Genomic DNA, 57,671 nt, shown 5'->3' on the forward strand with positions numbered 1-57,671 from the left:
TGGGGCGATAGCAGGAGCAGTACTAGCAGGATTTTTTCTGCCATTAGTTATGGTTGGTTTACACCACGGCTTAACACCGATTCATCTTGAATTAATTAATGTCTATAATGAGACTGCATTGTTAACCATTTTAGCGATGGGTGGAGCTGGACAAGTTGGCGCAGCGATTGCGATTTTTGTAAAAACAAAGAATACGCGTCTGCGAAATATTATCAAAGGGAGTGCTCCAGTAGGATTCCTGGGAATTGGCGAACCGTTAATGTATGGAGTAACATTACCATTAGGAAGACCGTTTTTAACAGCTTGTCTGGGAGCTTCCGTTGGTGGAGCATTCCAAGCAGTTATGAGTACAGCATCATCGGGAATTGGCGTTTCTGGTTTGTCCCTAATCCCACTCATAACAAATGGACAATATATAAGCTATTTCCTCGGACTCGTCATTTCGTATGCGTTTGGATTCCTGTTTACGTATGCATTTGGCTTTAAGGAAAGCATGGCAGATGGTATTTAATAGGCTTTAAGATTAGGAGGTTGCTTTAACCTCCTATCTTTGCTTACATCATAATTAAATGGAGGGAATCAGTGTGTTAGGAATTTCTGTTTATCTAGGGAATGAGCCAATTGAACAGCAGACTCCCTATATTCGTAAGATGAAGGAAAGCGGATTTCAGTCGATTTTTACATCGCTCCATATTCCTGAGGACGATCACTCGACCTATAAGGATCAGCTTCAGGCACTTGGAAAAGTAGCAATTGAATTAGATATGGAATTGATGGCAGATATTTCACCGAATTCATTACAGGCACTAGGGTTTAATTGGGAAAATGCGGATAAATTACTAAATTGGGGACTATCAGGTCTTCGGATCGATTATGGTGTGGACGAGCAAACGATTATTGATTTGTCTCACAAAATGCGCATCGCACTAAACGCAAGTACGATTACAGCGGATTCGTTACACGATATGAAAGCAAAGGGGCTAAACACTGAAGCAGTGGAAGCTTGGCATAATTATTACCCGCGACCAGAAACTGGACTTGGACTAAGTGATTTTATCCAAAAAAACAGGCTGTTCAAATCAGCAGGGATTACTGTAATGGCATTCATTCCTGGGGACAAGCAATTAAGGGGTCCGCTATATGAAAAACTGCCAACCTTGGAACAGCATCGCAAGCACTCACCTTTTACTGCCTTTTTGGAATTAGAGAAACTGGCAGGGGTGGATAAAATTGTGGTTGGTGACGTTGAATTAAGTGAAGCGTCATTAGAACAATTTCGCGACTATAAGCAAGATGAAATTGTCGTTCGAGCTATTCCAGATAAACTGACAGACTCTGAAATCCTTAGCAAATCAGTGAGTCCATTCACCAACCGGGCAGATAACGCGAGAGACTGTATCCGTGCAGTTGAATCGAGAGGTTATGCGCAATTTGGAGAAGCAGTTGTTCAGCCCCGCAACTGTGTGGAACGATCAGCTGGCTCCGTTACGATCGATAATGAGAAATATATGCGTTATCAAGGAGAAATTCAAATTGCATTAGCCGATTTACCAGCAGATGAAAGAGTAAATGTACTTGGAAAAGTCATTGACGATGATTTACCATTGCTTCCATGGATTAAGGGCAACCAGAAGTTTCGGATTAAATGGGTGTAATCAAGGTATCTTTAGCAGAATGTCAGGAACAAAGGGGGGAATAAGGATGATCATTAGATCAATCGCGGAAAGTGATGCAGAAAATTTTGTTGAGCTAAGTAAGGAAATCGATGCATCTGGCTTTATGTTACATGATCCAGGAGAACGCGATACGACGATCGAGCAACAACAAAAATCAATCGAACGGATTCTAACTGAAAAAAATACAGTCTTTTTAGTAGCTGAAGCTGATAACAAATTGGTTGGCTTTATTGCAGCATTCGGTGGGAAACTGATTAGAAACAAGCATTCAGCATACCTTGTTTTAGGCATTCTCGAAGCATATCAAGGACAAGGAATAGCTACAAAATTATTTCAGCGAATTTTTGAGTGGGCAAAAGAAGTTGGGATTTCAAGATTAGAATTAACAGTTATAAAAGAAAATATAAAAGCATTTAATTTATACCGAAAAATGGGATTCGTTGTAGAGGGAGAGAAAGTCAATTCCTTGATGATAGACGGTAAACCGGTTAATGAGTATTATTTATATAAATTGATAGGGACATAAATCTCATTCAAAACGGTATTTTACTTGTAATCTGCATGAGGAGGAAGCTAACAGTCTAAATAGATTAGATTATTAGCTTCCTTTTTATGGATTGCTGTAGATTCACCTACATTTAGGTATGAGGGACTGAAGGGGAATTAATTATTTTGCAGTATATGGTTCTTCATTACTCTTATGTTGTGTTTGAACGAGATATAGCTTCTATATTGTGTGGATCTCCCTAAATTAGTCAACGTAAAAAAACATGTTATACTAAAATAAAATTTCAATTATTTATTTCAGAAGGAGGTTCAGCAATGACAGCAAATAAAGAAAAAGTATCCATGGTGTCCTCAGTAGATAAAGCAATTGATATATTATTAGTTTTGGGTGAAACAGATAATAAAACAATACGAGAGCTAGGGCAGCAATTAGATATTACGAAAAGTACATTGCACCGAATTTTACAAACATTAGAAGTGCGTGGTCTCGTAAAGAAAAATAATCTCACTGAGAAATATGCGCTAGGTTATAAAATCTTAGAATTAGGTTCTCATTTAAAATTGCAAAATGAAATTAGGGAACTGGCAATTACGCATATGGAGAAGCTGCGTGATAGGATTGGAGACACGGTTCAATTAGCAATTCTAGAGGAAGATGAAATTATGATAATTGAAACGGTGGAAGGAACAAATGCATTGAGGGTTTTTGCGCAACCTGGTCAAAAATACCCCATAACATATGGTAATTTTGGGAAAGTTTTTCTAGCCTATCAAACTCCATCAAATGTTTTACATCACATCAAGAACAACCCATTAAAGAAATATGCTTCAGCTTCGATAGTGGAAGAGGAAAAATTTATAATCAAAGTTAACGAAGTGAGAGAAACGAAAATCTCAATCAGTGTTGATGATCCAATTGAAGGTGCATTTAGTATGGCAGTGCCAATCGTAAAGAGAAATGGAGACATTGTTGCCTCTTTAGCAATAGCCGGGGTAAAGACACAGGAAAATTTAGACAACATAGATCAGCTGCAAGATATTATAAAAGAGTATGCGGAACGGATTTCGAATGAACTGAAGTGACTTTATTATTTTTGTACTAATTTTTTACATAAAATCTCTATTACATCATTAACCATGACTTCACCTTTATAAATAGGGAGGTCTTTTTTATTTACAAAAAACGACTATCAAATAATAAACACCAATAAATTCCTCCTTGATAAAAGAAAGAATATTTAGTACAATAATAAAAACAGGACACTGTCCCGAAAAAAACGGAGGTAATAAAATGAGTAAAGTAATGCTTGTCGGTTTAGGTGAAGTCGGAACACATATTTTAGAGTTTCTAGTTCGAGATCCAAAATGTCCGGAGTTGGTGGTGTGTGATTTCAACCAGGAAGTTTCTGAGAAAAGAGTGAACAATGCATTAATCGGCGCTGCGGTTAATCGGTTGTATCCTAAGGTTACCTTTGAAAGAGTCGATCTTTCTGAAGAAGATGCTACAGCTGATATTGTCTCTAAACATAATCCAGATCTCGTGATTAACTGTGCAGTCATGCAAACATGGCATGTTATTCGAAAACTACCAAAAGAGCAGTACGAAAGGTTAAGTTCGGCTACTTTAGGTGCATGGCTTCCGTGTCAATTAGGACTTTCTTACAAACTAATGAAAGCGATTAAAAAATCTGGAGTTGAACCAAAAGTAATCAATACGTCATTGTCATGTCTAACAAACCCTGTATTAGCTAAAGTAGGATTAGCTCCAACAATTGGGATCGGTAATGTTGAATTGATTGAACCGGCATTACGCGTAAATATAGCTAGAAAGTTAAATGTTCCAATGGATATAATTAAAACGTACTTGGTTGCACATCACTTATGGTGGGTATACCCTCGGGAAGCAGGTTATAAAAAAGGACCTTATTTCTTAAAAATTATGGTTAACGATAGAGATGTCACAGACCAGTTTGATACGGATGAATTAATGTGGGAATCGATTAAGTTATATGCACCGGGGACAGAATTCACAACTGTTTCAGCTAGTTCAACTATTAAAAATATGTACGCACTGTTAAGTTCAACACCGATATTTACCCATTCACCATCACCAAATGGATTGCCAGGCGGATATCCAATTCTTCTAAGTAATCAAGGGGCTGAGCTTGCCTTACCAGAGGGGATTACAGAAGAAGAAGCTATTAAAATAAATGAAGAATCATCAAAAATGGATGGAATCGAGAGAATTGAGGATGATGGTACAGTCGTCTTTGCCGATTATGCTCATGAAATATTGCGTGACATGATTGGATTTGACCGAAAATCATTTAAAGCGGAAGAAAGCTATGAGGTTGCAATTGAAATGATGACTAAATATAAAACCTTCGCAGCAGGTGCTGTAGTTTCTTCTTAAGGGTACAATTTTTTGCGAAGTTGCCTGCTGATGCAGCCATATTTTTTATATGAACCCTTTACAGAATCTATAGACTTGAAGAAAGCAAGGAGACTAGTCCTTGCTTTCTTTTTTATAGAACACCGCTTTAGATTGTTCCTCAATATTGATAACCTAGAGAAATCTAACTAATAATCAATTTTTCCTTCGCATATAATCTAATAGATAATCAACTATAAACACTGGTGGAGGCTAGTTATTATGTACGTTTTAGGAATTGATGGTGGTGGTACAAAAACAAAGGGCATCATAGCAAAGTCGAATGGAGAAATAATTGCCGAAGCAACAGTAGGTCCGACCAACCCAAATAGTGTAGATAAGTGGAGTTTGAAAAAAGAGTTGCAGAATCTATTTACTTTATTAAAACAACAGTGTGATTCTTGCTTTTTCCAATTAAAACATGTATTTGCAGGGATGTCAGGTGTTGGCCATCCAACAACGAAAGAGATGGTGCAAAAGATTCTTGTCGACTTACTACCAGATCATGTGCATGTAACAGTAAATATAGATGCTATTAATGCTCTCTATTCAGGTACTTTAGGTAAACCGGGAATTGTACAAATTGCTGGCACAGGCTCCATTACATTTAGTATAAATCATGACGGTTTATCTGACCGTGTGGGGGGATGGGGATATTTAAGTGGGGAGATGGGAAGCGGTTTTGCACTTGGACGTGATGCTTTAGAGGCAGCTTTCTTAGCCTATGATGGATTAGGGACTCCAACAGCAATTAGTAATTTCCTACTTGAATATTTCCAAGCGGCTAAGTTACCCGATATTATCCATGCTGTTTATCAAGAAAAAAACCAGAAAGAACGTGTTGCTTCATTGAGCAAAATAGTAATGAGAGCAGCTGATAATGGTGACCAAGTTGCACAAGGGATCATTCAAAAAAACGCTGTACATATGGGCAAGTCAATTGCTTGTTTACAAACAAAGCGATTTTCAAAAAAGGATAGAGTCCCGGTTGTGCTAACAGGTGGGATTTATAATCGACTTGACCTTTTCCAAGCAATAATCGAAAAAGAAATTCGTCAACATCAATTGGAATCAATACTCACAGTTCCTAAAATGGAACCTATTGGCGGAGCTATTGTTGCTGCGTGGAGGGAAGAAGGAGTTACCGTTAATTCGAGTTTTGTTAAGGTTTTTACAAGATAACCAGTAGTTTACATGAATCAAGTCTTTTTACCTGCCGAGAGTTTGTGCTAGGTATAATGATTTATTTGTTTAATTCTAATAATTACAACTTGTTTAATATTTTGGTTTAATGTAGAATGAAACTGCAATCATGTGAAACATTTAAAATATCGTTCCTATCACGAGAAATGGATAGTTATTTAATATGAGGGAGGAATTTTAGTTGAGTAAAATGAATCTTGAATTAGCAAAAAAACTTATTGAGGGTGCTGAACAAGAAGCAGCAAATATTGGAGTTTCAATGGTTATATCCGTTGTTGATGAGGGTGGAAATCTAATCGCAGTACATCGTATGGATGACGCATGGCTGGCTAGTGTTGACATAGCGCAGAATAAAGCTTGGACTTCTGTTGCGTTAAAGATGCCAACATCAGATTTAGCTGAAGCTACTATTCCTCAAGCTGAATTGTATGGTTTAAACACAACGAATAACGGGCGGATCGTTCTCTTCGGGGGAGGCATTCCATTAGTTGAAAATGATCAGGTTATTGGTGCTGTTGGCGTGAGTGGCAGCTCTGTAGAACACGATGTTCAAGTGGCTCAGGCAGCAGTGGATGCTTTTGAAGATATGAGATAGGTGTAGTATATAATTGTAGAATAGAAAACAGTGAATCAGTGGAATGATTCACTGTTTTTCTGTGTTTTATTAATAAGTTAAATTAAGGCAGACTTTGCAATACTTAATAATAGCGTTAAAATAGGTATAAAGAATTATATAATAAATGGGAAGATGTAATAGAAGAAAGGACGTTAGCTAAATGGATAAACTGCTATTTAATATTCCACCTACAACTTACGCCTCCTTAAGTGAATCTGAACGTTACCTGCTTGAATACATCCATAAAAATATTGATGATATCGCAACAATGTCAATTGTTACATTAAGTGAACATGCGACTGTTTCAACTGCAACAATCGTTCGCCTAATGAAAAAGTTAGGTTATAACGGATATACCTCATTCAAATATCGACTAAAGCAAGATAAGAAAATGATAGACGTAGATGATCAATTAGGGGATATTGATGAAAATATTAAGCGAGCTATAAGGAAAAATGAAGAAGAAGTTTTAAAGACAATTCAACTTCAAAGTATTGGCCAAATTGAGGATACCGTTCAAAAAATACATGATGCCGATAAGATCTATATATTTGCAAGAGGGTTCTCTGAAATGATTGCAAAAGAAATGACGGTCAAACTTCAGGTGATGGGAAAAACATGTGAAAATCATGACGATCCAAACATAATCCGTATTAAGTCAAGTAAAATCAAGAAAAGCGAGCTTGCGATTTTTATTTCTTTATCTGGAGAAACGTTGGAGCTTGTTGAAGCTTGTAAAAATCTAAACATAAAACAAGTTACTACAATTACCTTAACGACAAATGTCAACTCAAGCTTAAGCAGACTGTCGGATATGACGCTTTTAGGTTATAAAAGCGACTACTCTCTCTTTCCTGAATATGAAGTTCGATCGAGGCTTTCATTAAACGTTATCGCACGGGTTCTTCTAGATGCATATGTAATTCGAACAAATAATTATTGATACTAGGAATGTGATGTTCCTAGTATTTTTTTGTGAAATTAAATCTCCTGAAAACCTTTACAGATTTTGAAAACATTTACATGAATAGATGTGCAATAATTAATTTAACAAGATTTATATAACATTTAAGAAGGTGAAGCAATGATTTATACCTGCACCATGAATCCTGCAATAGACCTGTACGTTGCTCTTGATGAATTAAGAGCTGATACTGTAAATCGTACCATTGATGAAGATTATCAAGCTAACGGTAAAGGTGTCAATGTATCTATCATGTTAAAAAAATTAGGTATTGATAGTGTGGCTTTAGGCTTTATTGCTGGTTTTACCGGGAAGTACATCGAAGATTTTTTAAAGGAACTTGATATTAAGACAGATTTTGTTTTGGTAGATGGAATTACACGTATAAATGTATTTGTAAATTCCGCCTCCGAATATAAGATCGTTAACCAAGGACCTTTTATTTCTAGTAAATATCAGGAATTATTACTAGGCAAAATTAGAAATATTCCACACAATAGTATCTTAGTTGTTTCAGGTAGTTTACCAAAAGGTGTCCCCGAAACGATTATTATTGATATAGCTGAAATTTGTAAAGAGCGAGGCATTAAATTAGTTTTGGATACTAGCGTTCAGGCAGTTATAGATACACTTGACTATAACCCTTATTTATTAAAACCGAATGAAGACGAATTGGCTAATCTGTTTGGGAAGGATTACTCCCTTTCAGAAAATGAACTAATTGAATATGGTAAAGTTCTTTTATATAGGGGGGCTGAAAACGTTCTAATATCTAGAGGGAAGGATGGAGCGATTTTCCTTTCAAAGGATAGCCTAATGAAAACAACTTCACCTCATGGGAAAGTTGTTAATACCGCCTGTGCTGGAGATTCTATGCTTGCTTCATTCATCGGTAAACAAATGATAAACAAATCCTTAGAAGAATCTCTTATATATGCTACAGCAATAGGTTCCTCTACAGCTTTTTCAAAAGGACTTAGTGATTTGAAAGATATACCAAAGCTAGTTAAAGAAGTTTCAATAAAGAACATTAGGGGGGAGTAATTATGGTACGCAGAAAAATTGTGGCAGCGACAGGTTGTCCAACAGGTATCGCACATACATTTATGGCTGCAGAATCATTAAAAAAAGCAGCAGAAGAAATGGATATTGATATAAAGGTTGAAACTCATGGTCAAGTCGGTATTGAAAATGGTTTGACTGAAGAGGAAATTCGTGAAGCAGATGGAGTTATCGTGGCCGCAGATAAAGATGTGAATACGGAGCGTTTTCATGGGAAACGTCTAGTAGAAGTTCCAGTTGCGCGTGGTATTCGTGATCCAAAAACATTGATTAAACAAATTGTCAACGAAGAAGCGTCGATTCATCATGTAAAAGGACATACAGTAAAGACAGAAACAGATGACTCTAAAAAAGATAAAATAGAATCAGTATCTAAAGGTAAGAAAAATATTATTCATTCTATTTATAAAAACTTAATGAACGGTGTTTCACATATGCTTCCATTTGTTGTCGGTGGCGGGGTGTTAATTGCGATATCGTTTTTATTCGGCATTCATTCTGCAGATCCTAACCATGAAACATATAATGAATTCGCAGCCTTCTTGAATAAAACTGGGGGTTTAGCATTTAGCTTAATGGTACCAATACTTGCAGCATTTATTGCTGAATCTATTGCCAAACGGCCTGGTATGGTTGTAGGTTTTATTGGTGGATTACTCGCAAATGATGGCGGAGCTGGTTTTCTTGGAGGAATTATTGCAGGTTTTGCTGCTGGTTATATCATAATTCTACTTCAGCTATTACTTAAGAAACTTCCTCAGTCCTTGAATGGTTTAAAATCAATATTCTTATACCCTTTACTAGGAATTTTCTTAATTGGAGTAGTTATGACACCATTGATGGTTCCAGTGCAGGAATTGAATACAAGTATGATGGAATTTCTATCTAATATTCAATCAACAAACCCATTATTACTTGGAATAGTAGTAGGAGCTATGTCCGGATTTGATATGGGCGGCCCTTTTAATAAAGCAGCTTATCTGACAGGAACTGCACTGCTTGCGGAAGGAAATCTCTATTTTATGGCAGGAGTATCGGCAGCTTGTATTGCTCCGCCATTAATTATTGCATTTGCAACTGTATTCTTCCGCCGTTATTTTACGAAAGAAGAACAAAATGCAGGATTAGTAAACTTTGTTCTTGGATCAACACATATTACAGAGGGTGCAATTCCTTTCGCTGCTAAAAACCCTATAGTTGTAATCCCGATTATTATGTTGGGATCATCCATAGCGGCAGTACTAACTTATATGTTTGGCGTTCAAGTACCTGCACCACACGGAGGGTTTTTAGTTCTCCCAGTAGTTACAGGAGCAATAAAATGGGTTTTCTCCATTTTAGTCGGTTCACTTGTAGGTGCAGTAATATATGGACTATACCGTAAAAAAATTGCAAACAATTTACCAGTAGAGGAGTAACTATAGATGAAAAAAATGATACAACCTGAATTTATTCAATTATATGCGACAGCATCCTCACAAAGAGGAGTATTTCAAGTCATTGCAGATATCGCTATTGAAAATAATATTGCATCTTCTGCAGATGAAGTGGTAAAAGGGCTTCAGGAAAGAGAATCTCAAAGTACAACAGGGTTCCAAGATGGTTTTGCAATACCGCATACTCAGTCTGAGGCAATAACTAAGCCAGCAATTGTTATTGTCCGAACTGAAACAGGTATTGATTGGGAATCATTTGACGACAAACCAGCCTTCTTTTTCCTGTCATTACTAATTCCAAAGGAAGAGGCAGGAACAACACATTTACAAGCGTTATCATCTTTATCTCGCGTTTTGATGGATAATCATGCTCGTCAAAAGTTTCTTGATGCGCAAACAAATGAAGAGCTTGCCGAACTTGTAGAGCAAGCAATTACATCTAGAGAGGATAATTAATTATGGCACTTATTTCAACAACACCAATGCTTGAAAAGGCGAGAGCAGACAAACATGGAATTGTTGCGTTTAACGTTCATTCGTTTGACAGTATCTTCTGGGTATTGGAAGCAGCGTCGGATCTGAAATCACCGGTTATTTTACAGACTACAGTCGGAACAGTAAAGTCACTTGGTGCTAAAAATATTGCAGAAGTTGCAAAAACTGCATCAGACCATTATGGTATTCCAACTGGTCTCCATTTAGATCACTGTACAGATTTTGAAGTAATTAAGGAAGCTATTCGTGCAGGTTATACCTCGGTAATGATTGATGCATCTATGCACCCGTTTGAGGAGAATGTTTCACGCACCAATGAAGTTATAAAACTTGCAAAATCTCTTGGAGTTAATGTTGAAGCAGAATTAGGAAAAGTCGGTGGAGTAGAGGACGATATTGTTGTTAGCGAAGAAGATGCAGAAAAGGCAATTCCATTAGAGTGTAAACAGTTCGTAGAAGTTACTGGAGTTTCAACACTTGCTCCAGCAATTGGAACAGCACATGGAATATATAAAGGTAAACCAAATATAGACTTTGAACGAATTTCTGAAATAGCTAATTTAGTAAATGTCCCACTTGTACTACATGGCGGCTCAGCTGTACCAGATGAAGATGTTCGAAGGTGTGTATCACTAGGAATGGCGAAAGTTAATGTATCAACCGAGCTTAAAAATGCATATTCAATAGCGATACGTGAGCACTTTGAAAAAAATCCCGAAAGTTTAGACCCACGAGCTTATTTACAAAAAGCAAAAGATGCAGCGATTGAAATGGCTAAATCAAAAATACGTATGGTAGGTAGCGAAAACAAAGTAGTACCATCTTTTGTATAGGAATTCCTTTTAACAGATCTTCCTCATGTCTTTTGGGGAAGACTGTTATTTAATTAATTATTTTATTGAGAGATTGGAGGTAATAATTTGAGGTTAATCGCTATTGATTTGGATGGTACTTTGTTGTCAGCTGATGGAACCATTAGCTCAGCAAATAAAGAAGCTATACTTGATGTACAAAGGAAAGGTAATATTGTAATTATTTCTTCAGGACGTTCATTTCATGATACAAAACAAATTCTTCAAAATGCAGATTTAAAATGTCCAATAATTATAGGAAACGGTGCTCTATCTTTTCATTCTAATTCTCTTATTCAGCGTCTTACCCTATCTATAAATATTTTGCAAGATTTGCTGGTTATGCTGGAGAAAAGTAATTTATATTACGAGATTTATACAAATAAGGGGATTTTGCTTAAACAGAATGGAAAAGAAATTTTGAATAAGGAAATACAAAATTTGCAATTTGACACTGACTGGGCAAGAGATTTAGTTGATATACAATACAAGCAGCATGGTTTAATTTTTGTGAAAAATTACTTAGATACAGACTTTTCCAATTTAGATCCTTATAAAATTTTTGTGTTTTCCTTTGATGGAGGAAAATTAAGTAGATTAGAAAAAATTTTGTCCCATAGAAAGGATATTTCTATTACTACTTCTGGTTCCCAGAAACTTGAAATAGGAAATGTAAATGCCAATAAAGGAAATGGATTAAAAATTATGGCAAACTATTTCGGTATACCATTAGAAAATACTGTTGCAATAGGTGACAATTTGAATGACCTTTCAATGTTCGAGACTGCTGGCATAAGTATCGCTATGGGAAATGCAGAAGATGTGGTGAAAGAAAAGGCTACATATATTACGAAGAGGTATGATGATGATGGGGTAGCATATGCTTTAAGGTGTTATGTGTATTAGCTAGAGAAAAATTATATTTAAGTATCTTGATGCCAAGTTAGATTTACTATCCAAGAACCACTATAAGCATACTTAGATTCTTGGATAAGTATGCTTATAGTGGTTCTTGACAAGTTACGGTAAGTAATATGCTTGTGACTACTTAAGGTATCGTGATTAGAATAAATGACAAGACTTAGAAGAACAATTACTACTGAATTAGAGAAAATATGAGAAAATAGAAAGTTAATAAATGCCCAAGTTTACCCTAGAGACGAGAAGTCATATAGCATCCCTTTCTCTAGCTTTAACCTATCCCCGAAGTTTTCAATTGTTACAGTTTTAAAATCCTTTCAATGTCTTCGGCTAAAACTTCAGGATACCAGTTTAAGCAATTAGCGGTTGAATACGTAATAGCTAGTTTAAATGCTTCCTTAAGAGAAATATTTTGCTTAATACTGTTAATTAAAACACCAAAGAAAACTAATAACGGGCGAATTGTTCTCTTCGGTGGAGGCATTCCATTAGTAGAAAATGATCAGGTTATAGGTGCTGTGGGCGTGAGTTGCAGCTCTGTAGAACACGATGTTCAAGTATCTGAGGCAGTAGTAAATGCTTTTGAAAGTTTAAAAGTATAATTTAATAGAATAAGTGCATAAGTAGACATAAAAAAGCAGTGAATGATAAAAAATCATTCACTGCTTTTCCTTATTGCAAGTACATTAGATTATTTAGTTATACTAAAAACACCGTCCGCTCTTCCGACAATAACTTTATCAGCCATCCCTGCAAACAACCCTGTTTCAACAACACCTACAAGCATTTTTAAATCCTTTTGCAATGCTTCGGGTTCTAGAATTTCATCAAAGGAGCAGTCCAGAATGTAGTTGTCATTATCGGTAATAAACACTTCTTCATCTTTATGGCGCAATGCTGGTCTGCCGCCTAATTTTTCAATGGTTGTTGAAGTTCGTTCCCAACCGAAAGGCGTTACCTCTACAGCTAGCGGAAATGCTCCCAGATGAGTTACAAGTTTTGATTCGTCAACAATAACAATAAACTCTTTTGCAGCAGCTGCGACAACTTTTTCGCGCAGTAATGCACCGCCTCCGCCTTTGATAAGCTGCAGGTTTTCATCGACTTCATCAGCACCATCAATTGCTATATCCAATTGCTGTACCTTTGAGAAATCAGTAAGTGGTACACCGAATTCTTCTGCCCATTTGGCTGTCGTGTTAGAAGTAGGGATAGCAGTAATATCTAGTCCTTCTTGTACACGTTCACCTAATCTTTTCACCATCCAGTACACAGTAGATCCAGATCCTAGGCCGACTTTCATGCCGTCTTTAACTAAATTCGCTGCCTCTTCTCCAACTAACTTTTTTAACTCGTCTGCATTTTGCATCTTGTAACATCTCCTATTTGTGAAAAAAATTATAAAATAACTTCCACGTTCAATACTGATTCAACATGCTTAACAACATTTTCAACTGTAAAACCATACGCTTCAATCACTTTATTACCTGGTGCAGATGCTCCGAAAGTGTCAATTCCAAGAATTCTTCCTTGTTCACCTGTATAGCGTTCCCAGCCGAAAGTGGTTCCCATTTCGATTGCAACACGTGCTTTCACTTGAGGAGGAATTACTTCATTTTTATATGCTGCATCTTGTTGGTTGAAGCGATCCCATGAAGGCATGCTAACAACGCGTACATCAATTCCTTTTTCTTTCAGTGCTTTCTGGGAATTAATCGCCAGTTGAACCTCAGATCCAGTTGCTAATAATAGTGCATCAGGTGTCTCTTTTTCTGAGTTGCTTACGATATAGGCACCTTTTTTAACACCTTCATAGGCATTTTCTTTTGTTGATTCCAGTGTTGGTAAATCTTGTCTTGTTAAAACAAGTGCTGTAGGCTGATCTTTTGATTCCAGTGCTAGGCGCCATGCAGCAGCGGTTTCGTTAGCATCAGCAGGACGAATCGTGGATAGTCCAGGAATGACACGTAGTGCTGCTAAATGTTCAATTGGTTCATGTGTTGGACCATCTTCACCAACGGCAATAGAATCATGGGTAAATACATAAGTTACAGGTGTTTTCATAATGGATGCCAGGCGAATAGCTGGGCGTAAATAGTCATTAAAGACAAAGAATGTACCACCATATACTTTTAATCCGCCATGCAGAGCCATTCCGTTTAAAGCAGCTCCCATTGCATGCTCACGTACACCAAACCAAATATTTCTTTCTTTGTAACTATCCCGTGAGAAATCGCCTTCACCATTTATCATTGTCTTGTTGGATCCTGCTAGGTCAGCACTTCCGCCAAAGAAGTTAGGTACTGTTTTTGCAATAGCATTTAAAACTTTACCAGAAGATGCTCTTGTAGCAAGCGTATCCTGACCAGCCTCAAAAACTGGTAATGCTTTCTCCCAATCTACTGGAAGCGCATCATGTATTGCCAGCTGAAGCTCTTTTGCTAGTTCTGGATATTTTTCAGTATACATCTCAATCAATTGATTCCATGCAGCTTCTTTTTCTTTACCGTTTTTACCAATTTTTTCATTGAAATCGGCATATACCTCTTCCGGGACATAGAAGGCTTCGTGTTCCCAACGATAAAATTCTTTTGTTAGCTTTGTTTCCTCTGAACCAAGCGGAGAACCATGTGATGCTGCAGATGCAGATTTATTTGGTGAACCATAACCAATTACAGTTTTGATTTCAATTAAAGTTGGTTGTGTTGTATTTGCTTGTGCTTCCTTAATTGCTTTTCTGATTTCATTGATATCGTTTCCATTTTCAACACGGAGAACCTGCCATCCATAGGCTGTGAAACGTTGCTCGGTATTTTCAGAGAAAGATTTATTTAACTCACCATCTAAAGAAATATCGTTAGAGTCATAGAGTGCAATTAATTTGCCTAACCCTAAATGCCCGGCTAATGAAGCAGTCTCATGGGATATTCCTTCCATTAAATCTCCGTCGCTTACAAGCGCATACGTATAATGATCCACGACAGATAGGTCTTCTTTATTAAACTTAGCAGCTAAATGTGCCTCAGCCATTGCCATACCAACAGACATTGCGATACCTTGACCAAGTGGACCAGTTGTTGCCTCCACTCCATCTGTATGATGTACCTCTGGGTGCCCTGGGGTTTTTGAATCCCATTGGCGAAACGCTTTCAAATCATCTATTGAAACGTTGTAACCAGCTAAATGAAGTAGGCTGTATAAAAGCATTGATCCATGACCTGCTGAAAGGACGAAACGGTCACGGTTAAACCATTTAGCGTTTTTTGGATTATGGTTCATGAAATCTGTCCATAGCGTGTAAGCCATTGGAGCAGCTCCCATTGGTAAACCAGGATGTCCAGAGTTAGCCTTTTCGATTGCGTCGATTGATAGGGTGCGAACGGTATTAATGGATAAGTTCTCGATGTTTGTTGACATTAGTAAACGCTCCTTTAATTTATAAATGTTATATGTTTCACATAACTATCGTATAATGAACCGTTTTCAAAAACAAGCATTTTATTGTACGTAATTGTGAATAATATATGTACAAATTTGTATTTTCTGTGTAAAACACAACGTTGTACATTAAATGTTCTGTTTTTTGGGATGAAAACGAATTCAATTTATGTATAATAGATGGTAATATAAAGCTAAAGGAGGATTACGAGTGGTACTGAGCGATCGCGACAAAAGGGTCTTAAATGATTTGATGAGTAATCCAAGTATTACAAGTATGACATTAGAAGAGAAACATTTATTAACAAGAAGACAGCTTGGCTATAGCTTCACGAAGATTAACGAATGGTTAAAAATAAATAGTCTTCCAGCAATAGAAAGAACCAGGAAAGGTCAATTTGTGATTGATCAGGCTGTTTTTTCAAAGCTTAATAGTAGTTATGAAGGTGCTGTGGCTTCAGCGATATTTACGGAAGAGCAACGTGTTCAATTAATTATTTTAATGTTGCTAAGCTCCGAAGAAGAGCTGTCATTAAATCATTTTACAATCGAGCTGGAAGTTAGCAAGAATACGATTTTAAATGACATGAAACAAGCTCAAGTATTCTTAGATGAATACGATTTGACAATTCGGTATTCAAGGAAACATGGATATTTGATTGAGGGTAATGAGTTTCAAGTCCGTAAACTACTCATCCATATTACACATCAAGTACTGCAAATGAGTAATGGGAAAAATAGATTAGAGGATTTATCTGGCATTCAGAATGATTTGTTAGATGAATTTAAAAGGCGTATTGAGAAAGTAGAGAATAAGTTAAACTTAAAATTTACCGACGAAAAATTGGTAACGATGCCATACATTTTGATTCTAATATTAAGAAGAATACAAAAAGGCTGTGAGATAAAATCGTTTTCCATTCGCTATGAGGAGTTATCGGATACGAAAGAGTATCAGGCTACTGAGGAAATTTTATATGATTTTAATGAAATCCCAGTAACAGAGCGCTTATTCATCACATTGCATCTTTTGACGACAAATGTTTATTGGTCTGAATACATTAATGAGGAAGCAATTCCAAATCTAGTTCCAGCTATTAACGATATGCTCAGACAATTTGAGAAGAGTGCTTGTATTTATTTGCAGGAGCGTAATCAGTTATTAGACAAGCTTTTACAGCATCTTCAGCCTGCATATTACCGAATAAAATATCATCTTACAGATACAATTAATTTTCAAGGGTCTTTGAGCAAGGAGTTTAAGGAATTGCATCATCTTGTAAAGCGTTCCATTGGACCGCTTGCAGAGCTGATCGGTGATGACATTCCTGAAAGCGAAACCACCTATGTTACGATGCTTATTGGTGGGTGGATGAACAGACAAGGTGAAAGTATTGAAGAAAAAATAAAAGCAGTTGTGGTTTGTCCGCAAGGTGTATCGGTTTCAAAATTAATGTTTAATGAGCTGAAAGAATTATTTCCAGAATTTGTTTTTTTGGATTCCTTGTCCGTACGAGAATTTCTCGATTATAAGTTAGATTACGATATTGTATTTTCACCAACCCAATTAGAAACAGAGAAAAAGTTATTTATCTCAAAAGTATTTCTTGGGCAAGATGAACGTTATCGTTTAAGAAAGCAAGTGATGCTTGCGATTCATGGGTATATTCCAAATGATATTAATGTTTATCATATTGTAGATATTATTAAGAAGCATACTGCAATTAATAATGAAAAGGCTTTAATAGAAGATTTAGAGCAATATTTTAATCGTGACGATGATTCAGCAGTGGTAAGGCAGAATGCTGCACAACGGGAAATCGATTTGGATGAATTAATTGTGCCAGAGAATATCACGTTAAGAGATTCAGTTGATTCATGGGAAGAGGCGATACGTATAAGTGCCGATCCATTAATTAAAAAAGGCAAAATACTTCCAGAGTATGTGCACGCGATGATTCACCACTCGAATGATGATCCGTACATCGTAATAGGTACAAATATAGCAATCCCACACGCTGCTCCAGAAGACGGTGTTAATGAGGTTGGTATGACTTTATTACGTTTAAAGGATGGTGTTCAGTACAGCCAGGATTATAAGATTAATCTAATTTTCGTTATTGCCGCAGTGGATAAAAAGCAACATATACATGCTTTAATGCAATTAATGAATTTGGCAGGATCTGAAGAAGATACAAACAAAATAATCAATGCGAGTTCTATTGAAGAGGTTCATGAAATTATAAAATTTTATAGTTCTGACAGAAGTTTGTAAGACAGAAGCAAAAGAATAGGAGTGCAAAGAATGAGTGAGTTATTTTTCAATGAATCTGTCATTCTACTAGATGTGGAAGGCGATAATAAAGAAGAGGTATTAGCAACAATTGGCAATAATCTAGTGGAAAGAGGTTTAGTGAAAGAAAGCTTTGTTCCTGCGATTATTAAACGAGAAGGTGAGTTTGCAACAGGGCTTCCAACAGCAGGAGTATCTGTAGCAATACCACATACAGATGTGGAACATGTAAATAAAAAGACGATTAGTGTCGCCGTTCTAAAGAACCCAGTTGATTTTGTGATTATGGGCGACGATAGTGAGACTACACCTGTACAACTAGTTTTTATGTTAGCAATGGATGAAGCGCATTCACAGCTTTCTTTACTCCAAAAGTTAATGCAAGTTTTTCAAGAAGAGGATACATTGAAGTACCTAGTAAACCAAAAAGACAAAACAAAGGTTAAAAGTCTTTTGGAGGAAAAGCTAGATTTTGTAGCACTTGAAGGAGGTGAGAGATAATGGCGAAAACAGTATTAGTAGCATGTGGAGCAGGTATTGCAACATCAACAGTTGTAAACAGTGCAATTGAAGAATTAGCGAAAGAAAACAACATTAAAGTTGACTTAAAACAAATCAAAATTGCTGAAGTTGGTGCTTACGTAGATACAGCTGATCTATTAGTTACAACTGCAATGACGAAAACAGAATACCCATTCCCAGTAATTAATGCACGTACATTTTTAACTGGTATTGGTGTTGAAGATACAAAAAAACAAATTTTAGAAGAACTTCAAAAATAAGTAGCAAAACATAAATCTCGATAAGCTCTTAATGTGATATCGAGATTTATGTTGAATTTGTTAGGGGGTATCATAATGCAAGCATTCGTAGATTTTATTCAAGGTTTTTTAGGTTTAGGCGCGACTGTTATTCTTCCAGTAGCAATCATGATTTTAGGTCTTGTGTTTGGTCAGAAGCTCGGCAAAGCGATTCGTTCAGGTTTAACAATCGGGGTTGCTTTTGTTGGTATTTTCTTAGTTATTGATTTGTTAACGCTAAACTTAGGCCCAGCAGCACAAGGGATGGTTGAGCGTTTAGGAGTAGATTTAAATGTTATTGATGTAGGATGGCCGGCGACATCATCAATTGCATGGGCATCTGTTGTAGCGGCATTTATTATTCCACTGGGATTAGTTGTAAACGTTATTATGCTCTTAACGAAGACAACGAAAACAATGAATGTTGATATTTGGAACTACTGGCATTATACATTTATGGCAGCAGTTGTGTATACAGTATCAGGTAGTATTGTACAAGGTTTAATTGCAGCAGTTATATTCCAAATTGTTTGTCTTAAAGTTGCAGACTGGACACAACCAATGGTTAGTGATTTTTATGAATTGCCAGGTGTTTCCGTTGCAACAGGAAGTACAATTTCCTATGCACCTTTTATTTATTTAGTAAAATTAGTACAAAAAATCCCTGGATTGAAAAATTTACATGCTGATCCAGATTCCATTCAAAAACGTTTTGGTATCTTTGGAGATTCCATGGTAATTGGTCTGATTTTAGGTGCAGCAATTGGAGCATTAGCAGGGTACAGTGTTGGTGATGTTATTAACATTGGTATATCAATGGCTGCTGTAATGGTCCTTATGCCACGTATGGTTAAGATTTTGATGGAAGGGTTAATGCCTGTTTCAGAATCAGCACGTGAATGGTTAAATAAACGTTTTGGTGATCGAGAAATTAATATCGGGCTGGATGCAGCAGTACTGTTAGGACATCCATCTGTAATCGCAACCGCTCTTATTTTAACACCAATTACAGTTTTAATTGCAGTTGTATTACCTGGTAATGCTGTACTGCCATTTGGTGACTTAGCTACAATTCCATTTGTTGTTGCATTCGTAGTAGGTGCAGCTAGAGGGAACATTATCCACTCGGTTATTGTTGGTTCGGTTATGATTGCACTTTCACTTTATATGGCGACAGATATTGCGCCGCTTTTCTCTGACATGGCTTCAACTGCAAGCATTAATTTACCTGAAGGCTCAGCAATGGTTTCAAGTATCGACCAAGGTGGTAACTTAGTAAACTGGATTATCTGGAGAGTCTTTGAGATTTTTAACTAGAAAGATTCATTTTTTCTAAAGTTATGAAGTGTTTGATTGTGAAACCTTTCACCAAAAGGCTATATACAACTAATTAATTGATCGAGTTAAACAAAAGCAACAGGAGGAATTCATAGTGAAAGCATTAGTAAAAACAGAACTCGGATTTGGTAACCTAGAAATTCAAGATAAACAAGAACCACAAGCTGGTAAAGATCAAGTGAAAATTGAAGTGAAATATGCGGGTATCTGTGGATCTGATATTCATACGTATGAAGGACATTATAAGGTTGCAACACCTGTAACACTCGGCCATGAATTTTCTGGTGAGGTAGTTGAGATTGGAGAAGGAGTAACGGAATTTAAAGTAGGTGATCGAGTTACTTCAGAAACCACTTTCTATATTTGTGGTGAATGTGAATACTGTAACTCAGGTGACTATAACCTTTGTAGCCACAGAAAAGGTCTAGGCTCACAACAAGATGGTGGTTTTGCCAAATATTTAGTTGCCCGTAAAGAAAGTGTCCATCAGTTGCCGGAAAATGTAGACTACCAGTCAGCAGCAATGACAGAACCATTAGCATGTACACACCATGCAATTGAGAAAACAGAAATTAATACAGGAGATCTTGTTGTTGTCATTGGACCTGGTCCAATTGGACTTTTAGCGGCTCAGGTAGCTAAAAGTCGTGGTGCTACGGTAATCATTACAGGACTAACAAATGATAAAGTTCGTCTGGATAAAGCAATTGAGGTAGGTATTGATTATACCGTTAATACGCAAGAAGAAGATCTAAAAGAGTCTGTCCATAAGTTAACAAATGGTTATGGTGCTGATGTAGTCTTGGAATGCTCTGGTGCTGTACCAGCTGCGAGACAAGGTCTGGATATTCTTCGCAAAAAAGGTCATTATGCGCAAGTAGGTATTTTTGCACAATCTGAAATTCAATTTGATCTTGAAAAAATTATTCAAAAAGAAATCCGGGTTGTGGGCAGCAGAAGCCAAAAATCAGCTGATTGGGAACCATCACTTGCATTAATGAATGATAGAAAAGTAAATGCAAAGGCTTTAGTAACACATGAGTTTAACATTACCGAGTGGGATGAAGCATATCAAGCGATTAAAAGTGGAGAAGCAATTAAAGTTTTGTTAACGCCTGTGGATTGATTAAAAATCTAGTAATCTTCCAGCAAAGGTCTGAATTACATTATACCTTGTAACAAAGGTGAGGGGGAGAATGAAATTGGATAAGCAACAACTAATTGACATGATTGATTATACATTATTAACTCCAACTGCAAGTAAAGAGGATATTAAAGCATTCTGTGAAGAAACAATCGAATATGGCTTTAAAACTGTTTTTGTGAACCCATTTTATGTATCGTACGCGCATAGTCTGTTATCTCCACACAATATTAAAGTTGGAGTACCAATAGGATTCTCACTTGGTGGTGCAACAACGCATGTAAAAGTGGAAGAAACAAAAGAGGCAATTAAAAATGGTGCTGAAGAAATCGATATGTTAGTTAACTTGGGAGCTCTTAAGTCAGGCGAATATGATGTGGTAAAAAATGATATTGCAGAAGTTGTTAAGGCATCTCAAGGATTAACAACCAAAGTTATTATTGAAACAGCATTATTAACGGATGAAGAGAAAGTGAAAGTAACGGAAATAATCATCGAAGCGGGTGCTGACTTTGTAAAAACAGCTACTGGCTTTAACGGTGGTGGAGCAACAGTTGAAGATGTTAAATTACTTCGTTCCGTAGCGGGTGACAAAATAGGGGTAAAAGCTGCTGGGGGAGTTAAAACGTATGAAGATGCAGTTAACATTGTCGCTGCTGGTGCAAATCGTATTGGTGCAAGTGGTGCTGTAGCAATTATCAGTGGCGGTGTTTCAGAGGCTTCATATTAAAAATATCGTGCTAAACGGTTAAGTATAATACTTAATCGTTTTATCACGCATTAACGGACTGTAATATTTTTTCTCAAAGCTTGAGAAAACTAAAACGTGAAGAAGGTTGTGGGAGAAACATCCCATAAATTCCCGATTCTGTTCAAGGGCCTTTAGGTCATACCCTTGAGGTACTAACATTCAGTGGGGAGGAAGGGAATCCCACTGAATGAAGTTTCACTTTATCACTTTTCATAGAAATGAGGGTTAGTATGGTAGATACACTTTTAGACTTCATGTTAGGCCCACTAAGAGGGATAAGTGAATTCTATTTTGAATACCAATTAATTTTTAACACGATTATCGTTGGATTCGCAGCATACAAACTGTTTTTCAGCAAAAAAAAAGAAGTAAAAAATGAGTCTGCAAATTATTAGATATATTGAGGTGAATGGGATGAGAGCGTTAAATCTTTATGGTGTACAAGATATTCGTTTTGAAGAGAATACACCAATTCCAGTAATCGAAAATGATACCGACGTTATTATTAAAATAAAATCAGTTGGAATATGTGGATCCGATACATCTAGATATAAAAAACTCGGCCCATATGTAGAGGGAATGACGTTTGGCCATGAGTTTGCTGGTGAAGTAACAGAGGTTGGGCCAGGAGTAAAAGGAATTAAAGTTGGTGATCGTGTCGCAGGATGCCCTGCATTTGTTTGTGGAGAATGTGAATATTGCCTCAGTAGTGAACCAGCACGCTGTGAAAACCTTAGTGTAATTGGTGCACGTCACCCTGGTGCTTATGCTGAATATACAAAATTACCTGCAACCCACATCGTTCCCCTTCCAGATAATGTTGATTATGATACGGCTGCATTGGTTGAACCTTCTGCGGTAGTAGCACACGGATTTTACCGTACTAAAATTCAGCCAGGTGCAGAGGTTGCTATAATGGGTGTTGGGAGTATCGGACTTCTAGCTGTACAATGGGCAAAAATTTTCGGTGCGAAAAAAGTATATGCAATTGACATTGATGACAAAAAACTACAAATTGCGAAAGAGCTTGGTGCTGATGTAGCAATCAATTCATTGGAAAAACCCGCCCATGAGCAAATTATGGAGTATACAAATGGTAGGGGTGTGGATTTAGCCGTTGAATCTGCAGGTTCACCAATTACATCTGCCCAAGTATTTGCCTTACCTAAAAAAGGTGGAGAAGTAGTATTTATGGGAATTCCATATGCAGATATTAACATTGAGCGTTTCTACTTTGAAAAAATTGTTCGTAATGAATTGACCATTTATGGATCATGGAATGCAATCTCAGCACCATTCCCTGGGAAAGAGTGGTCATCAACTGTTCACTATATGAGTACTGGCCAAATTAATGTGAAACCAATGATTTCTCATAAGTTATCTTTAGAAGAGGGCCCAGAAGCATTCCAGAAAGTTATAAATAGAGAGATAGACTCGGTTAAAGTGATTTTTAACCCGGAAAAAACGGAAGTATCTAGTGAATTAAATGTTGAAGAATTTACGATAGGAAAATAAAATATTTTATAATATGTAACCTATAAAAGGTTAATGTATTTTTTTCAAGGTTAACAACACAATCAAGGTTTCTTCTTAAGAATCTTTGGTTGAAATAAATCAAGGATTACTACTATACAGGGTACCTATAGGAATCTTGTATAGTATTTTCTGTTATAGCGAGAGTAATTAACATATAGAATATCATAGGGGATAGATTAATTTATATAGACAACAAACAAAATATCTGATTATATATAAATAACAGAAATCAATTAAATTACTTGGATGTGTTTACAAATGATGAAAATAGGGATATTAACAAGTGGTGAAGATGCACCTGGAATGAATACTGCAATTAGTGCAGTCGTTAAAGCGGCCAATTATCATAATATTGATGTAATGGGAGTTAATTATGGTTACAATGGGTTGATAGAAGGATCTATTTATCCGTTAACTGCATCTGATTTGGAAAATATTACTGATTCAGGCGGTACAATCTTAAAGACATCAAGAAGTACGGAATTAAGTGAAACAGAGAAAATGAAAATACAAGATACATTGGAAAAATCCGGAATAAATGCTCTAGTTATAATCGGAGATGATAAATCCTTTGAAGCGGCTAGGAAAATTCAACAACAAGGTATAAAAGTAATAGGTATTCCTGCAACAGTTGAAAATGATATAGTCTATACAGATTATTCTATCGGTTTTGATACAACTGTAAATACCATTCTAGAATGCATTCATAAGATTAAAGACACAAGCTTTTCTCATGATAAGACAACTATTGTAGAGGTGATGGGCAGACACTGTGGAGACTTAGCTTTGTTCTCAGCTTTAGCCGGTGGGGGAGAGATCATTTCTACACCGGAACGGAAATTGGATTTAGATTCAATCTGTTCTACATTAGCTATGAGAATAAATGATGGAAAAAGAAACAATATGATTATCGTAACAGAAGAATTACATGATATACAGGAATTACAAAAAGGTATCGAAGAAAGGCTGAATATTTCTGTAAGAACATCTACATTGGGATTTTTACAAAGAGGTGGAAACCCATCGGCTTTTGATCGGGTACTTGCAAGCAGGTTGGGTATTGCAGCAATAGAATTATTAATGGACGAGCAAACTGGCAAAGCTGTAGGTATTAAAGGAAATAAAATAATAGATGTAGATTTTGATAAATTAAACATTGAAAATGGAAATAAACTAGAGAGTTACCGTTTATTGGAAACACTTTTAGATTAAATAGATTGATATTCTAGAACCATGGTTGTTAGAAATGTTGTTTTTATGAGTGTCCCATTCTATACGCTCTAGATATAATAGCTATCGTTTATCTAAGATAAATGATGGCTTTTTGTGTCAGGAAAACTATCTGAAATCGCAATAATTTAACCACTAACAACAGGCACCTATTATTTTAAACCTACATTTATAAAGCTATCCTGCGATGAAAATATAAATTCCTGCAAAATCCGACAATTTTTGTAGTTGACAATCTAATTTTTCCAATCTATAATGAAAGCGTATTCTAACATATGACACACATTGTAACAAATGTTACAAGATTAAACTTTATTTACGTAATGTAACAATTGTTAATTATGAAAGAACTTATTATCAAAGCTAGGTTTATTAAGTATGCGTTTTTATTTCAGAAGATTCTGAGGGGGATTTGTAATGTCAATTTATCATGAACTTCAATTAAGAGAACAAGAAAATAACCCAATCAAAGTAGGAGTTATTGGTGCGGGACAAATGGGATTTGGACTTATTACCCAAATATCTCGCATTCCCGGAATGATCGTCGGTGGAGTTTCGGATGTAAACGTTGAAAGAGCTCAAAAGGCAGTTGATTATTATCAGTCTCAAGAAAATAAGAAAGTAAATACATTGGTATCTTCAGATTATCGAGAAGTCATCCAGTCATCCAATGTGGAGGTAATTGTAGATGCTACTGGAGTACCTGAAGTTGGAGCAAATATTTCCCTGGAAGCTTTAAATTCTAGGAAACATCTAGTCTTATTAAATGTAGAAGTTGATATAACAATAGGTTCGTATATGAATTCATTGTTTCAATCTGCTGGACTAGTTTATTCAGGATCTGCTGGAGATGAGCCAGCTGCAATCGTTGAATTATATGAATTTGCCAAAACGATGGGAATGGAAGTCGTTGTTGCTGGAAAAGGGAAAAATAACGCATTAAAAACGACAGCTAACCCAGATACTGCCGCAGCAGAAGCAAAAGCTAAAAACATGAGTCCGCATATGCTAGCAGCATTCCAGGATGGAACCAAAACGATGGCTGAAATGAATTTATTAAGTAACGCAATCGGCTTAGTGCCAGATAAAGTAGGAATGCATGGCGTCGATGCTAATCTAGATGACGTTGCACAAAAACTAGATTTGAAAGAAAATGGCGGCGTTTTAAACAGCTTAGGAGTAGTAGAATATGTTAACGGTTTAGCACCAGGGGTTTTCGTTATTGTTAAAAGTGACCTAGAACCTGTTGATGAGGAACTGCGCTATTTATTAAAAGTAGACAAAAGTCATGGAAACCATTATACATTATATCGCCCATATCATTTAGCTAGTTTAGAAACACCCGTTACAATTGCGAAGGCTGTCTTACATCATGATACTTCTATTCATCCGCTTGGAGCTCCAATCTCAGAAACTGTAACGGTTGCAAAACGAGATATTAAAGCAGGCGAAACACTAGATGGCATTGGTGGTTATTCTGTTAGAGGTGTATTAGAAACACATCAAGATATGGAAGTGAATGGTCACATTCCTATTGGTCTAATTAGTGGTAATGTTGTTGCTAAAAGGGATATTAAAGAAGGTCAATTTTTAACACACGATGATGTAGAACTTGATCCTTCAACAACCGTATGGAAATTAAGAGCTTTGCAGGATCATATGTTTCGTGTTAAATAGTTTTTTACTGCCTAAGTGAAATTAATATTGGGTTCCTGGTGTAGGAAGATGATTAAGTTACAAGTCAACAAACACATAAAGGGAGGATAAAATCATGATGAAAACGAAAGTTCTGGAAATTGGAGCACTAGTACCAGATTTTAAAGAGGAGAGCTTATTAGTACTTTTTAATGAAACTGCTCCCCTTGAATTAAAAGATATCTCAGTAATTCACCGTTTTGAAGAACAACCTAAAAATGCTCTGCAGGAAGGAACAACACTTGTGATTGGTGATAAAGAATATACAATACAAAAAGTCGGGGATGAAGCAAATCCAAATTTTGAAAGCCTTGGTCACGTTTCGATTTATTTTAAAGACGATGAAACGGAAGAAATCTTACCAGGGGCAGTTTTAGTAACACCTAGTGAATTTCCAGAGTTAAATATTGGTGATTCAATTGAAGTTAAATAAGGTGGATACGCCCTTATAGTGCGTGGTTAACCACCTCTAAACGAGCATTTCCTTCTATATTACGTTATAAGAGAGGATGGAATTAAGATGGATTTTATGATCGCTATTGCTGATGGCTTTATTGGAATGTTTCAGGCGGGTGCAGAAGTATTCATGGGTTATATGACGGGGATTATACCTTTATTAGTAACGTTAATCACAGCTGTTAATGCGGTAACAAAAATGATTGGTGAGGAGAAGATAAATCGATTCCTGCAAAAAATTACGAAATATGCCTTATTACGCTATACCCTTGTACCACTTATCGCTGTATTCTTTTTTACGAACCCAATGTGTTATACAGTTGGACGTTTCATGCCAGAAAAATATAAACCAGCATTCTATGATTCTGCGGTTTCATTCGTGCATCCAATTACCGGTCTTTTCCCACATGCAAACTCGGCTGAATTATTTATTTGGCTAGGAGTCGCAACAGGGTATGCAACCGCTGGCGGCAGTCAAGCACAATTAGGTCTTATGTTCTTATTAACTGGTTTACTTGTGATTTTAATGAGAGGTCTTGTAACGGAACGAATCAGTGCCTATATGTTTAAAAAACAAGGTTATGAACGAATCCTTAACGAGAAATAAAGTAGAAACGCAGAGGGGGAAATCTTATGGCTAACCATAAGACGGTAATAGTGTCCAAAGGAAAAAATGGCTGGGGTGGACCATTAGAATTAACACCAACCGATGAAAAAAAATATGTCATCAGTGTTACTGGAGGGGGAATCCATCCAGTAGCAAGAGAGATTGCAAGACTTGCAGGTGCTGAGGTAGTTGACTCATTTAAAAATCCAGTAGCAAAAGAGCAAACATTGGTTGCGGTTATTGATTGTGGTGGGACAGCACGGTGCGGAACTTATCCAAGACTAAGAATACCTACTGTTAACGTTAAAGTAATGAGTCCATCTGGACCGCTTGCGAAATTTATGACAGAAGATATTTTTGTCTCTGGTGTAACTGTAGGTGATGTCGAGCTCGCTGATAGTGAAACAACCGTTGCTGCAGTACCAAAAACAGAAGTGGATGAGGCGGAAGTAAAGAATGCTGAAAAAAACAAAGAAACTGTAGCGGCTGCAGCTGAACCAGTAGAAGATAACAGTACAAACAATGAAATTGAGGGTAATAAAGGTGTTATGGGAATCATTGACAAGATAGCCAAGGGTGCGGGTAGCTTTATGAATATCATGTACCAAGCAGGTCGTGATACCATCGACACAATCATTAAAAATATAATCCCCTTTATGGCGTTCGTTGCAACGTTAATCGGGATTATCAACTATACAGGTATTGGAGAAATATTAGCAAATGTATTTGTACCACTTTCAAATAATATTGGTGGGCTAATTATTTTAGGTGTTATAACCGCGCTTCCATTCCTGTCACCACTACTTGCACCAGGAGCTGTTATCGGTGCAATTATCGGTACATTAGTTGGAAATGAAATTGCAAACGGTAACATTGATATGAGCATTGCACTTCCCGCATTATTTGCAATTAATGCACAGGTTGGAACTGACTTTATTCCGGTTGGCTTAACACTGGGGGAAGCGAAGCCGGAAACAATTAGTGTTGGAGCACCAGCAATTCTTTTCTCCAGAGTAATCACTGGACCACTAGCAGTTGTTATTGCTTACTTTATGTCGTTTACACTGTAGAAAAGATGATGAAAGGAGGATTAAAATGCTGCCAGATTCATTTCGATTTGGAGTTCTTCTAGAAGCCGGAAAAGCTGAAGTAAGAGAAGGAAGGCTGCCTGATTTAAAAGATGATGAACTGCTGATTAAGCAGGAAGCATGTAATATTTGTACAACCGATTATCAACAATGGCAGGGGAAACGTGAACATCAAGGATACCCCATGGCTGGTGGACATGAATGCTCAGGGATAATTGTCGCTAAGGGAGAAAAAGTAAGTAGCTCTTTAGAGGTTGGAGAGCGGGTCAGTGTGCTATATGACTACTGCGGGGATTGTGAGAAGTGTAAGAAAGGTGACATCACTTCTTGCAAAAGCATAAAACAATTTGGGAAAAATTATTCTGATCAATATTTTGGGATTTTTGGTTTTGCGAATTATTTTATCCGGAAATCCAAAAGTGTTGTGAAAGTTAGTGATGACTTATCTGCTTCTGAGGCAGGATTTGTTGAACCGTTATCATCCGTATTAAAAGGAATTCGAAAACTGCGGATTAACTCAGGACTGGACACTGTCGTTGTTATTGGTGGCGGTACAATGGGATTGCTTAATGCAGCAGTCGCTCAAGCAATGGGGGCAAGAGTCATTGTCTCGGAACGTAATCCCAAAAAAGTAGAGAAGATTAAACAAATGGACTTAGAATTAATTGATGCTGGTGAAACTGATCCAGTGGAGGAAGTTAGAAAACGAACAAATGGCAGCGGTGCAGATATCGTGATTGTTGCAGTCGGTACTTCTTCTGCAAATGAGCAAGCTTTGAATATGATCAAAGATGATGAAGGGAAGGTTCTTTTGTTTGCAGCGGGTTATCCAGCACCGGATTTAAATGTAGATTCCAATGAAATTCATTATAAGCAATGTGAACTTATTGGTACGTACGGCTCAAGCCTCGAGGATTTCAATAATGCAGCAAAAATGCTAAGTGAGCGCCGAATTGATGTAAGTCCTTTAATAGAAGAAGAGATTCCATTATCCAGAATTCAAGAAGCCTATGAAAAAGCAAGTACACGCGGTAATTATCGTATTTCTTTTTTGCTGCATGCATAAGCGTAGAGAAAAATAATCGGAGGGTGAAAAAATGAAATGTTTAGCAATAGCCGATTTATTTATAGATAAACAAATGATGGAAGAAGGTCTTATTAGTTTAAAAGAGCTAGGTATTGATATTACCGTCAAAGAATGGAAGCATAAAGATTTGGAAGCGTTACAGAAGGATAATATTAAACTAGAGTATGAAGGCAGTGAAGCAATTGCGCTTCCTTCTGAACTAACAGATGGCCTGGAAAACTATGATATTATCATTACCCAGTTTGCACCGATTGGAAAAGCAGTCATTGACCAATGCAAAAACTTAAAATTATTAGGTGTCCTTCGGGCGGGTATTGAAAATGTGAATAGGGAATATGCTGAATCAAAAGGTATTACGGTTTTGAATACACCTGGGCGCAGCACTACAAGTGTATCCGAATTTGCTGTTGGTATGATTCTAAGTGAAATCCGTAATATTGCCAGAGCTAACTATAAATTAAGAAACGGTGTGTGGGAAAAACATTATCCAAACGGTGTGCTTGCTCCCGAACTAAAGGGCTCAACAGTAGGTTTGATTGGATACGGTGCTATAGGCAGGCGGGTTGCAGAATTACTTCGCCCTTTTGGCAGTGAAATTCTATTCTTCGATGATTATTACCAAGGTGATACACCAGACACAAAAGTTGAAACCCTAGAAGAATTAGTGAAAGAAGCGGACATTATTTCAATGCACTACCGTCTAACGGAACAAACAAAGAACATGATTAATAAAGAACATTTTAGCATGATGAAAAATAATGCAGTGCTCATTAATACGGCTCGTTCTGGATTAGTTAACGAACAGGACTTGGCAGAAGCATTAAGCGAGAAAAAAATTGCTGGTGCTGCCGTGGATGTATATAATGTTGAACCATTGCCAAGCGATCATCCTTACAACGGACTGGATAATATTACGATTACACCACATATTGCAGGCTCAACAATCGGTAACTTTGCTAATTCGCCAATTATATTAAGTGAACGAATTATCGAAGCTTTAGAGCTGACAGTTCATTAATCAGAACAATGGGTGAACGGTTAAATTCTTCATCCATTGTTCATCAACCTCAGTTTCAATCTATCGAATAAATAACATCAATCAGAGCAGGAGGCGAAAAGATGGATCCCTTAGCATTCCTAATGTTATTAGTAGTTGTTCTTGTTATTCAAGCGTTTACGGGAATTTTACATGTGAAATATTATCAGAAAAAAGTAAAGAAGATTACCCAACAATATAGTGAAGGGTACCTTGGTGTGGGGATGACGAAAAAAATGTTTCGCGTTGGAAAGGTAGCTATTGTCGTTACAGATAAAAAAGGAACCATTCAGGAATGTAATATTTTATCAGGACTTACAGTTCTTTCAAGATTTGCAAAGTATAAAGAGTATGTTGGTGAAAATATAAAGGTTATTGATTGGGAGAAGAAGAAGCATAGGCTAGTCGTTCAAGATGCTGTTAAACGAGTAGAAGAGCAAATGAAACGAGAAGCAAAGGTAAGCTAAAGGAAGCAATTATAAAGGTAGAATGTTTCATAGCAAGTGTTAAAATGTAAGTGTTAAAATTAGAAATTTTTGTAAAAAACATGTAAACTTGGTACTGGAAAAGAAGTAATATTGAGGAATTTTGATATCGTTCTAAACTGTATGGATCTGGAGCAGTATTTAATCTATCAAATTCCCTCTCAGCTAAGACAGTAATCTAAATAATTTTCAATAAGAACAGGGTGTAGGAAATGTCCTATCTAGACGATCGGAGATTAATGGTTAAGATTGCAAATCTATATTATGAAGCAGGTGAAACCCAATCAACTATTGCAAAAAAAATTGGAGTAAGTCGGTCATTAATATCGAAGTATTTATCAAAATCAAAGGAATTAGGTATTGTTGAAATTATTATTCATGATGAGGATTATAGTACCGTATCAAGTTTAGAGACAAAGCTAGAAAATCAATACGGATTACGTGAGGCAATTTGTGTGCCTGATACGGAACAAAGTAATTCTAAAATTCAGTTGGGAACGGCGGCAAGTAAATATTTGCATAGAATGATCAGGGATGATCAGGTTGTTGGAGTGTCTTCCGGAACAACTTTATATGAGGTTGCAACCGCAATGTCATCTAATCAGCATTTCCCAAATGTATGCTTTGTTCCTATAGTTGGGGGAATGGGAGACGAGCGTGTAGATATACATGCAAACCATATTGTTGCTAAGCTTGCGGAGGCATTGAAAGCAACCTATCACCTTTTACATGCTCCAGTTGTTGTTGATTCTAAAGAGACGAGGGAAATAATTCTGAAACAACCGTCTATAAAGAATACATTGGAATTGGGAAGCAAGGCAGACATTGCGATTGTAGGAATAGGCGGAACACCAGAGCATTCAACCATGGTTCGATCCTATATTAATTCTGGTATAACAGATGATCTGGATTTTGATGAAATTGCTGGTGATATTTGCTATAACTTTATTAATGAAAATGGAGAAGTAGTAAACAATTCCTGGAATGAAAAAACAATTACACTTGAACTAAATAAGTTAAAGCAAATCCCCCTAGTTGTTGGAGTAGCTGCTGGAGTCGAAAAAGTGAATGCTATTAAAGCGGCATTAAGAGAAGATTTAATTGATGTATTAATAACCGATGAAAAAACTGCTAGATTATTACTGGAAGGTTAGTATTATAAGGATGCTAACCTTTTTTAGTGCGCTAGTATTAGAATTGTACTGCGAAAGAAAGTAATAGTAGTCTTTGACCAGAAGAAATTTCTGCATAATTCATATAGTAGGAGCTGCTGTCTGAGTATGCAAAAACAAATTCTAGTACATCTCTATTTTAAACAGCTGAAGATAATTGACAGCGTTTCATCTGTTCTATATGATAATGTACAAACGTAATATGATAGAACAAATATAATTTTTTCAAAGAAAAGAGCGGTTGTATGTTAGATTGGGAAGAACGACGTTTAATGGTGAAGATAGCTAAGTTATATTATTTTGAAGGTTGGACTCAAGCCCAAATCGCAAAAAAACATAATGTTTCCAGACCTGTCATTTCAAAACTGTTAAATGCTGCAAAAAAAGAAGGAATCGTGGAAATCTATATCAAAGACGAGACAATTCATACGATTGATTTAGAACAGCAGCTTGAGAAGAAGTTTGGATTAAAAGAAGTTATTGTTGTCTCTACTGCAGGTTTTACGCAGGAAATGGCTAAGAGGCAGCTTGGAAAAGCAGGAGCATCCTATATTAGTAAAAACCTAAAGAATATTAAAAACATAGGTATTTCTTGGGGAAGTACACTTTTATCTTTGGTTGAAGAATATCCATATGAACGAAATGCTCATATTCGTATTGTACCAATTATTGGTGGAATGGGTAACAATTATGTTCATTTACACTCCAATCAGCTTGCGTTTAATTTAGCGCAAAAAATGAATACATCCTGCATGTATCTTTATGCACCAGCAATGGTTGAAAGTGACGATTTAAAAGAGATGCTCGTTCATACAAAAGATATCGCTATGGTATTAGAAGAAGGTCGAAAAGTTGATATGGCTGTCGTAGGGATAGGAAATCCATTTAAAGATTCAACTTTAGAAGTGATGGGATATTTAAAGGAAAGTGATTTAACTTCATTAAAAAAGGCAGGAGCAGTAGGTAATATCGGATCTTGCTTTTTTAATGAAGTTGGAATGGAGATAGATCACCCCTTAAATGATCGTTTTATCGGTTTAAATATAGAAGAGATAAAGAAAATACCTGAAGTAATTGGCATTGTTGAAGGTTCACATAAACTGGAAAGTATAGAAGCAGCTCTTGTTGGTGGATGTTTAAATGTTCTTATAACAGACGATCGTACTGCACAAGCTTTATTAGATAATTAAAATAGATGCATCCCTTTTTCTTATAGAAAAGGGATGCATTTATTTGTTGCTACAAAAAATTAGATTCAATTTATGTATAAAATAATCAATTGTTCTGATTGGTTACGAATGTTAATCATGATATTATACAAAGATATGACATTAAGTTGTGATGAAAGCGAATACAAAATCGATATTATTGGTGATAAGATAGAATTATTAAGTAACTGTTAATAGTGGATTTACTTTCATACCGGTTAGTAATGCAGTTAATGTAAGCGATATCAAATAATAGGATCGTTTTGGGAGGGAGTTCTAACTTACATAATAAATCGATGAGAACAAATGAAATTCGCTTAACTAAGGAGGTATTGATGAAAAAGCATATGAAGATTGGTAAGCAAATTTAAATTAAATAGAATTATATTTTTCACTCAAGGGGGAAACAACATGCAAGGATTCGTAGATTTTATACAAGGTTTCTTAGATTTAGGTGCTACCGTAATTCTACCAGTAGCAATCTTTTTGCTTGGCTTATTTTTTGGACAAAAGCCTGGAAAAGCATTTCGTTCGGGTTTAACTATTGGAGTTGCTTTTGTAGGTATATTCTTAGTGATAGATTTGCTTGTTTTAAACCTTGGTCCTGCGGCACAAGGGATGGTAGAACGATTAGGGGTTAACTTAAATGTTATTGATATTGGTTGGCCAGCAGCTTCATCTATTGCTTGGGCATCCCCGCTTTCAGCATTTATCATTCCTTTAGGGTTAGCTGTAAATGTTGTTATGCTGGTTACAAAAACAACCAAAACGATGAATGTTGATATTTGGAATTTTTGGCACTATGCATTTATGGCAGCAATGGTTTATGCACTAACTGGAAACGTTTGGATAAGCCTTGCCGCAGCGATTATCTTCCAAGTTATCACACTAGTGATGGCTGATCGCTTAGCTCCAATGGTTGCTGATTATTATGAAATGCCAGGTGTGTCGTTAACTACTGCAACTACACTTTCTTACGTCCCGATTGGTATTCCAATCGTAAAGCTGCTTCAAAAAATCCCTGGGTTAAAGGATTGGGATGCAGATCCAGATTCAATTCAGAAAAGATTTGGTATTTTAGGAGAATCGATTTTCATTGGACTCGTACTTGGAGCAGGGATTGGTGCATTAGCTGGATATAGTGTGGGTGATATTATTGAAATCGGTATGTCGATGGCAGCGGTAATGGTTTTGATGCCGCGAATGGTAAAAATTTTAATGGAAGGATTAATGCCAGTATCGGAATCAGCACGGGAATGGTTAAATAAGCGATTTGGAGATAGAGAGATTTATATTGGACTTGATGCAGCTGTGGCTCTAGGTAATCCCGCAGTAATTTCAACAGCATTGATTCTTGTTCCAATAACAGTCGTATTAGCAGTGATTTTACCTGGTAACGCATTACTTCCGTTTGGAGACTTGGCAACGATTCCGTTTATTGTTGCATTTATCGTAGGTGCTGCGCGCGGAAATATTGTTCACTCCGTTATTGCAGGAACCATTGTAATTGCTATGTCACTCTACATGGCGACAGACTTAGCTGTGATATATACTGATATGGCGGTGAAAGCAGAGTTTAATATGCCTGAGGGAGCTACCATGGTTTCAAGTATTGACCAAGCAGGTAACTTAATTCATTACGTCATTTATAAAGTAGTTGAACTTTTCCATTAAATAATAGCTAAAGGAATTCATTGAACACGGTTCATTTAGGACATAAATAATACCACCTCTCTTCCATTTGCAGAGAGGTGTATTTTTGATTACGATAAGAACATATGTCACTTTAATGTTGACAAAATGCTATTCATAAGTTATATTTTATACAAATGTAACTACTAAGAACAAATGTAAAGGAGGTTGGAGATGATTCAATTTGATTTACAGAACAAGGTAGTATTTGTTTTTGATGGCGATCATCAAGTAGGCAAAGAAATTATTCGGTTATATACAGAAGCAGGGGCAAAGATATTGTTTTTAAGCAGAACGGCCCCAGAGGATGAAAGCATATTTATTTTAAAATATAAAGATGGATCTTCTAGTAATGATATAGGTCCAGTGAATCTTGAAAATAGTTCATTTCTTCAAGGATTACCAGATTTACATCAAATTGATATTATTATTAATAATTTGGAAACGGATACAGGAAAGGAAATTATAGATATAACCCCTGAGGAATGGGAGAACGTAATGTTTATTAATTTGGATGTACCTTTTCAATTAATAAAAATGATAACTCCATTGATGGAAAAGCAAAATGATGGAGTAATCATTAACGTCTCCTCAACGAGTGCGATAGATGGGGGGAATGGTGATACTGCCTATGCTGCTAGTAAGAGTGCATTAGAATCCATGAATAAGGCCCTATCCAGAGAGTTAGCGTCAAGTAACATTAGAGTCAATGCTGTAAGTGTTGGGAAATATGACACAAGTGATTCTATTCCATTGGGGCGCAAAGTAACAGCAAGCGAAATTGCCAATATCATATTAATGCTAACAACACCGATGGCGAGCTATATGAATGGGCAAACGATTCTATTAGATGGTGGAAAAACACTAGCTTAAGAATGGCTATTAAAATAGGGTGAATATATGGAGCGGAAAAAAGCAATCTTGGTTATTGGCGGAGCGGCGGGAATTGGAAAGGATTATGTGAAAAATAGAGCGGCTAGGGGAGATTCTGTAATATTTACAGATCTAAATAAAGAGGCTGGGGAAGCATTAGTTAATGAATTAGCTTTAAAAGGTAAAGAAGCAACCTTTTTTCAGCATGATGTAACCGATTGGGAGAATACGAAGGGAATAATAAATAAGGTGATCAAACAGTTTGGAAGAATAGATACGCTTGTACATTCTGCAGGCATTACGGTATCTAAATCTTTTGAAGAGCTGACCTTCCCGACGTGGAAAAAAACAATTTCCGTAAATTTAACAGGATTATTCTACGCTGTAAAAGCTGTAATCCCGGAAATGCTGCATCATAAAGGCGGTAATATCATTATCATCGGATCAGGATCAGCTATTACTGGAACTGGCGGTGGTGTTCATTATGCAGCATCAAAAGGTGGAGCGTTTGGATTAATGAGGGCTATTGCCAGTAAGTACAGTCACTTAGGAATAAAAATTAATCTTGTTGCACCAAGGGTAATTCAAACCGAAATGCTTGATCGGCTATACCCGACAGAAGAGAGCTTGGAGAAATTAGTACAGAAAATACCCGTAAGAAAAATTGGAACGTTGTCTGATACAACGAATGCAATAAATTTCCTGGCTTCTAAAGAGTCCGATTTTATACAAGGACAGGTGCTGCTAATTGACGGCGGAAGAACATTTTTATCATAAAAACAAAGGGAGAGTGAACAGAATGGAACAAACCAAAACATTAAAACTCGTTCCAGAACTATCAAATGAAAAATTGAAAGGGCTTTACAAACAAATGTGGTTAATTCGCTACTTTGATGAACAAGTAGATCAATTCTTCGCAAAAGGAATGATTCATGGAACAACTCACTTGGCTGTTGGGCAGGAAGCAACTGCTGCAGGTGCATGTGCATTGCTTTCCGATGAGGATAAAATTACAAGTACACATAGAGGACATGGTCATAGTATTGCAAAAGGCGGCCGTGTCGATAAGATGATGGCAGAATTATTCGGAAGAACGACTGGATATTGTAAAGGAAAAGGCGGTTCCATGCACATTGCGGACTTGGATAAAGGTAACCTTGGAGCAATGGGGATTGTCGGTGGTGGAATACCTTTAGCTGTTGGTTCGGCGCTTACAGCACATATGAAGAAGCTGGACTATGTAACGGTTTGTTTCTTTGGTGATGGTGCGTCGAATGAAGGAAGTTTTCATGAAGCGATCAATATGGCTTCGATTTGGGATTTACCGGTCGTGTTTTTCTGTGAAAATAATCAGTATGGCATGTCTGGTAACGTAAGTGAAATGACAAATGTGGAGAATATTGCAGATCGTGCTGCTGCATATGGTATTCCCGGCGTTGTTATTGATGGAAACGATATTATCGAAGTCATCAATGCTACCTATGAGGCGACAGAACGTGCGCGTCTTGGAGAAGGACCAACATTAATAGAAGCAAAAACTTATCGCTGGAAGGGCCATTCGAAAAGTGATGCGAAAAAATATCGTACACGTGATGAAGAAAAGGATTGGAGAGATAATCGGGATCCAATCAAACGATTCAAGGAAGACTTGGTGGAAGCTGGAATTGCAACGGAAGATGAGTTAGAAACGCTGAAGAAAGCAGCTAAGCAAGAGATGGATGATGCAGTTGAATTTGCTCAGAATAGTCCAATGCCGTCACTGGATGAATTATTAACGGATGTATATGCATAGGAGGGGATTTTAATGAGAGAGATAACTTATTTAGAAGCTGTCAGAGAAGCAATGAGTATTGAAATGCGTAAAAACGACGATGTATTTTTAATGGGTGAGGATATTGGTGTTTATGGTGGAGCATTTGGTGTATCACGTGGAATGATTGAGGAATTTGGTCCGGAACGTATCCGTAACACACCGATTAGTGAAGCAGGAATAGCAGGTGCAGCAGTAGGTTCTGCATTAACGGGAATGCGCCCGATTATGGAATTACAGTTCTCGGATTTTATCACAATTGCACTGGATCAGATTGTAAACCAAGCTGCGAAATTACGTTATATGTACGGTGGAAAAGGAAAAGTTCCAATGGTTGTTCGAACACCAAGTGGCTCTGGAACAGGAGCAGCAGCACAGCATTCACAAAGTTTAGAAGCTTGGGTTACCCATATTCCAGGGTTAAAGGTAGTACAGCCATCAACTGCATATGATGCGAAAGGGTTACTGAAAGCAGCCCTGGATGATGATAACCCAGTTATTTTTTATGAACATAAACTATTATATAAAACAAGCTCGGAAGTGCCGGAAGAGGAATACAGCATTCCATTAGGAAAAGCAGAAGTGAAGCGTGAAGGAACAGATATTACAATTGTTGCTACTGCTATTATGGTTCATAAAGCACTAGAAGCAGCAGCGGAGCTAGAAAAAGAAGGAATCAGTGTCGAAGTTGTTGATCCGCGTACCCTTGTTCCATTAGATACAGAAACGATTATCAAATCAGTTGCAAAAACAGGGCATCTCGTTGTCGTGCATGAAGCGGTAAAACGTGGTGGATTTGGAGGAGAAATTGCCAGTATGATTGCTGAAAGTGAAGCATTTGACTATTTAGATGCACCAATCAAGCGATTAGGCGGTGTAGAAACACCGATTCCATATAATCCAGAATTAGAAAAAGCCGCCATTCCGCAGGTACCGGATATTGTAAATGCTGTAAAAGAAACGTTAACGAAAAAAGCTGTGGCCAAGTAAGGGGGAGCGGACATGTTAAAAGAAGTGTTTATGCCGAAATTAAGTAGTACGATGGAAGTTGGTACCTTACTTGAATGGTTTAAAGAAGAAGGAGAGTCCGTTGAAGTAGGAGAACCTTTATTTGAAATCATGACGGACAAAATCAATATAGAAGTAGAGTCCTATGAAGAAGGAATTTTGCTGAAAAAATATTATGATGTGGAAGATGAGGTTCCGGTAAATGAGATTGTCGCATTCATCGGGGAGGCAAATGATAAGGCACCAGATAATCCGCCAGCAGCAAGTAATGAGGAACAGCTGGAAGAAGAGGCTGCAGCAGAAAAAGCAGTTTCACAGGAGGAAGCTGCAACGAGTGGAGCATCAATCAGTAAAGTACGGGCTACTCCTGCAGCAAGAAGGGTAGCTCGAGAAAATAACCTGTCCATAGAAATCATTCAAGGAACAGGTTCAAATGGTCGTATCCATGAACAAGATGTCATAGCAGCACTAAACACGGATTCTAGTAAACTTGTAACCCCTCTAGCAGCGAAAATTGCAGCAGACCAAGGCATTGACCCTGATTCTATTCAGGGAACAGGTGCGAGAGGGAAGGTCGTTAAACAAGATGTGTTAGGTCAGCAAAATACTTCAGCTCAAGAAACAGGAGAGCTGGAACGAATCAAATTAAAAGGTCTTCGTAAAGCTGTTGCGGATAAGATGTTACAAAGTGCACGCTCTATTCCACATGTAACGTTAACAACAGATGTCGATATGTCAAAAGCCATCGAGGTACGTAAGGCATTATTGCCAACAATCGAAGCGCAAACTGGCTATCGGGTATCCTATACAGAAATTATTATGAAAGCTACTGCAAGTGTACTGAAAAATCATCCAAGAGTGAATGCATCCCTTATTGATAATGAAATTGTTATGAATCAAGCAATTAATCTAGGATTGGCAGTTGCTGTTGAAGATGGATTGATTGTTCCTTCTGTACCAAACGTTGACAAAGCAGGTCTGGCAGAATTAACAACGCTAAGTAAAGGGCTTGGGACGAAAGCGAGAAATAACAAACTGACACCAGATGAAATGCGAGGAAGTACGTTTACGATAAGTAACTTAGGAATGTATGCAATAGATGGCTTTACTCCAATTATTAATGCACCAGAAACAGCAATTCTAGGTGTTGGCAGAATCGTAGAGAAAGCCGTAGTGATTGATCACGTTGTTGAAGTGCGACCAATGATGGTATTAAGTCTTTCTTTTGATCACCGAGCAATTGATGGTGCACCTGCTGCAGCCTTCTTAACAGAGCTAAAAGAACGTTTAGAAAATCCATGGACATTATTGGTATAGGGGGCTGGGAGCAATGCAAAAGTTTGATGTAGCAATCGTTGGTGGTGGACCTGGCGGTTATGTAGCAGCCATTCGTGCAGCAAAGCAAGGACTAAATGTCGCTTTAGTTGAGGGAAGAGATTTAGGTGGGACATGTTTGAATAGAGGATGTATCCCATCGAAGACACTATTAAAACATGCGGAAGTACTAGATCAAATTAAGAATGCACAAGCGTTTGGCATCACCGTAAATGATGTTTCCTATTCGATTGAAGCAATGGTAAAAAGAAAAAATACGGTTGTAAACACGTTGAAAAATGGAATCAAAGGATTGCTGAAACAAAACAAAATTAAGGTTTTCGAAGGCTATGGCGTCGTATCAGAAAATAAAACAATAATTATTTCTTTAGCTAATGAAAATACGACCATTCTAGCAGAAAATATTATACTTGCAACTGGATCCAAACCATTTGTACCTCCGTTACCTGGTTTAGATGAAGTTTCTTACCATACAAGTGACACGATTTTTGATATTGAAGAGGTCCCATCTAAGCTGGTTATTGTAGGTGGAGGTGTAATTGGATTAGAAATTGGGTGTATTTTTAATCGCTTGGGTACAGAGGTAGAAGTTGTCGAGATGGCTGAAAGTATCATCCCGAATGAAGACGAAGATGCAACGAAATTTCTAACAAAGCAATTGAAAAAAAGCGGCATCTCCATTCATACAGGAACGAAGATTACCGGGTTTAAACCGAATAACGGAAAAACAATTGTGGAGATGGAAAAAAATTCGAAGAAACAAATGATTGAAACAGATAACGTTTTAGTTGCAGTTGGAAGGGAACCAAACGTAACAGGAATCGAAGACCTTCCTATTGCGTTTGAAGGGAAATTTGTAGATATAAATCAATCCATGGAAACGTCAATCTCTGGAATTTATGCGATTGGTGATTTAGTTGGAGGCTACCAGTTAGCGCATGCTGCAAGTGAAGAAGGAATCAGGGCTGTTAAACATATCGTAGGACAGGAAGTTCATGGAGAAGCAATTATCCCGCGTTGTGTCTATTCATTCCCGGAAATTGCAAGTGTAGGTTTAACAGAAACGGAAGCAAAAAAAGCAGGATATCAGGTTAAAGTTAAAAAAGTCGATCTTGCTGCCAATGGAAAAGCAATTACTGCCAATGAAAACAATGGCTTCATGAAAATAATTGCAGATGAAAAATACGGTGAAATTCTTGGTGTTGTGATGGTTGGTGCTCATGTAACAGAGATGATTAGTGCAGGTACTGCGTTTATGCATTTAGAAGGTACGGTAGAGGAAATTGAAAGTATGGTTTTCCCGCATCCGACCGTTTCAGAAGCATTGTTTGAAACCGCAGCAGCGTGGATGGGAAATGGTATCCATTATAATTAAGAGATAAACGAAATAAAACGGATAAACCAAAGACTAGCAATTCATTTCTGCTAGTCTTTTTGGTATAGTAGTTGCAATAGCTTATATCTACATAAAATGACTTCAAGAGGGGATGGATATGTTGAAGGAGAAATTCTTAGACTTATTGGCACAGAAATATGATAGTGAAGAAAAAGTAGTTACAGAGATTATTAATCTGGAGGCCATCCTCGATTTACCAAAAGGAACAGAGCACTTTGTAAGTGACTTACATGGGGAGTACCAAGCCTTTCAGCATGTATTACGAAATGGTTCCGGTAAAGTGAAGGAAAAAATCAGGGATATTTTTAAACATGAATTATCGGAAGAAGAAATTAATGAATTCGCGACATTAGTCTATTATCCGGAAGAAAAACTGCAATTAATACGGGATCAATTTGACAATAATCAAGAATTAAATGCATGGTATTCCAAAACGATTGATCAGATCATTCGGCTCATTCCCTATGCGTCTTCTAAATACACTCGATCCAAGTTACGTAAAGCATTACCGAAGCAATTTGTATATATCATAGAAGAGTTGCTTTACAAAACTGATGAATATACAAATAAAAAGCATTACTATTCCAAGATTGTCCAAAAAGTAATTTCACTTGGTCAGGCGGATAAACTCATTATAGGTCTTGCCTATACGACGCAACAGTTAGTTGTCGACCATCTTCATGTAGTGGGGGACATTTATGACCGTGGTCCTGAACCAGATAAAATCATGGAAGCGCTTATCAATTATCATTCCCTGGATATACAGTGGGGAAATCACGATGTACTATGGATTGGTGCTTTTTCAGGGTCGAAGGTTTGTCTAGCTAATATACTCCGGATCTGTGCGCGGTATGACAATTTGGATATTATTGAAGATGTGTATGGCATCAATCTTAGACCACTTTTGAATCTTGCAGAGAAGTACTATGAGGACAATCCTGCATTCAGACCAAAAAGACATTCCAATAAACAGCAATCCGCAGAAGAACAATTACAAATCACCAAAATACATCAAGCAATCGCAATGATTCAGTTTAAACTCGAGATGCCAATCATAAAACGACGTACTTACTTTAATATGTCGAAAAGGCTTTTACTAGAAAAAATCGATTATGAAAACAATGAAATTACGATTCAAGGAAACACCTATTCCTTGGAAAATACTTGTTTTGCAACCATTAATCCAGACCAGCCTGATGAATTATTGGAGGAAGAAAAACAAGTAATGGATAAGCTATTATTTTCTGTCCAGCATTCAGAAAAACTAGCAAGGCATATGGAATTTTTAATGAAAAAAGGCACACTTTATTTAAGATATAATGGGAATTTATTAATACATGGCTGCATGCCGATAGATGAAAACGGGAATATGGAAAAAATGGTTATCGAAAATAAAGCATATGCAGGTCGTGAGCTACTTGATATTTTCGAGCAATATTTGCGATATGCTTTTGCAAACCGCGAGGTAACCGATGACCTTGCAACGGATATGGTTTGGTATTTATGGACTGGAGAATATTCCTCCCTTTTTGGGAAAAGGGAAATGACTACCTTTGAAAGGTACTTTATTAAGGATAAGGCTACACACAAAGAGAGAAAGAACCCATATTATTATTTGCGAGAAAAGGAGGAGATTTGCAGAAGGATTTTAGAAGAATTTGATCTTGATCCAGATCAAGGTCATATTATCAATGGCCATACACCAGTGAAGGAGATTGACGGAGAAAATCCGATCAAAGCAAATGGTAAAATGATTGTCATTGACGGCGGCTTTTCAAAGGCTTATCAGCCAACAACAGGAATTGCGGGTTATACATTACTATATAATTCGTTCGGTATGCAATTGGTTGCCCATCAGCATTTTAGCTCGAAGGAAGATGTTTTGCGAAATGGTAATGATGTGCTGTCTGTAAGACGATTAGTAGATAAAGAGCTAGAGAGGAAAAAGGTGTCCGAAACGAATGTTGGCGAAAAGCTGATACAGGAAATTAATATGTTGAATAGTTTGTTGAAGTACAGGTATATGAAGTGAAGGTAATAATGCACTTATAAATACACTATTGACAGGGAATATAAAATGAAAATACACTCATTACTACTGATATCAGTGGTTGTGGGTGTTTCTTGTTTTGTCCGTGAGCGTGTATGGTAACTTTTATTGTTCAGTCATTGCAGGAATATAATGACTACAGTACAATTAAAAGTGTAAAATTTACTTTAGTAAGGAGGAAAAGGATAAAGTGTCTGCGGAAGAGAAGATTATTGAGGAAATTGAAAAATTGCCTAAAGAAACGAAAAAGCATGTATTAAAAAAGCTTCATGAAAAGTATTTTACTAAGCATGAAGTGTTTGTAGCAGATGAAAACTATGATTTCTGGCTAAATGAAAAGGATGAGGAATATGAATCCGATATATAGTCAGGGTGATGTATGGCTAGCAAAGGTATACTTTAAAATGCAGGAGCAATTTAAGCATCGACCAATTGTTATAGTAGGTCGGGATATCACGATTGATATTGACATAATTATTTCTCCTATAACAAGTAGTGAACCAAGAAATGAGTTCGATGTAATCATTCATTATTGGAAAGAAGCCGGATTACGACACCTTTCAGTTGCTCGCACGACAAAGATTCATGCGGTACCTCGATCATCATTGATCAAAAGAATTGGATCTCTACATGAATATGACCTTCAAAGAATTCTTCAGAAGTGCAGAACACTTTTTTAAACTTCAAACGTTTATCGGCCACTCTTTTAAAGGGTAGACTAAAAACATGACTTCTAGTAGCTTTATTGGGTACACATGAAAAAAAGAGATCGGAAGTCAATCACTTCCGATCTCAAATTTTATGATTTAATCCGTTTAAACAGTACATTATTTTCTAAGTGAACGTGCTGGAATGTATCTGTTTCTAACTCAGCTAATCGTGCATACGTTATTTGATAGGAATTGCAAGCTCCAGCCGGAGGGATGAAATCATTTGTAATTTCTCGCATTCTTTTTAAAATGTTCCCCTGTGATTCGTGCTCATCCTCTAAACCACCATTCTCTATATGAATCTGCTCTGCAAGCTCTTGACTTGGATTTTTTTCATATTCCTTAACCAACGGAAATACTTCATTTTCTTCTTTGACCATATGTGCTTCCATATCCACTTTAAAATCATTATATAATCTGTGCAGTTCTTGAAGATGGGGATGAGCATCTCCATGTACACGAAAAATTTTGGTTACAAACTGTCCTAATGGAGAAAGTTCTTCATTTAAATAAGCATGGTGTTTGTGGACAATATGATCTACTAATTCGGAAAGTGGCACCCGGTCCCAATCGATAACTTCATGATCTTCTTTACTCCAGATTTCAAATGCTGTATTCAATTCTGATAGAACGGCTACTTCATCCATGTTTTTTTCAGTAAATACTGTACCTAATGGGCGATCCCCACCACAGCAAAAGTCGATACGTCGTTTCTTGAATAAATCACTCGCTTTTGGAAAAACCTTCACGATTTCTGCTGGTGTATGCTCAACTGTAAATGAATTCATAATATGACCTCCTATTTATCAATCTATCTTTATGATAAATGAGGTTGTTCGTTTTTTCTGTGATGGAAATCACATGGATTAAGATTATCCGATCAATTTAATTATATTCTAATAAAATAAAAATAATCCCTTGTAAAACGCTTACAACTATTATATACTTTTACTAAATCGGTTTACTAAATCGATTTAGTAATGAATTTTAGGAGCAAACAGATGAAAAAGACGACAATAGCTGATGTTGCAAAACATGCAAACGTATCAAAAAGTACAGTATCTCAATATCTGAACCAGCGCTTCGACTATATGGGGGAGCAAACAAAAGAACGGATTGAAAAGGCAATTGCTGAGTTAAAATACAGTCCCAATATTTTGGCAAGGGGTCTGAAGCAAAAATCTTCCACAACAATTGGTGTTATTGTAGCGAATATTTTACATGTGTTTTCCACACAAGTTATCCGAGCTATTGAAGATTTTTGTAATGAAAAAGATTTCCACGTTATTGTTTGTAACGCAGATGATGACCCGGTTAAAGAAAAACGGTACATTGAGATGCTTCGAGCAAAACAGGTGGATGGGATCATTGCCTTTCCTACTGGAGAAAACGTTGAGTTATACAAAGGAATAATAGAAGAAAATTACCCAGTAGTTTTTATGGATAGATTGATTCCTGGGATTACCATTAATACGATTTTACTGGATAATGAACAAGCAGCATTTTTAGCGGTTGATGAATTTATAAAAAAGGGACATGAGCGTATAGGAGTGGTTTCTCCTCCATTAACGCAAAACGTTACGCCAAGATTTGAACGTATGGAAGGGTATAAAAAGGCATTAGAGAACTATGGCATCCAGTTTAATCCAGATTATATTCAAAGTGGAGAGATAGAGGAAATGCACAGGAAATTAAAGCAAATGATGTGTTTGCCTGTGCCTCCAACTGCAATACTTGCAATAAATGATCGTACGTTAATTGAAATATTAACGTACACAAAAGAAGAACAGCTGCGGATACCAGAAGATTTGGCATTAATCAATGTCGATGATGTATCTTTTGCAGGCATTTATAATCCAGCACTGACAACAATAGCCCAGCCGGCATTTGAAATGGGAAAAAAGGCAGCGGAAGTTCTTTTTGATTTGATGCGTGACAAAAATGTATCTGCCGATGCGAAAGTATATCGTTTTAAACCAGAACTAATCGTAAGAGAATCTTGTTAAAGAAAGGTTGATCAGCCGTGAAAAATATAATTAACACTGTTGCATTAGAAGTGAAGGAAGTATTGGAAAAAACCGATTTCAATGAATCAATGAAACTTGCAGAGGAAATTGATCGTGCCAGTCGGATATTTATAGCGGGAACAGGACGATCAGGACTAATTGGAAAAGTAATAGCTATGCGATTAATGCATAGCGGCTATCCAGTATATGTTATTGGTGAGACGATAACGCCAAGTATCGGTTCGGATGATTTACTGCTCATTATCTCGGGATCAGGAAGTACCAGTTCACTTATAAATTATGCTGAGAAAGCAAAAGAGATTGATGCCACAGTTGCATTAGTAACAACAAATAAAGATTCGAAGATAGGAAGCATAAGTGATTATCTCCTTACCATTCCAGCAGCAACAAAGAAACGTCTGGACTCTGAACCACCTACCATCCAGCCGCTTGGAAATCAATTTGATCAGTCGGCACATTTGCTGCTTGATGCAATTGTTGTATACCTTCTGGAAAATAAGCCAGATAGAAACAGCCATGCAAGCTTAAATCAAAAACATACAAATCTAGAATAATAGGGAGTGTTCGTAAATGAATTTAGTAGAACAAATTCAGCAACATAAAATAGTAGCTGTTATTCGAAAAGCAGATGTGAACAACATTGTTCCGATTCTTAATGCTTTATACGAAGGGGGGGTCTACTCAGTCGAGATTACTGCAGAAACTCCAAATGTTTTGCAAGTAATTGATACCGCTGTCAAACAAGTAGGGGATAAAATAAATATCGGTGCTGGAACAGTACTTGATCCAGAAACAGCAAGATCTGTCATTATGGCGGGAGCGAAATTTATCGTATCCCCAACACTGAATCTCGAAACGTTAAAGTTAACAAATCGCTATGGAATTTTAAATATACCTGGAGTCCTGACGCCAACAGAAATTTTGACCGCTTATGAAAGCGGTGCCCAAATGGTTAAAATTTTCCCGGCAGATGCATTCGGACCAAATTATGTAAAAAATATCCTCGGTCCATTACCGCATGTGAAGGCAATGGTTACTGGTGGAATTACACTTGAAAACATAAATGAATACCTTTCCAAAGGAAGTACAGCAGTTGGAATTGGAAGCAATCTTGTAAATGCAAAACAACTAAAGACAGATGAAGATTACCTTCATTTAATACAAACGGCAAGAGCGTATGTAGAAAAGGTAAATGAGCTTGAAAGATAAATATCAATATTTATAAGGAGGCTTATCACATGAAAAATCGTAACTATACTTTTATTATGATTATTTTTATATCCATTGCTGCTCTATTGGCTGGCTGTAATACGGATGACGTAGAGGCAGAGGACGATGGAAAAATTAAATTGATTACAGCTCATAATCAGACATCACCAGATAATCCATACCAGGTCGGTTTGCTGAAGTTTAAAGAAGTTGTTGAAGAAAAATCAGATGGGAAAATTGAGGTAGAAGTGCATGCCGGTACAATTGGTACGGAAGAATCACAGCTAATTGAAAAGCTGCAGCTCGGGGCGGCTGACCTTGTTGTTGTTTCACCAGGTCTAATGACACAAACGGGAATTCGAGAAGTGGATATTTTTTCTGCCCCATATTTGTTTAATAGCTATGATCACTGGTTAAGAGCAGTAGATGGAGAAGTTGGAGAAGAGATGGCAGCTATCATTAATGAAAAATCCAATAACTCTTTTAAACTATTAGGCTATTGGTCAGCGGGGGTTAGACATTTCTATGGAAAAGTTCCTTTGGAATCCGTAGATGATTTGAAGGGAGTTTCTCTAAGAACACAAACATCTGGAGTTATATCTGATTTCTGGCAGAAGACTGGTGCAATTCCTTCATCTATCTCATGGGGCGAGTTGTATCAAGGCTTGCAGCAGGATGTTGTTGACTCTTCCGAAAACGCTTACCCATTTTTTGTGCAACAAGCACATCACACTACTTCCAATGGTAAGTATATAACGGAAACAGCTCATGATTATACAACAAGACTTGTCTTATTCAATGGAGAAAAATTTGATAACTTCCCAGAAGAATATCAAGAAATTATTTTAGATGCTGCTGAACAATCTGTAGTTGCTGAACGTGAAGCAACGAATGCACAGGATATTGAATATAAGGAAAAGGCCGTAGATGATGGAGCGATTATCAATGAGATTGATAGAGAGCCATTTATTGAAATTGCCCGGCCAATCCTGAATGACTTTGTAAAAGAAATTGAAGCGGAAGAATTACTGCAAAAGATAAGAGAACTAGAGTAAATAATCGAAGGAGGTCCTATCATGAAACGTTTCGTAAACGTACTTGAAAAAGTACAGATTATCACCGGTGTCACATTTCTATGTATATTCTTTCTCGTCATTATGCTGCAAATCGTAACCAGACACCTTGGTATATCCGTTATTTGGACAGAAGAGGTAGCGAATTATTCCTTTATTTGGGGAATCTTTATGGGTGCTGCAGTAATGGTGAATCGCAGAGAACATTTTAATTTTGATTTCTTAATCCGAAAATTAAACGGAAAAAAAAGAATGTCCTTAAGTATATTCAATGATTTAGTTCTAATTGTTTTTAATAGTTGTATATTATTGCTCGGTTTGCAAGTTGTAACAGAATTCTGGAATTATACATGGGCAACGATACCAGAAATGAAGATGGGATATGTTTGGATTGCTATTCCATTAATGGCAGGAACGATGATTATTTATTCCGTGTCCCACCTAATTGATCATGTCCAGGCAGCTAAAGTGAAGGAGGTAAGTGAGTGATGGGATTTTTATTAATTGGTTTATTTCTTGTATTAATGCTCATCGGTGTTCCAATAGCGTTTGTTATCGGGATAGTCGCATTGCTCGGTATTTTTGGAATCCCTTACACACCTGAAGCTACCGTGCCAATGTCCATGGTTAATGGGCTGGATTCATTTGTGCTGCTTGCGGTTCCATTGTTTATATTAGCTGCTAACTTAATGAACTCCGGTAAAATCTCTGAAAAACTGATCAATCTTGCTTTAGCAATTGTTGGACCAATTCGTGGAGGACTTGCACATGCCAATATCCTTGTATCCATGATGTTTGCCGGTGTTTCTGGTGCAGCACAGGCAGACACCGCTGGGGTTGGGAAAATATTGATTCCGAGTATGCTCCGAAAAGGCTATGATAAGGAAACGGCCGTTGGGGTAACGGCAGCATCATCAACAGTTGGAGTGGTTATACCGCCAAGTATCCCAATGATTATTTTTGCAGGTCTGACCAATGCATCAATTGGAGCATTGTTCCTTGGTGGAATCATACCAGGGATCCTAATTGGCTTAGGAATGATGGTTTTCGTTTACTTCATGGCAATTAAACGGAATTACCCAAGGGATGCGCGTGTTGAGGTTAAGAAATTTATGAAATTATTGGTGGAGGCTATTCCAGCACTGCTCACTCCGATCATTATTATTGGAGGGATTATTACAGGCTTCTTTACTGCTACAGAAGCTGCGGCAGTTGCTTCATTATATACACTGCTTGTATGTATGTTTTACTATAAAACATTACGCGTAAAAGATTTACCAGGTATTTTAATGGATACCCTTGCATTAAGCTCCTTATCCTTGTTTGCCCTAGCAGCAGCAAGTGCGCTTGGAGAATTAATGAGTTATTACCAGCTCGGAACGCTTGCACAGGAGTTCTTTACGAATAATGTTGGAACAGAGTGGTTATTTATTATCATCGTGATTGCATTTTTCTTGTTTGTTGGGACGTTTATGGATGCGATTCCAGCAATGATTTTATTTGTACCTGTCATTCTTCCGACAGCATTGCAGTTTGGAATTGAGCCCGTTCATTTGGGATTGATTGTCGTTATTACATTGGCAATTGGATTGATTACACCACCATATGGGCTATGTTTATTGCTTGCTGCGAAGATTGGGAACATGTCCATTGAAAGGTCGTTTATAGCAGTAATCCCGTACATTGCAATTATTTTGGTCGTGTTGCTGTTTGTTGCCTTCTTCCCGGAAATCGCATTTTTTATACCGAAAATGATTAATCCTGGATTATTTTAGCAAAAGTTAAAGCCCTGTTAGGAGAGATAATGATGGAAGATAAACAGATGGCTGCTGAAGCATCTATACAATATATAAAAGATGGGATGACGGTCGGACTCGGTTCCGGCTCCACCGTCAATTTCATGCTTGAAAAGCTTGCTGAACGTATTAAAGAAGGACTTACAATCAAAGGTATACCTTCTTCGTTAAAAACAGAACGATTTGCGAAACAATTAGGAATTCCACTGACTGATTTTTCTAATACGACAAAGATTGATATCGCAATTGACGGAGCTGATGAAGTGGATCCGAACCTCCACCTTTTAAAAGGTGGTGGCGGGTCACTTGTCAGAGAAAAAATTGTTGATCAAGCAGCTGATAGGCTTATTATTATTGTGGATTCATCAAAGACTGTATCTAAATTAGGAGACTCCCCCCTCCCAGTTGAAGTATTGCCATTTGGGTTTGAGGTGACAACAGAACAAATCGCCGCATTTGGATGTACTCCAGTATTGAGAAAAAGAGATGGTCAACCATTCGTATCCGATAACGGAAATTATATTGTAGATTGTAAGTTTGCCAGTATTGAAGATCCACAAGCACTGCATGAGAAATTGAAACAGATCACAGGAGTCGTCGAAACAGGTTTGTTTCCACAAATGGCTCATAATGTGATCATTGCAAGAGAAGGAAGGATTGACATTTTAGAAAGGTAAATGTCAAGAGGAGGCAGCTAAAAATGAATGATGTGATTACAATTGGTGAAGCAATGATTGCATTTAGCCCGCAATCAACAGGACCAATGAAGTACGTAAATATGTTTGAGAAAAAGGTTGGTGGAGCAGAGCTGAACCTAGCAATCGGCTGCTCGCGCTTAGGACTGAAAGCTGGTTATATTAGCAGATTAGGCAATGATGAATTTGGCAAATATATTTATAATTTTGCCCGTGGCGAAGGAATAGATATGTCACAGGTCAAATTAGTGGATGGATATCCCACATCGTTAAATTTTAAAGAAATTATGGAAGATGGAAATGTCCGAACGTTTTATTATCGTGATAAATCTCCAACATTAGCAATGCATCCGGAAGATTTAGATGAAGGCTATTTTGAAGAGGCAAAGATCCTCCATATAACAGGGATTTATCCGGCAATTGGTGAAATTCATATTGACGTTATCCATAAAGCAATCGAACTAGCGAAGAAAAACAATCTATTAATTTCTTTTGATCCTAATATAAGACTTCGGATGTGGAGCAAGGAAGAAGCAAGTCGTGTGTTAGCTGAAATCCTCCCCCATGTTGACATCTTGTTAGCAGGGGATGAAGAGATGGATATTATTATTGGTGAAAAGGATCCCAAAGCAATTATTGAAAAGACGAAGGAGATGGGAATTTCCTATATAGCTGTAAAGCAAGGTGAAAATGGATCTGTCGGCTATTACAATGAGGAAATTGTGGAAGCACCTCCTGTTAAAGCGAACAAGGTTGCTGATACGGTAGGAGCTGGAGATGGATTCAATGCGGGTGTGCTTTATGGAATCCTGAATAAGTGGCCGCTTGAAAAAACATTACAGTTTGCAAATACGATCGGTTCGATGGTTGTCAGTGTTGTTGGCGATAATGAAGGACTGCCATATTATGAAGATGTTCAAGGCAAACTCGGTGAAATTGAACGTATCGAGCGATAGAAATGGGGTACAAATAATGAAACTGCAATTAGCATTGGACAGACTTACTGAACATGAATGTTTTCGTCTGGTAGAAGAAGTAGAGGAATATATTGATATTATCGAAATAGGGACGGGTGTTATCAAAGAATATGGCATGGCGATTGTAAAGGAAATGCGAGCGTGTTATCCAGATAAGCTGATTCTTTCCGATATGAAAACATGTGATGCGGGCAGGCATGAAGCATATCAGGCCTTTAAAGCGGGCTCAGATATAATGACAGTTATGGCATTAGCTTCTGACTTAACGATAAAAGATACGCTGCAGGCAGGTGAAGAGATGGGGACTCAGGTAATGGTTGATTTGCTCGAAGTACGTTCAAAGGACCGAATTACAGAGCTTGAACAGCTGGGTGTAAGTCTCGTTAGCCTCCATGTTGGAAAAGACAAGCAATCAGAAGGCGGTTTTACAACTGATTTGTTTTCTCTAGTAAAGGAATCGTCTTTTAAAATAGCGGTTGCAGGGGGAATCAATTTGGAATCATTGTCTGAAATTGTTCAAGAGGAACCAGATATCATTATTGTTGGAAGTGCGATAACAGCGGCAGCTCATCCGAAAATTGTAGCTAAGGAAATGAAAAGGCTAATCAGTCGGTGAAATTTAATAGAAAAGCTAGTTTGCTATTATCCAAAAGAAGCTAGTTCGCTACACCATTTTAACACTGGATGTGGAGAGGGAAATTAAAATCTCGAATCGGGGAATCGATAGATAAAATGTGAAAAAATGGGCTACTGAGAATGTAGCTCATTTTTGGTGATTTATAGTATACAATCACGTAGCGTCTGTAATTCCAGTAGTCCTCAAATTTTTATCATAAACTGATAATGTGTACATCCAACTTCTATCCGTCCAGCATATTTTTGTGCTATATTAGTAGACGTAAACACTTACAATTAACTATTTTATATATGCAGAGTAGTTTAGCAGAAGGAGCTGTTACGATGGGTAAAATTATTAAGTCAGAATCCTTGCATTTACAAGCCTATCATTTGATTAAAGAAGCAATTATGGAAGGAAATTTAAAGCCTGCTGAACGTGTCGTAGAAGCTAAGGTCGCAAGTACGTTAGGGACTAGCAGGGGAACCGTAAGAGAAGCGATTCGTATGTTAACGCAGGATGGCTTACTAATATATAATGATGGGTTCGTAAAGGTGTATGAGCCAACAGTTGACGATGTTGTAGATATATTTCAGTGCAGGGAAAGTCTGGAAGTGTTAGCGATCCGTCTTGCTATTAAGAATCTGACCGATGAAGTGAAGGAAAGTTTAGCTCATAATTTACAGGAAACGAAAAAAGTGAAACCGGATTCTCCAGAACTTGGTCAGCTGGATCAGCAATTCCATACAATTATTACCGAAGCATCTAACAACGGCCAACTGATTAATTTGCTTGAAGTTATTAAAGTAAAAACACATTATATGCGAAAGAGTATGGTCGGAGGATCGTTTTACCCTTCTTTTATTGAAGACCATGAACAAATTTATGAATGGATGCTTAACGGGAATGAAGAAGAAGCAGCCAATCTAATGAGTGTCCATATTAAAAAGGCTCTGGAAGGTGTCTTGATGCATATCAAATCTTAATCCAATCAAAAATGGATTAAGATTTTTTATTTTATTATTTATTTTTGGTTGACAGTTAACTGTCGGGTGAATATAATTGGAAATGTAATATTTTGAAAATAATAAAGATGGTAAAAAGTTAGATGTTTTTTAACCTTATATGGACTTATTCAAACAAATATGCTGTCATTCAAGGCTTTGGGGAAAGGGTGAAAGAAATGAAGGAAGGATTGAAAGTTGGGGATTGGGCCGTTCTTGAAATAGTAGTGACGGAAGATATGTTTGCACAATTTGGCGACGAATTAGTACATCCCGCTTATTCCACCGCTTCCATGGTCTATCATATGGAATGGGTATCAAGAGATCTGTTGCTTCCCTATCTGGGGGGACAAGAAGAAAGTGCAGGAGCAGCTGTAAAACTCAAGCATATCGCCCCATCAGCACTAGGTACGAAAGTTAAGATGGAAGCTGTTGTAACAAGTATTACCGAAAAACAAGTGATAACAAAGGTTATTGCTAAAAATGAAAACGGTATCATTGGTGAAGGGGAAGTAAAGCAGGCAATTCTGCCAAAAAATACGATGCAAAGCAAATTAAATGAACAATTGCAGTTAAACAAATAAATGGAGGTAGTCTTCTTGAAACAGCTTGAAATAGTCAAACCAATAGAGAAAAATACATTTGAAACAATAGCAAATCATGAACAAGTGATGTTCTGTAATGATCCGGCAACGGGACTTCAAGCAATTATAGCCATTCATGATACGACACTCGGTCCTGCATTGGGCGGAACAAGGATGTATCCATATGAAAGTGTTGATGAGGCACTGGAGGATGTTCTTCGATTGTCAGAAGGAATGACCTATAAGTGTGCAGCATCTGGCCTTGATTTTGGTGGAGGAAAGGCGGTCATTATTGGTGATCCCAAAAAAGATAAATCCCCTGCACTATTCCGCGCATTCGGACAATTTGTTGATTCTTTGAACGGACGTTTTTATACAGGTACAGATATGGGAACAACAACCGATGATTTTGTGGAGGCATATAAGGAAACCAATTTTATTAACGGAATTCCAGAAGCTTATGGAGGCAGCGGAGATTCTTCTATTTCCACCGCACGTGGAGTGATTCATGCCTTAGAGGCAACCAATGAATACTTATTTAAAAATAACGATTTAGGAACCAGAACATATGCCATTCAGGGATTAGGAAAAGTCGGTTATAAGGTGGCCGAACAATTACTGGAAGCTGGAGCGCAAATCTATGTCACGGACCTTAATCAAGATGTGTTGAGACAGATTAAAACAAAAGCAAAAGATACAAACGGTGAAATCCATGAGGTAGAGAGTAACGCTATTTATAGTACGAATGCAGATATCTTTATTCCTTGTGCAATGGGGGCAATCATTAATGACCAAACCATTGGTCAGCTAAAAGTAAGAGCGATTGTTGGTTCAGCGAACAATCAGCTCCAAACTCTAAATCACGCAAAAACACTTCACGAAAAAGGAATTTTATATGCCCCGGATTATATTGTTAATGCCGGAGGACTAATTCAGGTTGCGGATGAATTATATGGTCCGAATTCTAAACGAGTACTTGTAAAGACAAAAGCAATTTACCGTTCGCTTTATGATATTTATCAGCAAGCAGAAATGGATGCGATTACAACAGTAGAAGCAGCAAATAGAAAAGTACGCAGCGTATTGGATGAACAGCGAAATCGAAACAATTTTTATTCTCGCAAGCGTAGACCGAAATGGAATATAAGAGAATAAATATTTAATTTTATATAATCTAAAACCCTATGTGAACGAAAAGCTTACTTATAGAATCTAAAAATAAGAGTCAAAGAGGTGATGGACATGAAAAGAGACATCCAGGAAGAATTTCCAATGGTGCAAATCATGGACCAAAATGGAGAACTAATAGATAAATCATATCTTAATCAAATTGATCATGCATTAGCACAGCAATTTTACCGACAGCTAATCTGTATGCGGGCATTTGACCAAAAGGCAATTAACCTGCAGCGCCAGGGCAGGCTCGGTACTTACCCAGGCTTTGAAGGGCAGGAAGCAGCACAGGTGGGAAGTGCTCTAGCACTCGATGAAGATGATTGGATGTTGCCAACATATCGGGATCATGCGGCAAGTATTAGCTTTGGAAAATCTTATACTATTTTATCTTCATGGAATGGACGAGTGGAAGGGAATCTTCCACCTAAAGGAAAAAATATATTACCACCTTCCGTTCCAATCGCAACACAGCTTCCACTTGCAGCTGGAATAGCGATGGCAAATAAATATAAAAATTCTTCACAAGCTGTTATTGCTTATTTTGGAGATGGCGCAACTTCAGAGGGTGATTTTCATGAAGGATTAAACTTTGCTAGTGTATTTCAAGCACCTGTTGTCTTCTTTAATCAGAATAATCAATATGCCATTTCGACTCCAATCTGGAGACAAATGAATTCCAAGACGATTGCTCAGAAGTCAATTGCCTATGAAATCCCAGGTATTCGAATTGATGGGAATGACATTTTTGCAGCTTATTTTGAAACAAAAAAAGCGTTAGAACGAGCGAGAAATGGGGAAGGACCAAGTTTAATTGAAGCCGTAACATGGCGATATGGTGCTCATACCACTGCAGATGATCCGACGAAGTATCGTAATCAAAAAAAAGAAAATGAAAAACACCGTCAAAATGATCCGGTTACAAGATTGGAACTATTTATGAAAGCGTACGGTTTTTGGGATGAAACAGTCGTAGAACAGTTAAAAGAGGAAGTAAAGGAAGAAATTGATAGGGCGGTTAAAGATATGGAGACGATGCCACCAGCGGATGTGAATGATATTTATGATTACATGTTCGAAAAACCGACATGGACGATTGAACAGCAAAAGGAAGAATATATGAACCATTTGCGAGGGGTGAGATGAGATGATAACGATAGCGAAAACGAAACAATTGACGCTTATTCAAGCTATCACTGATGGAATGCGTACCATGCTTAACGAAAAAGAAGAAGTCGTGGTATTAGGGGAAGATGTTGGAAAAAATGGCGGTGTCTTTCGGGCAACGGATGGCTTGCAGGAAGAGTTTGGAGAAAAGAGGGTTTTTGATACACCATTGAGTGAGGCAGGAATCATCGGATCCTCGATTGGGATGGCAATAAACGGACTGTTTCCAGTAGCAGAAATTCAGTTTTTAGGTTTTATTTACCCTGCATACGAACAAATTATGACACATGCGACGAGAATGCGCTACCGTACCAAAGGTGCCTTTACCGTACCACTTGTGATTCGTGCACCATATGGAGCAGGAGTACGTGCTCCAGAAATCCATTCAGATAGTATGGAAGCATTATTCACCCATATGCCAGGGATAAAAGTCGTTTGTCCATCTAATCCACATGATGCAAAAGGACTTCTTATTTCGGCAATAGAGGACCCAGATCCGGTACTATTTCTTGAGCCACTAAGATTATACCGTGCTGTCAGAGGTGACGTTCCAGAAGAAAAATATGAAATTGAAATTGGAAAAGGGAAGTATTTGCGAGAAGGAGACGATGCAACGGTGATTGCCTGGGGGGCAATGGTACCCGTTGCAATGAAGGCAGCCGAACAGGCAGCAGATAAAGGGATTAGCTGTGACGTCATTGATTTACGCACGTTGTATCCGATTGATAAAGCTATTATAGCCGAATCTGTGCAGAAAACCGGGCGCTGTGTCGTTGTTCATGAAGCTCCAGCAACCGGGGGATTAGGAAATGACATTATTTCGATTATAAATGATACTTCATTTTTATATATGAAATCACCAATTGAGCGTGTCACTGGTGCGGATGTTCATGTGCCTTTTTGGGCTCTGGAAGAACATAATATCCCGACACCAGCACGTGTAACGGATG

Annotated in this window: 59 protein-coding genes (2 of these 59 cut by a window edge); 56 read left to right on the plus strand and 3 right to left on the minus strand. The window is 37.4% G+C overall.

The window, feature by feature from the left end; translation table 11 throughout:
• From D1B32_RS02615 to D1B32_RS02680, 14 genes are all read left to right on the plus strand, one after another.
• Positions 1-511 carry the 3' portion of a PTS transporter subunit EIIC gene (locus D1B32_RS02615; protein ID WP_118888555.1) on the plus strand. Its footprint begins 863 nt before the window's first position, so the window shows 511 of its 1,374 coding nt (coding positions 864-1,374); its start codon lies beyond the left edge, outside the window; the stop codon is at positions 509-511.
• 73 nt (positions 512-584) lie between these two features.
• A complete protein-coding gene (locus D1B32_RS02620) occupies positions 585-1,655 on the plus strand; it encodes a DUF871 domain-containing protein (protein WP_118888556.1) in 1,071 nt (356 codons plus the stop codon).
• A 46-nt stretch (positions 1,656-1,701) separates the two neighbouring features.
• Complete coding sequence (locus D1B32_RS02625; protein ID WP_118888557.1) at positions 1,702-2,202, plus strand: GNAT family N-acetyltransferase; 501 nt, start codon at positions 1,702-1,704, stop codon at positions 2,200-2,202.
• 296 nt (positions 2,203-2,498) lie between these two features.
• Positions 2,499-3,266 (plus strand): IclR family transcriptional regulator, encoded by a 768-nt coding sequence (locus tag D1B32_RS02630; protein ID WP_118888558.1) that lies wholly within the window; start codon positions 2,499-2,501, stop codon positions 3,264-3,266.
• Between the two features lie 208 nt (positions 3,267-3,474).
• Positions 3,475-4,596, plus strand: coding sequence for a saccharopine dehydrogenase NADP-binding domain-containing protein (locus D1B32_RS02635; RefSeq protein ID WP_118888559.1), 1,122 nt, complete (start codon positions 3,475-3,477; stop codon positions 4,594-4,596).
• 240 nt (positions 4,597-4,836) lie between these two features.
• Complete coding sequence (locus tag D1B32_RS02640; protein WP_118888560.1) at positions 4,837-5,796, plus strand: N-acetylglucosamine kinase; 960 nt, start codon at positions 4,837-4,839, stop codon at positions 5,794-5,796.
• Positions 5,797-5,998: 202 nt separating this feature from the next.
• Positions 5,999-6,412: a GlcG/HbpS family heme-binding protein gene (locus D1B32_RS02645; RefSeq protein WP_118888561.1), complete on the plus strand. Its 414-nt coding sequence runs from the start codon at positions 5,999-6,001 to the stop codon at positions 6,410-6,412.
• A 181-nt stretch (positions 6,413-6,593) separates the two neighbouring features.
• Positions 6,594-7,376: a MurR/RpiR family transcriptional regulator gene (locus D1B32_RS02650; protein ID WP_118888562.1), complete on the plus strand. Its 783-nt coding sequence runs from the start codon at positions 6,594-6,596 to the stop codon at positions 7,374-7,376.
• Positions 7,377-7,517: 141 nt separating this feature from the next.
• Positions 7,518-8,441, plus strand: a complete 924-nt coding sequence (pfkB, locus tag D1B32_RS02655; protein ID WP_118888563.1) for a 1-phosphofructokinase — start codon at positions 7,518-7,520, stop codon at positions 8,439-8,441.
• A 2-nt stretch (positions 8,442-8,443) separates the two neighbouring features.
• Positions 8,444-9,877, plus strand: a complete 1,434-nt coding sequence (locus D1B32_RS02660; protein WP_118888564.1) for a PTS fructose transporter subunit IIC — start codon at positions 8,444-8,446, stop codon at positions 9,875-9,877.
• 6 nt (positions 9,878-9,883) lie between these two features.
• Positions 9,884-10,351, plus strand: coding sequence for a PTS sugar transporter subunit IIA (locus D1B32_RS02665; protein ID WP_240033705.1), 468 nt, complete (start codon positions 9,884-9,886; stop codon positions 10,349-10,351).
• Between the two features lie 2 nt (positions 10,352-10,353).
• Positions 10,354-11,223 (plus strand): class II fructose-bisphosphate aldolase, encoded by an 870-nt coding sequence (locus D1B32_RS02670; protein WP_118888565.1) that lies wholly within the window; start codon positions 10,354-10,356, stop codon positions 11,221-11,223.
• A gap of 87 nt (positions 11,224-11,310) precedes the next feature.
• Positions 11,311-12,147 carry a Cof-type HAD-IIB family hydrolase gene (locus D1B32_RS02675; protein ID WP_118888566.1) on the plus strand — a complete coding sequence of 279 codons (837 nt, stop codon included), beginning with the start codon at positions 11,311-11,313 and terminating at the stop codon, positions 12,145-12,147.
• Positions 12,148-12,482: 335 nt separating this feature from the next.
• Positions 12,483-12,764 (plus strand): GlcG/HbpS family heme-binding protein, encoded by a 282-nt coding sequence (locus D1B32_RS02680; RefSeq protein ID WP_118888567.1) that lies wholly within the window; start codon positions 12,483-12,485, stop codon positions 12,762-12,764.
• A gap of 89 nt (positions 12,765-12,853) precedes the next feature.
• On the opposite strand, the gene rpiA (D1B32_RS02685) is transcribed toward D1B32_RS02680, so the two are convergent.
• Positions 12,854-13,531: a ribose-5-phosphate isomerase RpiA gene (gene rpiA, locus D1B32_RS02685; RefSeq protein WP_118888568.1), complete on the minus strand. Its 678-nt coding sequence runs from the start codon at positions 13,529-13,531 to the stop codon at positions 12,854-12,856.
• Between the two features lie 29 nt (positions 13,532-13,560).
• Entirely contained in the window at positions 13,561-15,579 is a 2,019-nt protein-coding gene (tkt, locus tag D1B32_RS02690) for a transketolase (RefSeq protein WP_118888569.1), read from the minus strand.
• A gap of 232 nt (positions 15,580-15,811) precedes the next feature.
• On the opposite strand from tkt, the gene D1B32_RS02695 reads away from it, so the two are divergent.
• The 28 genes from D1B32_RS02695 (at position 15,812) to D1B32_RS02820 (ending at position 44,370) form a co-directional block, all read left to right on the plus strand.
• Positions 15,812-17,875, plus strand: a complete 2,064-nt coding sequence (locus D1B32_RS02695) for a BglG family transcription antiterminator (RefSeq protein ID WP_118888570.1) — start codon at positions 15,812-15,814, stop codon at positions 17,873-17,875.
• A gap of 30 nt (positions 17,876-17,905) precedes the next feature.
• On the plus strand, positions 17,906-18,394 hold the full coding sequence (locus D1B32_RS02700) for a PTS sugar transporter subunit IIA (RefSeq protein WP_095308010.1): 489 nt from the start codon (positions 17,906-17,908) through the stop codon (positions 18,392-18,394).
• Entirely contained in the window at positions 18,394-18,675 is a 282-nt protein-coding gene (locus D1B32_RS02705) for a PTS sugar transporter subunit IIB (protein WP_095308012.1), read from the plus strand. The genes D1B32_RS02700 and D1B32_RS02705 overlap by 1 nt, the downstream gene beginning before the upstream one ends.
• 75 nt (positions 18,676-18,750) lie before the next feature.
• A complete protein-coding gene (locus D1B32_RS02710; RefSeq protein WP_118888571.1) occupies positions 18,751-20,010 on the plus strand; it encodes a galactitol-specific PTS transporter subunit IIC in 1,260 nt (419 codons plus the stop codon).
• A 115-nt stretch (positions 20,011-20,125) separates the two neighbouring features.
• Positions 20,126-21,157 carry a zinc-binding dehydrogenase gene (locus D1B32_RS02715; RefSeq protein WP_118888572.1) on the plus strand — a complete coding sequence of 344 codons (1,032 nt, stop codon included), beginning with the start codon at positions 20,126-20,128 and terminating at the stop codon, positions 21,155-21,157.
• Positions 21,158-21,233: 76 nt separating this feature from the next.
• Positions 21,234-21,905: a deoxyribose-phosphate aldolase gene (deoC, locus tag D1B32_RS02720; protein ID WP_118888573.1), complete on the plus strand. Its 672-nt coding sequence runs from the start codon at positions 21,234-21,236 to the stop codon at positions 21,903-21,905.
• A gap of 251 nt (positions 21,906-22,156) precedes the next feature.
• Positions 22,157-22,321 (plus strand): hypothetical protein, encoded by a 165-nt coding sequence (locus D1B32_RS23975; RefSeq protein ID WP_168927271.1) that lies wholly within the window; start codon positions 22,157-22,159, stop codon positions 22,319-22,321.
• Positions 22,322-22,340: 19 nt separating this feature from the next.
• A complete protein-coding gene (locus D1B32_RS02725) occupies positions 22,341-23,441 on the plus strand; it encodes a galactitol-1-phosphate 5-dehydrogenase (protein WP_118888608.1) in 1,101 nt (366 codons plus the stop codon).
• A 279-nt stretch (positions 23,442-23,720) separates the two neighbouring features.
• Positions 23,721-24,674 (plus strand): ATP-dependent 6-phosphofructokinase, encoded by a 954-nt coding sequence (locus D1B32_RS02730; RefSeq protein ID WP_205126972.1) that lies wholly within the window; start codon positions 23,721-23,723, stop codon positions 24,672-24,674.
• 435 nt (positions 24,675-25,109) lie between these two features.
• Positions 25,110-26,369 carry an NAD(P)H-dependent oxidoreductase gene (locus tag D1B32_RS02735; protein ID WP_095308020.1) on the plus strand — a complete coding sequence of 420 codons (1,260 nt, stop codon included), beginning with the start codon at positions 25,110-25,112 and terminating at the stop codon, positions 26,367-26,369.
• A gap of 94 nt (positions 26,370-26,463) precedes the next feature.
• Positions 26,464-26,820: a PTS glucitol/sorbitol transporter subunit IIA gene (locus D1B32_RS02740; protein ID WP_095308021.1), complete on the plus strand. Its 357-nt coding sequence runs from the start codon at positions 26,464-26,466 to the stop codon at positions 26,818-26,820.
• A gap of 87 nt (positions 26,821-26,907) precedes the next feature.
• Positions 26,908-27,450 (plus strand): PTS glucitol/sorbitol transporter subunit IIC, encoded by a 543-nt coding sequence (gene srlA / locus D1B32_RS02745; RefSeq protein ID WP_095308023.1) that lies wholly within the window; start codon positions 26,908-26,910, stop codon positions 27,448-27,450.
• Positions 27,451-27,476: 26 nt separating this feature from the next.
• Positions 27,477-28,520 carry a PTS glucitol/sorbitol transporter subunit IIB gene (gene srlE, locus D1B32_RS02750; protein WP_095308025.1) on the plus strand — a complete coding sequence of 348 codons (1,044 nt, stop codon included), beginning with the start codon at positions 27,477-27,479 and terminating at the stop codon, positions 28,518-28,520.
• A gap of 25 nt (positions 28,521-28,545) precedes the next feature.
• Positions 28,546-29,604, plus strand: coding sequence for an alcohol dehydrogenase catalytic domain-containing protein (locus D1B32_RS02755; protein ID WP_095308027.1), 1,059 nt, complete (start codon positions 28,546-28,548; stop codon positions 29,602-29,604).
• Between the two features lie 31 nt (positions 29,605-29,635).
• Positions 29,636-30,643: a 2-hydroxyacid dehydrogenase gene (locus tag D1B32_RS02760; protein ID WP_095308029.1), complete on the plus strand. Its 1,008-nt coding sequence runs from the start codon at positions 29,636-29,638 to the stop codon at positions 30,641-30,643.
• A 101-nt stretch (positions 30,644-30,744) separates the two neighbouring features.
• The gene (locus D1B32_RS02765) at positions 30,745-31,128 is read left to right on the plus strand and encodes a transcriptional regulator GutM (RefSeq protein WP_095308031.1); all 384 of its coding nucleotides are present in this window, start codon (positions 30,745-30,747) and stop codon (positions 31,126-31,128) included.
• Positions 31,129-31,358: 230 nt separating this feature from the next.
• Positions 31,359-32,300 carry a sugar-binding transcriptional regulator gene (locus tag D1B32_RS02770; RefSeq protein WP_095308033.1) on the plus strand — a complete coding sequence of 314 codons (942 nt, stop codon included), beginning with the start codon at positions 31,359-31,361 and terminating at the stop codon, positions 32,298-32,300.
• Positions 32,301-32,563: 263 nt separating this feature from the next.
• On the plus strand, positions 32,564-33,508 hold the full coding sequence (locus D1B32_RS02775) for a sugar-binding transcriptional regulator (protein WP_095308035.1): 945 nt from the start codon (positions 32,564-32,566) through the stop codon (positions 33,506-33,508).
• 429 nt (positions 33,509-33,937) lie between these two features.
• Positions 33,938-35,200 (plus strand): PTS galactitol transporter subunit IIC, encoded by a 1,263-nt coding sequence (locus D1B32_RS02780; RefSeq protein ID WP_095308037.1) that lies wholly within the window; start codon positions 33,938-33,940, stop codon positions 35,198-35,200.
• A gap of 192 nt (positions 35,201-35,392) precedes the next feature.
• Complete coding sequence (locus tag D1B32_RS02785) at positions 35,393-36,091, plus strand: SDR family NAD(P)-dependent oxidoreductase (RefSeq protein WP_118888574.1); 699 nt, start codon at positions 35,393-35,395, stop codon at positions 36,089-36,091.
• Positions 36,092-36,118: 27 nt separating this feature from the next.
• Positions 36,119-36,868, plus strand: coding sequence for an SDR family NAD(P)-dependent oxidoreductase (locus tag D1B32_RS02790; RefSeq protein WP_095308041.1), 750 nt, complete (start codon positions 36,119-36,121; stop codon positions 36,866-36,868).
• A 22-nt stretch (positions 36,869-36,890) separates the two neighbouring features.
• Positions 36,891-37,883: a thiamine pyrophosphate-dependent dehydrogenase E1 component subunit alpha gene (locus D1B32_RS02795; protein ID WP_095308043.1), complete on the plus strand. Its 993-nt coding sequence runs from the start codon at positions 36,891-36,893 to the stop codon at positions 37,881-37,883.
• Positions 37,884-37,895: 12 nt separating this feature from the next.
• Positions 37,896-38,891 (plus strand): alpha-ketoacid dehydrogenase subunit beta, encoded by a 996-nt coding sequence (locus D1B32_RS02800; protein ID WP_118888575.1) that lies wholly within the window; start codon positions 37,896-37,898, stop codon positions 38,889-38,891.
• A 12-nt stretch (positions 38,892-38,903) separates the two neighbouring features.
• Complete coding sequence (locus tag D1B32_RS02805; protein WP_118888576.1) at positions 38,904-40,226, plus strand: dihydrolipoamide acetyltransferase family protein; 1,323 nt, start codon at positions 38,904-38,906, stop codon at positions 40,224-40,226.
• Positions 40,227-40,239: 13 nt separating this feature from the next.
• Complete coding sequence (gene lpdA / locus D1B32_RS02810; protein ID WP_095308049.1) at positions 40,240-41,619, plus strand: dihydrolipoyl dehydrogenase; 1,380 nt, start codon at positions 40,240-40,242, stop codon at positions 41,617-41,619.
• Positions 41,620-41,740: 121 nt separating this feature from the next.
• The gene (locus tag D1B32_RS02815; protein WP_118888609.1) at positions 41,741-43,672 is read left to right on the plus strand and encodes a fructose-1,6-bisphosphatase; all 1,932 of its coding nucleotides are present in this window, start codon (positions 41,741-41,743) and stop codon (positions 43,670-43,672) included.
• A 208-nt stretch (positions 43,673-43,880) separates the two neighbouring features.
• Complete coding sequence (locus D1B32_RS23635) at positions 43,881-44,057, plus strand: hypothetical protein (RefSeq protein ID WP_158586190.1); 177 nt, start codon at positions 43,881-43,883, stop codon at positions 44,055-44,057.
• Positions 44,041-44,370 (plus strand): type II toxin-antitoxin system PemK/MazF family toxin, encoded by a 330-nt coding sequence (locus D1B32_RS02820; RefSeq protein ID WP_158586191.1) that lies wholly within the window; start codon positions 44,041-44,043, stop codon positions 44,368-44,370. Before D1B32_RS23635 ends, D1B32_RS02820 begins: the two co-directional genes overlap by 17 nt.
• 119 nt (positions 44,371-44,489) lie before the next feature.
• Here D1B32_RS02820 and ric read toward each other — a convergent pair whose 3' ends face one another.
• Positions 44,490-45,188: an iron-sulfur cluster repair di-iron protein gene (gene ric / locus D1B32_RS02825; protein ID WP_095308054.1), complete on the minus strand. Its 699-nt coding sequence runs from the start codon at positions 45,186-45,188 to the stop codon at positions 44,490-44,492.
• A gap of 213 nt (positions 45,189-45,401) precedes the next feature.
• Here ric and D1B32_RS02830 point away from each other — a divergent pair, with 213 nt between their 5' ends.
• The 14 genes from D1B32_RS02830 to D1B32_RS02895 all read left to right on the plus strand — a co-directional run.
• Positions 45,402-46,406, plus strand: a complete 1,005-nt coding sequence (locus D1B32_RS02830; RefSeq protein WP_095308056.1) for a LacI family DNA-binding transcriptional regulator — start codon at positions 45,402-45,404, stop codon at positions 46,404-46,406.
• Between the two features lie 17 nt (positions 46,407-46,423).
• Positions 46,424-46,981 (plus strand): 6-phospho-3-hexuloisomerase, encoded by a 558-nt coding sequence (hxlB, locus tag D1B32_RS02835; protein WP_095308058.1) that lies wholly within the window; start codon positions 46,424-46,426, stop codon positions 46,979-46,981.
• A gap of 16 nt (positions 46,982-46,997) precedes the next feature.
• Positions 46,998-47,636, plus strand: coding sequence for a bifunctional 4-hydroxy-2-oxoglutarate aldolase/2-dehydro-3-deoxy-phosphogluconate aldolase (locus D1B32_RS02840; RefSeq protein WP_095308060.1), 639 nt, complete (start codon positions 46,998-47,000; stop codon positions 47,634-47,636).
• Positions 47,637-47,665: 29 nt separating this feature from the next.
• Positions 47,666-48,691, plus strand: coding sequence for a TRAP transporter substrate-binding protein (locus D1B32_RS02845; RefSeq protein ID WP_118888577.1), 1,026 nt, complete (start codon positions 47,666-47,668; stop codon positions 48,689-48,691).
• 21 nt (positions 48,692-48,712) lie between these two features.
• Positions 48,713-49,198 carry a TRAP transporter small permease gene (locus tag D1B32_RS02850; protein WP_118888578.1) on the plus strand — a complete coding sequence of 162 codons (486 nt, stop codon included), beginning with the start codon at positions 48,713-48,715 and terminating at the stop codon, positions 49,196-49,198.
• Positions 49,198-50,484 carry a TRAP transporter large permease gene (locus tag D1B32_RS02855; protein ID WP_095308065.1) on the plus strand — a complete coding sequence of 429 codons (1,287 nt, stop codon included), beginning with the start codon at positions 49,198-49,200 and terminating at the stop codon, positions 50,482-50,484. The genes D1B32_RS02850 and D1B32_RS02855 overlap by 1 nt, the downstream gene beginning before the upstream one ends.
• 32 nt (positions 50,485-50,516) lie before the next feature.
• A complete protein-coding gene (gene rpiA / locus D1B32_RS02860; protein WP_144029172.1) occupies positions 50,517-51,182 on the plus strand; it encodes a ribose-5-phosphate isomerase RpiA in 666 nt (221 codons plus the stop codon).
• Positions 51,183-51,205: 23 nt separating this feature from the next.
• Positions 51,206-52,156, plus strand: a complete 951-nt coding sequence (locus D1B32_RS02865; RefSeq protein ID WP_095308069.1) for a sugar kinase — start codon at positions 51,206-51,208, stop codon at positions 52,154-52,156.
• Between the two features lie 16 nt (positions 52,157-52,172).
• Positions 52,173-52,793 carry a 3-hexulose-6-phosphate synthase gene (hxlA, locus tag D1B32_RS02870; RefSeq protein ID WP_095308071.1) on the plus strand — a complete coding sequence of 207 codons (621 nt, stop codon included), beginning with the start codon at positions 52,173-52,175 and terminating at the stop codon, positions 52,791-52,793.
• A gap of 344 nt (positions 52,794-53,137) precedes the next feature.
• Positions 53,138-53,779, plus strand: coding sequence for a GntR family transcriptional regulator (locus D1B32_RS02875; protein ID WP_158586192.1), 642 nt, complete (start codon positions 53,138-53,140; stop codon positions 53,777-53,779).
• A 197-nt stretch (positions 53,780-53,976) separates the two neighbouring features.
• Positions 53,977-54,381, plus strand: coding sequence for a thioesterase family protein (locus D1B32_RS02880; RefSeq protein ID WP_095308127.1), 405 nt, complete (start codon positions 53,977-53,979; stop codon positions 54,379-54,381).
• Entirely contained in the window at positions 54,382-55,536 is a 1,155-nt protein-coding gene (locus tag D1B32_RS02885; RefSeq protein ID WP_118888579.1) for a Leu/Phe/Val dehydrogenase, read from the plus strand.
• Positions 55,537-55,623: 87 nt separating this feature from the next.
• The gene (pdhA, locus tag D1B32_RS02890; RefSeq protein ID WP_240033706.1) at positions 55,624-56,700 is read left to right on the plus strand and encodes a pyruvate dehydrogenase (acetyl-transferring) E1 component subunit alpha; all 1,077 of its coding nucleotides are present in this window, start codon (positions 55,624-55,626) and stop codon (positions 56,698-56,700) included.
• Position 56,701: 1 nt separating this feature from the next.
• Positions 56,702-57,671: the 5' portion of an alpha-ketoacid dehydrogenase subunit beta gene (locus tag D1B32_RS02895; RefSeq protein ID WP_118888580.1), read on the plus strand. The gene runs 26 nt beyond the window's last position; only the first 970 of its 996 coding nucleotides appear in the window; its start codon is at positions 56,702-56,704; its stop codon lies beyond the right edge, outside the window.

It is taken from the genome of Oceanobacillus profundus, assembly GCF_003515705.1.
In the GTDB taxonomy this organism is placed as follows: domain Bacteria; phylum Bacillota; class Bacilli; order Bacillales; family Amphibacillaceae; genus Oceanobacillus; species Oceanobacillus profundus.

Bases quoted from the DNA above. Each gene is read 5' to 3' on its own strand.
- D1B32_RS02625 (WP_118888557.1), top strand. From the start codon at position 1,702: ATGATCATTAGATCAATCGCGGAAAGTGATGCAGAAAATTTTGTTGAG.
- D1B32_RS02630 (WP_118888558.1), top strand. From the start codon at position 2,499: ATGACAGCAAATAAAGAAAAAGTATCCATGGTGTCCTCAGTAGATAAA.
- D1B32_RS02635 (WP_118888559.1), top strand. From the start codon at position 3,475: ATGAGTAAAGTAATGCTTGTCGGTTTAGGTGAAGTCGGAACACATATT.
- D1B32_RS02640 (WP_118888560.1), top strand. From the start codon at position 4,837: ATGTACGTTTTAGGAATTGATGGTGGTGGTACAAAAACAAAGGGCATC.
- D1B32_RS02650 (WP_118888562.1), top strand. From the start codon at position 6,594: ATGGATAAACTGCTATTTAATATTCCACCTACAACTTACGCCTCCTTA.
- pfkB (WP_118888563.1), top strand. From the start codon at position 7,518: ATGATTTATACCTGCACCATGAATCCTGCAATAGACCTGTACGTTGCT.
- D1B32_RS02660 (WP_118888564.1), top strand. From the start codon at position 8,444: ATGGTACGCAGAAAAATTGTGGCAGCGACAGGTTGTCCAACAGGTATC.
- D1B32_RS02665 (WP_240033705.1), top strand. From the start codon at position 9,884: ATGAAAAAAATGATACAACCTGAATTTATTCAATTATATGCGACAGCA.
- D1B32_RS02670 (WP_118888565.1), top strand. From the start codon at position 10,354: ATGGCACTTATTTCAACAACACCAATGCTTGAAAAGGCGAGAGCAGAC.
- D1B32_RS02680 (WP_118888567.1), top strand. From the start codon at position 12,483: ATGTCTTCGGCTAAAACTTCAGGATACCAGTTTAAGCAATTAGCGGTT.
- rpiA (WP_118888568.1), bottom strand. From the start codon at position 13,531: ATGCAAAATGCAGACGAGTTAAAAAAGTTAGTTGGAGAAGAGGCAGCG.
- tkt (WP_118888569.1), bottom strand. From the start codon at position 15,579: ATGTCAACAAACATCGAGAACTTATCCATTAATACCGTTCGCACCCTA.
- D1B32_RS02700 (WP_095308010.1), top strand. From the start codon at position 17,906: ATGAGTGAGTTATTTTTCAATGAATCTGTCATTCTACTAGATGTGGAA.
- D1B32_RS02705 (WP_095308012.1), top strand. From the start codon at position 18,394: ATGGCGAAAACAGTATTAGTAGCATGTGGAGCAGGTATTGCAACATCA.
- D1B32_RS02710 (WP_118888571.1), top strand. From the start codon at position 18,751: ATGCAAGCATTCGTAGATTTTATTCAAGGTTTTTTAGGTTTAGGCGCG.
- D1B32_RS23975 (WP_168927271.1), top strand. From the start codon at position 22,157: ATGGTAGATACACTTTTAGACTTCATGTTAGGCCCACTAAGAGGGATA.
- D1B32_RS02725 (WP_118888608.1), top strand. From the start codon at position 22,341: ATGAGAGCGTTAAATCTTTATGGTGTACAAGATATTCGTTTTGAAGAG.
- D1B32_RS02730 (WP_205126972.1), top strand. From the start codon at position 23,721: ATGATGAAAATAGGGATATTAACAAGTGGTGAAGATGCACCTGGAATG.
- D1B32_RS02735 (WP_095308020.1), top strand. From the start codon at position 25,110: ATGTCAATTTATCATGAACTTCAATTAAGAGAACAAGAAAATAACCCA.
- D1B32_RS02740 (WP_095308021.1), top strand. From the start codon at position 26,464: ATGATGAAAACGAAAGTTCTGGAAATTGGAGCACTAGTACCAGATTTT.
- srlA (WP_095308023.1), top strand. From the start codon at position 26,908: ATGGATTTTATGATCGCTATTGCTGATGGCTTTATTGGAATGTTTCAG.
- srlE (WP_095308025.1), top strand. From the start codon at position 27,477: ATGGCTAACCATAAGACGGTAATAGTGTCCAAAGGAAAAAATGGCTGG.
- D1B32_RS02755 (WP_095308027.1), top strand. From the start codon at position 28,546: ATGCTGCCAGATTCATTTCGATTTGGAGTTCTTCTAGAAGCCGGAAAA.
- D1B32_RS02760 (WP_095308029.1), top strand. From the start codon at position 29,636: ATGAAATGTTTAGCAATAGCCGATTTATTTATAGATAAACAAATGATG.
- D1B32_RS02765 (WP_095308031.1), top strand. From the start codon at position 30,745: ATGGATCCCTTAGCATTCCTAATGTTATTAGTAGTTGTTCTTGTTATT.
- D1B32_RS02770 (WP_095308033.1), top strand. From the start codon at position 31,359: ATGTCCTATCTAGACGATCGGAGATTAATGGTTAAGATTGCAAATCTA.
- D1B32_RS02775 (WP_095308035.1), top strand. From the start codon at position 32,564: ATGTTAGATTGGGAAGAACGACGTTTAATGGTGAAGATAGCTAAGTTA.
- D1B32_RS02780 (WP_095308037.1), top strand. From the start codon at position 33,938: ATGCAAGGATTCGTAGATTTTATACAAGGTTTCTTAGATTTAGGTGCT.
- D1B32_RS02785 (WP_118888574.1), top strand. From the start codon at position 35,393: ATGATTCAATTTGATTTACAGAACAAGGTAGTATTTGTTTTTGATGGC.
- D1B32_RS02790 (WP_095308041.1), top strand. From the start codon at position 36,119: ATGGAGCGGAAAAAAGCAATCTTGGTTATTGGCGGAGCGGCGGGAATT.
- D1B32_RS02795 (WP_095308043.1), top strand. From the start codon at position 36,891: ATGGAACAAACCAAAACATTAAAACTCGTTCCAGAACTATCAAATGAA.
- D1B32_RS02800 (WP_118888575.1), top strand. From the start codon at position 37,896: ATGAGAGAGATAACTTATTTAGAAGCTGTCAGAGAAGCAATGAGTATT.
- D1B32_RS02805 (WP_118888576.1), top strand. From the start codon at position 38,904: ATGTTAAAAGAAGTGTTTATGCCGAAATTAAGTAGTACGATGGAAGTT.
- lpdA (WP_095308049.1), top strand. From the start codon at position 40,240: ATGCAAAAGTTTGATGTAGCAATCGTTGGTGGTGGACCTGGCGGTTAT.
- D1B32_RS02820 (WP_158586191.1), top strand. From the start codon at position 44,041: ATGAATCCGATATATAGTCAGGGTGATGTATGGCTAGCAAAGGTATAC.
- ric (WP_095308054.1), bottom strand. From the start codon at position 45,188: ATGAATTCATTTACAGTTGAGCATACACCAGCAGAAATCGTGAAGGTT.
- D1B32_RS02830 (WP_095308056.1), top strand. From the start codon at position 45,402: ATGAAAAAGACGACAATAGCTGATGTTGCAAAACATGCAAACGTATCA.
- D1B32_RS02840 (WP_095308060.1), top strand. From the start codon at position 46,998: ATGAATTTAGTAGAACAAATTCAGCAACATAAAATAGTAGCTGTTATT.
- D1B32_RS02845 (WP_118888577.1), top strand. From the start codon at position 47,666: ATGAAAAATCGTAACTATACTTTTATTATGATTATTTTTATATCCATT.
- D1B32_RS02850 (WP_118888578.1), top strand. From the start codon at position 48,713: ATGAAACGTTTCGTAAACGTACTTGAAAAAGTACAGATTATCACCGGT.
- D1B32_RS02855 (WP_095308065.1), top strand. From the start codon at position 49,198: ATGGGATTTTTATTAATTGGTTTATTTCTTGTATTAATGCTCATCGGT.
- rpiA (WP_144029172.1), top strand. From the start codon at position 50,517: ATGGAAGATAAACAGATGGCTGCTGAAGCATCTATACAATATATAAAA.
- D1B32_RS02865 (WP_095308069.1), top strand. From the start codon at position 51,206: ATGAATGATGTGATTACAATTGGTGAAGCAATGATTGCATTTAGCCCG.
- hxlA (WP_095308071.1), top strand. From the start codon at position 52,173: ATGAAACTGCAATTAGCATTGGACAGACTTACTGAACATGAATGTTTT.
- D1B32_RS02875 (WP_158586192.1), top strand. From the start codon at position 53,138: ATGGGTAAAATTATTAAGTCAGAATCCTTGCATTTACAAGCCTATCAT.
- D1B32_RS02880 (WP_095308127.1), top strand. From the start codon at position 53,977: ATGAAGGAAGGATTGAAAGTTGGGGATTGGGCCGTTCTTGAAATAGTA.
- D1B32_RS02885 (WP_118888579.1), top strand. From the start codon at position 54,382: ATGGAGGTAGTCTTCTTGAAACAGCTTGAAATAGTCAAACCAATAGAG.
- pdhA (WP_240033706.1), top strand. From the start codon at position 55,624: ATGAAAAGAGACATCCAGGAAGAATTTCCAATGGTGCAAATCATGGAC.